The sequence below is a fragment of the Tabrizicola sp. T74 genome (assembly GCF_057219935.1).
Map to the genome: position 1 here is coordinate 54,004 of NZ_JBXVVT010000008.1, position 54,878 is coordinate 108,881.

The 54,878-nt window shown below is 66.4% G+C and carries 58 protein-coding genes (2 of these 58 only partly in view); 35 read left to right on the forward strand and 23 right to left on the reverse strand.

Features of this window, described 5'->3' with window-relative positions; all coding sequences use genetic code 11:
* From AC2EAL_RS20275 to trpS, 5 genes are all read right to left on the reverse strand, one after another.
* Positions 1-746: the 5' portion of a 2-hydroxyacid dehydrogenase gene (locus tag AC2EAL_RS20275; RefSeq protein ID WP_484726144.1), read on the reverse strand. Its footprint begins 208 nt before the window's first position; only the first 746 of its 954 coding nucleotides appear in the window; it begins with the start codon at positions 744-746; its stop codon lies beyond the left edge, outside the window.
* 2 nt (positions 747-748) lie between these two features.
* A complete protein-coding gene (locus tag AC2EAL_RS20280; RefSeq protein ID WP_484726054.1) occupies positions 749-1,084 on the reverse strand; it encodes a tRNA-binding protein in 336 nt (111 codons plus the stop codon).
* Positions 1,081-1,893, reverse strand: a complete 813-nt coding sequence (proC, locus tag AC2EAL_RS20285; protein WP_484726055.1) for a pyrroline-5-carboxylate reductase — start codon at positions 1,891-1,893, stop codon at positions 1,081-1,083. Before proC ends, AC2EAL_RS20280 begins: the two co-directional genes overlap by 4 nt.
* 27 nt (positions 1,894-1,920) lie before the next feature.
* Complete coding sequence (locus AC2EAL_RS20290; protein ID WP_484726056.1) at positions 1,921-2,424, reverse strand: type III secretion system chaperone family protein; 504 nt, start codon at positions 2,422-2,424, stop codon at positions 1,921-1,923.
* A 418-nt stretch (positions 2,425-2,842) separates the two neighbouring features.
* Complete coding sequence (trpS, locus tag AC2EAL_RS20295; protein ID WP_484726057.1) at positions 2,843-3,898, reverse strand: tryptophan--tRNA ligase; 1,056 nt, start codon at positions 3,896-3,898, stop codon at positions 2,843-2,845.
* A gap of 76 nt (positions 3,899-3,974) precedes the next feature.
* Between trpS and AC2EAL_RS20300 the strand changes: the two genes are divergently transcribed.
* Complete coding sequence (locus AC2EAL_RS20300; protein ID WP_484726058.1) at positions 3,975-4,664, forward strand: rhomboid family intramembrane serine protease; 690 nt, start codon at positions 3,975-3,977, stop codon at positions 4,662-4,664.
* On the opposite strand, the gene murJ is transcribed toward AC2EAL_RS20300, so the two are convergent.
* Genes murJ through AC2EAL_RS20315 form a run of 3 tightly spaced genes read right to left on the reverse strand, consistent with a single transcriptional unit; the run spans position 4,655 to position 10,151 of the window.
* On the reverse strand, positions 4,655-6,181 hold the full coding sequence (murJ, locus tag AC2EAL_RS20305; protein ID WP_484726059.1) for a murein biosynthesis integral membrane protein MurJ: 1,527 nt from the start codon (positions 6,179-6,181) through the stop codon (positions 4,655-4,657). The genes AC2EAL_RS20300 and murJ overlap by 10 nt on opposite strands.
* Positions 6,182-6,189: 8 nt before the next feature.
* Positions 6,190-8,958 (reverse strand): [protein-PII] uridylyltransferase, encoded by a 2,769-nt coding sequence (locus tag AC2EAL_RS20310; RefSeq protein WP_484726060.1) that lies wholly within the window; start codon positions 8,956-8,958, stop codon positions 6,190-6,192.
* A 17-nt stretch (positions 8,959-8,975) separates the two neighbouring features.
* Positions 8,976-10,151, reverse strand: a complete 1,176-nt coding sequence (locus AC2EAL_RS20315; protein WP_484726061.1) for a penicillin-binding protein activator — start codon at positions 10,149-10,151, stop codon at positions 8,976-8,978.
* 106 nt (positions 10,152-10,257) lie between these two features.
* Between AC2EAL_RS20315 and rsmI the strand changes: the two genes are divergently transcribed.
* The 3 genes from rsmI to gshB are packed head-to-tail and all read left to right on the forward strand — an operon-like array spanning position 10,258 to position 12,518.
* On the forward strand, positions 10,258-11,115 hold the full coding sequence (rsmI, locus tag AC2EAL_RS20320; RefSeq protein WP_484726062.1) for a 16S rRNA (cytidine(1402)-2'-O)-methyltransferase: 858 nt from the start codon (positions 10,258-10,260) through the stop codon (positions 11,113-11,115).
* Positions 11,116-11,118: 3 nt separating this feature from the next.
* Entirely contained in the window at positions 11,119-11,517 is a 399-nt protein-coding gene (locus AC2EAL_RS20325) for a YraN family protein (RefSeq protein WP_484726063.1), read from the forward strand.
* Between the two features lie 56 nt (positions 11,518-11,573).
* Positions 11,574-12,518 (forward strand): glutathione synthase, encoded by a 945-nt coding sequence (gshB, locus tag AC2EAL_RS20330; RefSeq protein ID WP_484726064.1) that lies wholly within the window; start codon positions 11,574-11,576, stop codon positions 12,516-12,518.
* On the opposite strand, the gene AC2EAL_RS20335 is transcribed toward gshB, so the two are convergent.
* Positions 12,515-13,417 (reverse strand): hypothetical protein, encoded by a 903-nt coding sequence (locus AC2EAL_RS20335; RefSeq protein ID WP_484726065.1) that lies wholly within the window; start codon positions 13,415-13,417, stop codon positions 12,515-12,517. The two genes, gshB and AC2EAL_RS20335, sit on opposite strands and share 4 nt — an antisense overlap.
* 193 nt (positions 13,418-13,610) lie before the next feature.
* Between AC2EAL_RS20335 and AC2EAL_RS20340 the strand changes: the two genes are divergently transcribed.
* From AC2EAL_RS20340 to pqqE, 6 genes are all read left to right on the forward strand, one after another.
* Positions 13,611-14,159 (forward strand): tetratricopeptide repeat protein, encoded by a 549-nt coding sequence (locus tag AC2EAL_RS20340; protein WP_484726066.1) that lies wholly within the window; start codon positions 13,611-13,613, stop codon positions 14,157-14,159.
* Between the two features lie 76 nt (positions 14,160-14,235).
* On the forward strand, positions 14,236-14,328 hold the full coding sequence (gene pqqA / locus AC2EAL_RS20345) for a pyrroloquinoline quinone precursor peptide PqqA (protein WP_484726067.1): 93 nt from the start codon (positions 14,236-14,238) through the stop codon (positions 14,326-14,328).
* Positions 14,329-14,340: 12 nt separating this feature from the next.
* On the forward strand, positions 14,341-15,228 hold the full coding sequence (pqqB, locus tag AC2EAL_RS20350; protein WP_484726068.1) for a pyrroloquinoline quinone biosynthesis protein PqqB: 888 nt from the start codon (positions 14,341-14,343) through the stop codon (positions 15,226-15,228).
* Entirely contained in the window at positions 15,225-15,968 is a 744-nt protein-coding gene (gene pqqC, locus AC2EAL_RS20355; RefSeq protein WP_484726069.1) for a pyrroloquinoline-quinone synthase PqqC, read from the forward strand. Before pqqB ends, pqqC begins: the two co-directional genes overlap by 4 nt.
* Positions 15,965-16,228 (forward strand): pyrroloquinoline quinone biosynthesis peptide chaperone PqqD, encoded by a 264-nt coding sequence (gene pqqD, locus AC2EAL_RS20360; RefSeq protein WP_484726070.1) that lies wholly within the window; start codon positions 15,965-15,967, stop codon positions 16,226-16,228. The genes pqqC and pqqD overlap by 4 nt, the downstream gene beginning before the upstream one ends.
* Positions 16,221-17,324, forward strand: a complete 1,104-nt coding sequence (gene pqqE / locus AC2EAL_RS20365) for a pyrroloquinoline quinone biosynthesis protein PqqE (protein ID WP_484726071.1) — start codon at positions 16,221-16,223, stop codon at positions 17,322-17,324. Before pqqD ends, pqqE begins: the two co-directional genes overlap by 8 nt.
* A gap of 80 nt (positions 17,325-17,404) precedes the next feature.
* Here pqqE and AC2EAL_RS20370 read toward each other — a convergent pair whose 3' ends face one another.
* Complete coding sequence (locus tag AC2EAL_RS20370) at positions 17,405-18,193, reverse strand: CPBP family intramembrane glutamic endopeptidase (protein ID WP_484726072.1); 789 nt, start codon at positions 18,191-18,193, stop codon at positions 17,405-17,407.
* A 217-nt stretch (positions 18,194-18,410) separates the two neighbouring features.
* Here AC2EAL_RS20370 and AC2EAL_RS20375 point away from each other — a divergent pair, with 217 nt between their 5' ends.
* The 5 genes from AC2EAL_RS20375 (at position 18,411) to AC2EAL_RS20395 (ending at position 25,104) form a co-directional block, all read left to right on the forward strand.
* Complete coding sequence (locus tag AC2EAL_RS20375) at positions 18,411-18,809, forward strand: c-type cytochrome (protein WP_484726073.1); 399 nt, start codon at positions 18,411-18,413, stop codon at positions 18,807-18,809.
* Positions 18,810-19,083: 274 nt separating this feature from the next.
* Positions 19,084-20,847, forward strand: a complete 1,764-nt coding sequence (locus AC2EAL_RS20380) for a PQQ-dependent methanol/ethanol family dehydrogenase (RefSeq protein WP_484726074.1) — start codon at positions 19,084-19,086, stop codon at positions 20,845-20,847.
* Positions 20,848-20,986: 139 nt separating this feature from the next.
* On the forward strand, positions 20,987-21,682 hold the full coding sequence (locus tag AC2EAL_RS20385) for a response regulator (protein ID WP_484726075.1): 696 nt from the start codon (positions 20,987-20,989) through the stop codon (positions 21,680-21,682).
* A gap of 66 nt (positions 21,683-21,748) precedes the next feature.
* Positions 21,749-22,912 (forward strand): FIST N-terminal domain-containing protein, encoded by a 1,164-nt coding sequence (locus AC2EAL_RS20390; protein WP_484726076.1) that lies wholly within the window; start codon positions 21,749-21,751, stop codon positions 22,910-22,912.
* Positions 22,909-25,104: a hybrid sensor histidine kinase/response regulator gene (locus tag AC2EAL_RS20395; RefSeq protein ID WP_484726077.1), complete on the forward strand. Its 2,196-nt coding sequence runs from the start codon at positions 22,909-22,911 to the stop codon at positions 25,102-25,104. The genes AC2EAL_RS20390 and AC2EAL_RS20395 overlap by 4 nt, the downstream gene beginning before the upstream one ends.
* Positions 25,105-25,188: 84 nt before the next feature.
* On the opposite strand, the gene AC2EAL_RS20400 is transcribed toward AC2EAL_RS20395, so the two are convergent.
* From AC2EAL_RS20400 to AC2EAL_RS20420, 5 genes are all read right to left on the reverse strand, one after another.
* A complete protein-coding gene (locus AC2EAL_RS20400) occupies positions 25,189-25,965 on the reverse strand; it encodes an ABC transporter permease (RefSeq protein WP_484726078.1) in 777 nt (258 codons plus the stop codon).
* A gap of 80 nt (positions 25,966-26,045) precedes the next feature.
* On the reverse strand, positions 26,046-26,759 hold the full coding sequence (locus tag AC2EAL_RS20405; RefSeq protein WP_484726079.1) for an ABC transporter ATP-binding protein: 714 nt from the start codon (positions 26,757-26,759) through the stop codon (positions 26,046-26,048).
* Between the two features lie 133 nt (positions 26,760-26,892).
* On the reverse strand, positions 26,893-27,312 hold the full coding sequence (locus AC2EAL_RS20410) for a cupredoxin domain-containing protein (RefSeq protein ID WP_484726080.1): 420 nt from the start codon (positions 27,310-27,312) through the stop codon (positions 26,893-26,895).
* Between the two features lie 3 nt (positions 27,313-27,315).
* Positions 27,316-28,266, reverse strand: a complete 951-nt coding sequence (locus tag AC2EAL_RS20415) for a YVTN family beta-propeller repeat protein (RefSeq protein ID WP_484726081.1) — start codon at positions 28,264-28,266, stop codon at positions 27,316-27,318.
* Entirely contained in the window at positions 28,263-29,432 is a 1,170-nt protein-coding gene (locus AC2EAL_RS20420) for an ABC transporter substrate-binding protein (RefSeq protein WP_484726082.1), read from the reverse strand. The genes AC2EAL_RS20415 and AC2EAL_RS20420 overlap by 4 nt, the downstream gene beginning before the upstream one ends.
* A gap of 160 nt (positions 29,433-29,592) precedes the next feature.
* Here AC2EAL_RS20420 and pedF point away from each other — a divergent pair, with 160 nt between their 5' ends.
* From pedF to AC2EAL_RS20450, 6 genes are all read left to right on the forward strand, one after another.
* Positions 29,593-30,264 (forward strand): cytochrome c-550 PedF, encoded by a 672-nt coding sequence (gene pedF / locus AC2EAL_RS20425; protein ID WP_484726083.1) that lies wholly within the window; start codon positions 29,593-29,595, stop codon positions 30,262-30,264.
* 1 nt (position 30,265) lies between these two features.
* Entirely contained in the window at positions 30,266-31,174 is a 909-nt protein-coding gene (locus AC2EAL_RS20430) for a substrate-binding periplasmic protein (protein ID WP_484726084.1), read from the forward strand.
* A 70-nt stretch (positions 31,175-31,244) separates the two neighbouring features.
* Positions 31,245-31,766: an SRPBCC family protein gene (locus AC2EAL_RS20435; protein ID WP_484726085.1), complete on the forward strand. Its 522-nt coding sequence runs from the start codon at positions 31,245-31,247 to the stop codon at positions 31,764-31,766.
* Between the two features lie 44 nt (positions 31,767-31,810).
* On the forward strand, positions 31,811-32,296 hold the full coding sequence (locus AC2EAL_RS20440; protein ID WP_137109955.1) for a (2Fe-2S)-binding protein: 486 nt from the start codon (positions 31,811-31,813) through the stop codon (positions 32,294-32,296).
* An 8-nt stretch (positions 32,297-32,304) separates the two neighbouring features.
* Complete coding sequence (locus AC2EAL_RS20445; RefSeq protein ID WP_484726086.1) at positions 32,305-34,683, forward strand: xanthine dehydrogenase family protein molybdopterin-binding subunit; 2,379 nt, start codon at positions 32,305-32,307, stop codon at positions 34,681-34,683.
* A gap of 13 nt (positions 34,684-34,696) precedes the next feature.
* Entirely contained in the window at positions 34,697-35,485 is a 789-nt protein-coding gene (locus tag AC2EAL_RS20450) for an FAD binding domain-containing protein (RefSeq protein ID WP_484726087.1), read from the forward strand.
* Positions 35,486-35,644: 159 nt separating this feature from the next.
* Here the strand turns inward: AC2EAL_RS20450 and AC2EAL_RS20455 are convergent, their stop codons facing one another.
* The 3 genes from AC2EAL_RS20455 to AC2EAL_RS20465 are packed head-to-tail and all read right to left on the reverse strand — an operon-like array spanning position 35,645 to position 39,270.
* Complete coding sequence (locus AC2EAL_RS20455) at positions 35,645-36,496, reverse strand: FAD:protein FMN transferase (RefSeq protein ID WP_484726088.1); 852 nt, start codon at positions 36,494-36,496, stop codon at positions 35,645-35,647.
* Positions 36,493-38,565, reverse strand: coding sequence for a 4Fe-4S binding protein (locus AC2EAL_RS20460; protein WP_484726089.1), 2,073 nt, complete (start codon positions 38,563-38,565; stop codon positions 36,493-36,495). Before AC2EAL_RS20460 ends, AC2EAL_RS20455 begins: the two co-directional genes overlap by 4 nt.
* Before the next feature lie 54 nt (positions 38,566-38,619).
* Complete coding sequence (locus tag AC2EAL_RS20465; protein WP_484726090.1) at positions 38,620-39,270, reverse strand: carbonic anhydrase; 651 nt, start codon at positions 39,268-39,270, stop codon at positions 38,620-38,622.
* Positions 39,271-39,419: 149 nt separating this feature from the next.
* Here AC2EAL_RS20465 and AC2EAL_RS20470 point away from each other — a divergent pair, with 149 nt between their 5' ends.
* The 3 genes from AC2EAL_RS20470 (at position 39,420) to AC2EAL_RS20480 (ending at position 42,357) form a co-directional block, all read left to right on the forward strand.
* Positions 39,420-39,800 (forward strand): hypothetical protein, encoded by a 381-nt coding sequence (locus AC2EAL_RS20470; protein WP_484726091.1) that lies wholly within the window; start codon positions 39,420-39,422, stop codon positions 39,798-39,800.
* A 281-nt stretch (positions 39,801-40,081) separates the two neighbouring features.
* Complete coding sequence (locus tag AC2EAL_RS20475) at positions 40,082-41,470, forward strand: leucyl aminopeptidase family protein (protein WP_484726145.1); 1,389 nt, start codon at positions 40,082-40,084, stop codon at positions 41,468-41,470.
* Positions 41,471-41,541: 71 nt separating this feature from the next.
* The gene (locus AC2EAL_RS20480; RefSeq protein WP_484726092.1) at positions 41,542-42,357 is read left to right on the forward strand and encodes a C40 family peptidase; all 816 of its coding nucleotides are present in this window, start codon (positions 41,542-41,544) and stop codon (positions 42,355-42,357) included.
* A gap of 22 nt (positions 42,358-42,379) precedes the next feature.
* Here the strand turns inward: AC2EAL_RS20480 and AC2EAL_RS20485 are convergent, their stop codons facing one another.
* Both AC2EAL_RS20485 and AC2EAL_RS20490 read right to left on the reverse strand, forming a co-directional pair.
* A complete protein-coding gene (locus AC2EAL_RS20485; RefSeq protein ID WP_484726093.1) occupies positions 42,380-42,724 on the reverse strand; it encodes a DUF2794 domain-containing protein in 345 nt (114 codons plus the stop codon).
* 30 nt (positions 42,725-42,754) lie between these two features.
* Complete coding sequence (locus AC2EAL_RS20490) at positions 42,755-43,762, reverse strand: asparaginase (protein ID WP_484726094.1); 1,008 nt, start codon at positions 43,760-43,762, stop codon at positions 42,755-42,757.
* Between the two features lie 167 nt (positions 43,763-43,929).
* On the opposite strand from AC2EAL_RS20490, the gene AC2EAL_RS20495 reads away from it, so the two are divergent.
* A complete protein-coding gene (locus tag AC2EAL_RS20495) occupies positions 43,930-44,460 on the forward strand; it encodes an invasion associated locus B family protein (protein ID WP_484726095.1) in 531 nt (176 codons plus the stop codon).
* 120 nt (positions 44,461-44,580) lie between these two features.
* Positions 44,581-45,756 (forward strand): dual-specificity RNA methyltransferase RlmN, encoded by a 1,176-nt coding sequence (rlmN, locus tag AC2EAL_RS20500; RefSeq protein ID WP_484726096.1) that lies wholly within the window; start codon positions 44,581-44,583, stop codon positions 45,754-45,756.
* Positions 45,757-45,803: 47 nt separating this feature from the next.
* Here rlmN and AC2EAL_RS20505 read toward each other — a convergent pair whose 3' ends face one another.
* The 3 genes from AC2EAL_RS20505 to AC2EAL_RS20515 all read right to left on the reverse strand — a co-directional run bounded on the left by AC2EAL_RS20505 (position 45,804) and on the right by AC2EAL_RS20515 (position 48,654).
* Positions 45,804-46,625 carry a CPBP family glutamic-type intramembrane protease gene (locus AC2EAL_RS20505; RefSeq protein ID WP_484726097.1) on the reverse strand — a complete coding sequence of 274 codons (822 nt, stop codon included), beginning with the start codon at positions 46,623-46,625 and terminating at the stop codon, positions 45,804-45,806.
* A complete protein-coding gene (locus AC2EAL_RS20510; RefSeq protein ID WP_484726098.1) occupies positions 46,615-47,379 on the reverse strand; it encodes a MipA/OmpV family protein in 765 nt (254 codons plus the stop codon). Before AC2EAL_RS20510 ends, AC2EAL_RS20505 begins: the two co-directional genes overlap by 11 nt.
* A 135-nt stretch (positions 47,380-47,514) precedes the next feature.
* Positions 47,515-48,654, reverse strand: a complete 1,140-nt coding sequence (locus AC2EAL_RS20515; RefSeq protein WP_484726099.1) for a helix-turn-helix domain-containing protein — start codon at positions 48,652-48,654, stop codon at positions 47,515-47,517.
* A gap of 197 nt (positions 48,655-48,851) precedes the next feature.
* On the opposite strand from AC2EAL_RS20515, the gene AC2EAL_RS20520 reads away from it, so the two are divergent.
* The 9 genes from AC2EAL_RS20520 to AC2EAL_RS20560 all read left to right on the forward strand — a co-directional run.
* Entirely contained in the window at positions 48,852-49,256 is a 405-nt protein-coding gene (locus AC2EAL_RS20520; RefSeq protein ID WP_484726100.1) for a DUF6173 family protein, read from the forward strand.
* Between the two features lie 78 nt (positions 49,257-49,334).
* Positions 49,335-49,484 carry an aa3-type cytochrome c oxidase subunit IV gene (locus AC2EAL_RS20525; protein WP_484726101.1) on the forward strand — a complete coding sequence of 50 codons (150 nt, stop codon included), beginning with the start codon at positions 49,335-49,337 and terminating at the stop codon, positions 49,482-49,484.
* 3 nt (positions 49,485-49,487) lie between these two features.
* Positions 49,488-50,111 carry a hypothetical protein gene (locus tag AC2EAL_RS20530; protein ID WP_484726102.1) on the forward strand — a complete coding sequence of 208 codons (624 nt, stop codon included), beginning with the start codon at positions 49,488-49,490 and terminating at the stop codon, positions 50,109-50,111.
* Between the two features lie 57 nt (positions 50,112-50,168).
* Positions 50,169-50,759, forward strand: a complete 591-nt coding sequence (mobA, locus tag AC2EAL_RS20535) for a molybdenum cofactor guanylyltransferase MobA (RefSeq protein ID WP_484726103.1) — start codon at positions 50,169-50,171, stop codon at positions 50,757-50,759.
* Positions 50,756-51,247, forward strand: coding sequence for a molybdopterin-guanine dinucleotide biosynthesis protein B (gene mobB / locus AC2EAL_RS20540; RefSeq protein ID WP_484726104.1), 492 nt, complete (start codon positions 50,756-50,758; stop codon positions 51,245-51,247). Before mobA ends, mobB begins: the two co-directional genes overlap by 4 nt.
* Entirely contained in the window at positions 51,240-52,106 is an 867-nt protein-coding gene (locus AC2EAL_RS20545; protein WP_484726105.1) for a molybdopterin guanine dinucleotide synthesis, read from the forward strand. The genes mobB and AC2EAL_RS20545 overlap by 8 nt, the downstream gene beginning before the upstream one ends.
* Positions 52,097-52,684 (forward strand): GNAT family N-acetyltransferase, encoded by a 588-nt coding sequence (locus AC2EAL_RS20550; RefSeq protein ID WP_484726106.1) that lies wholly within the window; start codon positions 52,097-52,099, stop codon positions 52,682-52,684. Before AC2EAL_RS20545 ends, AC2EAL_RS20550 begins: the two co-directional genes overlap by 10 nt.
* A gap of 150 nt (positions 52,685-52,834) precedes the next feature.
* Complete coding sequence (locus AC2EAL_RS20555) at positions 52,835-54,280, forward strand: aldehyde dehydrogenase family protein (RefSeq protein WP_484726107.1); 1,446 nt, start codon at positions 52,835-52,837, stop codon at positions 54,278-54,280.
* 141 nt (positions 54,281-54,421) lie between these two features.
* Positions 54,422-54,878, forward strand: the start of a protein-coding gene (locus AC2EAL_RS20560; protein ID WP_484726108.1) for an oxidoreductase. The gene runs 1,520 nt beyond the window's last position; only the first 457 of its 1,977 coding nucleotides appear in the window; the start codon lies at positions 54,422-54,424; its stop codon lies off the right edge, out of view.

Below are 54,878 nucleotides of genomic sequence, written 5' to 3' on the forward strand. Positions count from 1 at the left end.
TGAAGGGCATCGATCAGGGCGTGTTCGTCCACCACATCCCCGCGCGAGATGTTGATGAAGATGCCGGCTTTCTGCATGTGGGACAAAGCCTTGGCGTCGATCAGGTGATGAGTGGCCTTGCCGCCCGGCACCGCCACGACCACGAAATCGGCCGCCATCGCCTCGGCCATCTCTACCTGTCTTGCAGGCAGCCCCGCATCGGCGACGGGCGAGCGGTTGTAGAACACCACCTCCATGTCGAACCCATAGTGGCAGCGCTTGGCGATGGCCTTGCCGATCCGGCCCATGCCGATCACGCCCAGCCTTTTGCCGGTGACATGGGTCCCCAGCATCTGGACCGGATGCCAGCCTTCCCAGCCACCCGAGCGGAGGAGACGCTCGCCCTCGCCCAGACGGCGGGCGGTCATCAGGATCAGGCTCAGGGCGATGTCTGCAGTGGCATCCGTCACCGCGCCGGGGGTGTTGGACACCTGGATGCCAGCGGCCTTTGCGGCCTCGGCGTCGATGTGGTTGAAGCCGACGCCGAAGTTCGCGAGAAGTCGCGCCCGGGGCTGCGGGACATCAGCGAAGACATCGGCCTGGAAGCGGTCGCCAAGGGTCGGGAGCACGGCGTCGTAGTCGCGCAGTGCGGCGCGAAGCTCTTCAGGGGACATAACCTCGGTCCGGTTTCGCAGGGTCACCTCGAAACGGTCCCGCGCGGCTTGCAGCACGGTTTCGGGCAAGGGGCGGGTGATCAGGACCTTCAGCTTCAAAACAGTTTTCCTCCCAAGGGAACCTCATGCCCCGGCCCAATCAGCACCACCGCGCCCTCTTCGTCCGGCAGGCCGAGGACCAGGACCTCGGACATCACCGGCCCGATCTGGCGGGGCGGGAAGTTGACGACGCCCAGGACCTGACGGCCGACCAGCTGGTCGATGGTGTAGTGTTTCGTGATCTGGGCCGACGAGCGTTTTTCGCCAATCCCGGGCCCGAAATCGACCCAGAGCTTGTAGGCGGGCTTCCGCGCCTCGGGGAAAGGTTCGGCGCGGGTGATGCGACCAACGCGGATGTCGACCTTTTCGAATTCGGCGTAGGTGATGGTCATTTGCCCAGCTCCCGTCCCCGGTCGGCGGCTGCCTTGACGGCGCGTTTGAGGAGGGCGGGGAAGCCGGTCTCAGGGTCCATCAGCACGCCCAGCGCGGCGGCGGTGGTGCCACCGGGGGAGGTGACGTTGATCCGCAGTTGCGAAGGCGTGTCGGGGCTTTGGTAGGCCAGCTCCCCCGCCCCGCAGACCGTGGCGCGGGCCAGTTGCATGGCGACGTCGGCGGGCAGCCCCTCCGCCTCTCCGGCCGCGGCCAGCGTCTCGATCAGGTGGAAGACGTAGGCGGGGCCGGACCCGGAGACGGCGGTGACGGCGTCGATCTGGTCCTCGCTGGTCAGGTCCACCACCTGCCCGACGGCGGCCATCAGGTCGCGGGCCAGCGCGAAGTCGGCGTCGGAGACGTGGGCATTGCGGCAGAGCGCGGTAATGCCTCGGCCGACCATGGCCGGGGTGTTCGGCATGGTGCGGACGATGGGGGTGCGGGTGCCCAAGACATCCTCGAACGTGGCGATCTTGGTGCCTGCGGCGATGGAGACGAAAAGGGTCGAGCCGTTGCCCAGGGCCTGCAGCGACGGCAGCGCGGCCCCCATCATCTGCGGCTTCACCGCCAGCAGCGCCACGGCAGGCGCCTTCGGGACACCCTTGTTCAGATGGACACCGCTGCCCTTCAGCCAGTCGGTCGGATTCGGCTCGATCACCCAGACCGAGGCTGGAGGCACCCCAGCCGCCAGCCAGCCGGTCAGCAGCGCCGTCCCCATCTTGCCGCAGCCAAGCAGCACCAGCCCATCCCGGGCAACGCGGTCCAAACTCATGGAAATCCCCTTCTGATCGGGGAGAAGTTAGGCCCGCCCGTAGGCCTCGGCAATGGCGACTTTCATCGCCTGCGCCGGGGTCTGGTCACCCCAGGAGACCAATTGGAACGCGGGGTAGAAGCGTTCCGAGGCGTTGACCGCGGCGGCGATCAGCCGGTCGATCTGTTCGGGGCCTGCCATCTGGCCGCCGGACAGCACAAGGCCATAGCGCCAGACCATCAGCTTTTGCTCGGCCCACCAGGTGAACGCGCCAGACCAGACCATGTCGTTGCAGCGGTTCAGCACATCGAACAGCGCCGACAGCTTTTCGGCGGGCGGGTCCATCTCGAACGTGCAGATCAGGCGGAGCGTTTCGTCCTGTTCCGACCATGCCAGGGTCAGCGAGTAGGTGCGCCACTGCCCTTCGACCGCCATCGCGATCTGGTCGTCGGTTACGCGATCGAATTCCCAGGCGTGATGCTCGGCCAGGGTCTCGACGATGTCGATGGGATGGAGGTCCTCCATCGCAGCGTAGTCTTCGGAAAGCGACATGCCCGGCCTCATTATGAAGCTTCTGGTGGGCCGAAACCCACTAGAAACTGGGTATCTGGCAAGGGTCAGCGTTTGCCCGACACCGCCCTTACTAGATATGGTGTGGGCAAAGCGAAAGCCTGTAAAGCGATTTCTTGCGAAAATAGCTGTGGAAAAGCGGATTTCTTCACCGGGAGAGTCTGTAGAGTCAAAGACTTGGCATTCCGGGACTCGTCGGGCGGGTTCGGCACACGCTGGGGGCGAAAAAAGCCCCCGTGTGGGGGGACACGGGGGCATGTCGGGAAGGTCCTGGCCGTTCAGGGGCAGACTGGCCGGACCGGGCGATGGGGACAGATCGCATCTCCGAACGCCTTGACGCTAGCCAGCGGCTGCAACGGCAATGTGACAGGCCCGCCGGGGGCCTGCCGAAAGCTGTGGATTATTTCCGGCGCGAGCGGATCATGCCGGTGATGTCGAACACCTGTTCAAGAATGGGCTCGGCAATGGCGGCTGCCCGGTCGGCCCCGTCACCAAGGATGCGGTCGAGCTCGCCTGGGTCGGCCATCAGGCGGTTCATCTCGGTCGTGATCGGCGACAGTTTGGCGACGGCCAGGTCCGCGAGCGCGGGCTTGAACGTGCCGAATTGGGCCCCGGCGAAGTCACGGATGACCTGGTCGACAGAGTGCCCGGCCAAAGCCGCATAGATGTTCACAAGGTTCCGCGCTTCGGGCCGGTCCTTCAGTCCCTCGACGGTTTCCGGCAGCGGCTCGGGGTCAGTCTTGGCCTTGCGAATCTTGGCGGCGATCATGTCGGCATCGTCGGTCAGGTTGATCCGCGTCTGGTCCGAAGGGTCGGACTTCGACATCTTCTTGGTGCCGTCGCGCAGGGACATGACTTTGGTCGCGACACCTTCGATCACTGGCTCGACCACCGGGAAGAAATCGACCTTGAAGTCGTTGTTGAACTTGATCGCGATGTCGCGGGTCAGTTCCAGATGCTGGCGCTGATCCTCGCCCACGGGGACCATGGTGGCGTGGTAGACAAGGATGTCAGCCGCCATGAGCGCGGGGTAAGCAAAAAGGCCAAGGCTGGCCGCTTCGGCGTTCTTGCCGGCGGTCTTGTCCTTCCACTGGGTCATGCGGGACATCCAGCCCATGCGCGCGACACAGTTGAAGATCCAGCCCAGTTCGGCATGGGCCGAGACCTGGGACTGGTTGAAGAGAATGGATCGCTTCGGATCAATGCCCGCCGCGATGAAGCCCGCTGCCGCCTCACGCGTCTGTTGGCGAAGAACAGCCGGGTCCTGCCAGACGGTGATCGCATGCAGGTCGACGACGCAGTAGATCGTCTCGATCCCCTCGTCCTGCTTTTCGACAAAGCGCTTCAGCGCGCCGAGGTAGTTGCCAAGCGTCAACCCGCCCGAGGGCTGGATGCCCGAGAAGATGCGCGGCGTGAAGGCTTTCGGCGTTTGGACCGCCGTAGCTGGGGAGGACATCGGAAGGCTCCGTCTGGATAAAGCGTGCGATCCCGCGTAATCGAAGGGGGCACAGGCGTCAATCAGCAGGACCGGTATGGACAGCGACCACAACGCACCGCCCCTCAATCCCTTGCCGCCGATTGTCTGGATATTGGCTCTGCCGCTGATCGCGATGGAGGTGGTGCTGAGCCTGGCCGAAGCCGGTCTGATCGGAGGCGGACAAGGCTATACCTGGCGGGTGCAGGCGGTGGAGCGGTTCGGGCTGTTTCCCGAGCTACTGAAGTATCAGTGGGAGACGGGCGGTCATCCGCTGGCCGAACTCCACCGGCTGGCTAGCTATGTCATCGTGCACGGCAGCTTTACCCATGCGCTGTTTGCGGTGGTAATGCTGCTGGCACTGGGCAAGATGGTGGCCGAGGTCTTCCGGTGGTGGGGCGTAGTGGTCGTGTTCCTCGGCTCGGCCATCATCGGGGGCGCTGTCTACGGGCTGTTCATCCCGGGCCTCAGGACTCAGCTGATCGGCGCGTTCCCGGCGGTCTACGGGCTGATTGGGGCCTTCACCTTCCTGATCTGGACCCGACTTGCCTTACTTGGCGCGAACCGGTTCCGGGCGTTCAGCCTGATCGGGGCGCTGCTATTCTTCCAGTTCGTCTTCGGCGTGCTGTTTGGTGCGGGCTGGGACTGGGTCGCGGATGTCACGGGCTTTGCGGCGGGGTTCCTTCTGTCCTTCGTCGTCAGCCCCGGAGGTTTCCGGCGCGTGATGGATCAGCTGCGTCAGCGCTGACGGCGCAGCGCCTTCAGGTCTGAAAGCTGGACGGCCTTCAGGCCGAAGGCTGCGATGGCGTAGCTGACCATGCCTACAGCGACCAGCAGAACCAGGGCCAGCACCCGGTAGGCCCTTGCTTCAAGCATGGGTTGCAGAAGGCTCCACCCGCCCCACAGCGCCGCGCCCATCAGGGCCGAAGCCGCACAGATGCGCCAGAAGCGGGACAGGAAGCGGGCGTCAAACCGGGTTTCTTCGCCCAGACGCCGGGCCCCCCACCAAAGCTGTGCGACCATGACCCAGGCCGACAGCGTGGTGGCCCAGGCGGCGGCGGAAAAACCGATCCAGGGCATCAGGCCAAAGGCGAGGGCCGCGTTCAGGACCATCGACCAGACCGCGTACTGGAACGGGCGCTTCGTATCCTCACGCGCGTAGTAGAGGGGTTGCAGGGCCTTCTGCAGGACAAAGGCGGGCAGGCCCAGGCCGTAGATCGCCAGCGCAAGGGCCGTGGCGGCGGTGTCCTCGGGGCCGAAGGCGCCGCGCTGGTAAAGGACCTCGGTGATCGGCAGCGCTATGACCACCAGCGCTACGGCGGCAGGCAGGGTGAGGAGAAGGGCGAACTCGGTCCCGCGGTTGAACGCCTCACGCCCCCCGGCGCTGTCCCCGGCCTGCAGGCGGCGGGAAAGCTCGGGCAGAAGGACGGTGCCCACGGCGATGGCGACGACGCCCAAGGGGAGTTGATAAAGCCGGTCGGCGTAGACGAGCCAGGAGATCGCACCCTCTGTCCCGGATGCGACCTGGCGCGAGACGAGGAGGTTGATCTGGACGACGCCCCCGACCAGCAGCGCCGGGCCCATGGTGACCATCAGGCGACGGAAGTCGGGGGTCAGGCGCGGCAGCCGCAGCTTGGGGACGAACCCGATCCGGCGCGCGGCATAGAGTGTCCAGGCCATTTGCGCGATGCCGGTGATGGGCGTGGTCCAGGCCAGCGTCAGGCCCATGTCCCAGCCTTGGTAGTGGGCCAGCATCATCGCCACGATGAAGACGAGGTTCATCAGGACGGGCACCGCCCCGGCCTCGGCAAAGCGGCCGTGCGCGTTCAAGATGCCAGAGAGGAGCGCGAAGAGCGAGATGAAGCCGATGTAGACGAAGGTGATGCGGCCGAAGTCGACCGCCATGTCAAAGCGCCCGTCGCCGACAAAGCCCGAGGCCATCGCCCAGACAAGGGCCGGCATCGCCAGCGTGCCGATCAGCGTGAAGACGATCAGGAAGGCGGTGAGGCCAGAGAAGGCGTTCTGCGCGAAATCGTCGGCATCGGTTCCGGCTTCGAGTTTCTTGGAATAGAGCGGCACGAAGGCCTGGTTGAACGCCCCTTCGGCGAAGAAGCGGCGGAACATGTTGGGAAGGCTGAAGGCCACGTTGAACGCATCCGCCACCGGCCCCGCGCCCAGGTAGGCGGCCATCATCAGCTCGCGCACCAGACCCGCCCCGCGTGACACCAGCGTCCAGCCGCCCAGCGTGATGATGTTGCGGATCATGCCGCGGCTCATGCGAAGGCCCGCTCCGCGCCTTCCGCGATGGCCTGGCGGAGCTTCTTCTCCAGCGCTTCCTGCCGGTGCTTCTGGTGCAGTTTCAGGCCGAACATGTCCTTGACGTAGAAGGTGTCGACAACCTGCGCACCGTAGGTCGCGATGACGGCACTGGCGATGTAGATGTTGTTGACCGCCAGCGTGCGCGTCAGGTCATAGAGAAGGCCCGGTCGGTCCCGCGTGTCGACCTCGATGATCGTGTAGATCTCGGAGCCTTCGTTGTCGAAGGTGACATGGGTCGGGAAGCGGAACTCACGCTCGCGCTTCTTGACCTTGTCGCGGTCCTTCAGCGCCTCGCGGGCGACGACCTCGCCTTTCAGGGTCTTGTCGATCATCCCCCGCAGGCGGGGCAGGCGGCTGACCTCATAGGGTTTGCCTTCGATGTCCTGGACCCAGAAGACAGCGGTGGCATAGCCGTCCTTCGACGTATAGGTCCGCGCGTCCACTACGTTCGCGCCGACCAGCGCCAACGCCCCTGCGAGACGAGAGAAGATGCCCGGATGGTCGGCCAAGGCAAAGCAGGCGCGCGTGGCATCGCGGTCCGGGTCGGGGTGGAGGTCGATGCGGATTTCGTCGTCGGCGAGCCCCTTCAGAAGGCGCGCAAAGACCTCGTGCGTGTCGGTGGACAGGCCCTGCCAGTAGGGCGCGTAATGGCGGGTGGTCTCGTGTTCCACTGCCGCCGGGTCCCAGCCCTTGAGCCGGTCGGCCAAGGCGCGGGTCGCCTCTTCCTGTCGGTTCTCACGGTTCAGGGTTTCAAGGCCGCCTTCCAGCGCCTCGGCGGTCTGCTTGTAGAGCTGCCGCAGCAGCATGGCCTTCCAGTTGTTCCAGGTGCCCGGCCCCACCCCGCGGATGTCGCAGACGGTCAGCACCGTCAACAGGTCCAGCCGTTTCCGCGTTTTCACCGCCTTGGCAAAATCCCGAACGGTGCGGGGATCGCCGATGTCGCGCTTCTGCGCCATGTCGGACATCAGCAGATGATAGCGCACCAGCCATTCCACCGTCTCGCATTCCTCGGCGTCCAGTCCCAGCCGGGGGGCCACCCGCCGGGCGATCTGGGCACCCAGGATCGAATGATCCTCGGGCCGGCCCTTGCCGATGTCGTGCAGGAGAAGCGCGACATACAGCACTCGACGGTTCACGCCCTCTTTCAGGATCGAGGAGGACAAGGGCAGATCCTCGACCAACTCGCCCCGCTCGATCTGGGCCAGGCAAGAGATCGTCTGGATGATGTGCTCGTCCACCGTGTAGTGGTGGTAGACGTTGAACTGCATCATCGCGACGATCGGTTCGAATTCGGGGATGAAGGCCGACAGCACCCCAAGCTCGTTCATCCGGCGCAGCGCGCGTTCGGGGTTGCCGTGCTGCAGCATCAGGTCGAGGAAGATGCGCTGCGCCTCGGGGTCTTCGCGCATGTCGTCGTCGATGCGGTGCAGGTTCTGGGTGACGATCCGCATGACGTTCGGGTGCAGCAGGTAACCCGTGCGCAACGCCTCTTCGAAGACGCGCAGCAGGTTCAGCTTGTTCTTCAGAAAGTCCTGCGGGTCCTTCAGGTCGATCCGGCCCTGCACCAACTTGTAGCCGGACTTCACGCGCTTGGTCATCTTGAAGATGCCGAAGAGGCTCGCTTCACGCTTGGCGTGGCGGGCTTCCAGCTCGGTCAGGAAGACCCGCGTCAACTCGCCCACACGGGTTGCAAAGCGGAAATAGTCCTGCATGAAATGCTCGACCGCCCGGCGACCGGCGGCGTCGCGGTAGCCCATGCGCGCGGCGACCTCGACCTGCAGGTCAAAAGTCAGTGTATCGGTCGCCCGCCCGGTGATGTAGTGCAGATGGCTGCGGACGGCCCAGAGGAAATCCTCGGCCTGGGCAAAGCTGTCGAACTCCTCGCGGTCCAGAAGCCCCGCGCCGACCAGCCCCTCGGCCGAGGGCACGCGGTGCAGGTACTTGCCGATCCAGTAGAGGGTCTGCAGGTCGCGCAGGCCCCCCTTGCCTTCCTTGACGTTCGGCTCCAGCACATAGCGCTGACCGCCCTGCCGCTTGTGCCGTTCAGCCCGCTCGGCGAGCTTCGCCTCGATGAACTCGGGGCCGGAGTTCCGGAAGAGATCGCCCCAGAGCTTGTCACCCAGCTCTGCAGCCAACGGCTGGTGGCCGCTGATGAACCGATGTTCCAGCAGGGCCGTGCGGATCGTGATGTCCGCGCGTCCGAGGCGCAGGCAATCCTTCACCGTGCGGCTGGAATGGCCGACCTTCAGCTTCAGGTCCCACAGCATGTACAGCATCGTCTCGATGACGCTTTCCGCCCAGGGCGTGATCTTCCAGGGCGTCAGGAACAGAAGGTCGACGTCGGACTGCGGCGCCATTTCCGCGCGCCCATAGCCACCGACACCCAGGACAGAGATCCGCTCGGCCTCGGTCGGGTTGGCCAGGGGATGCAGACGCATGGCGGCGGCCAAGGTCACCTCGACCAGGACATCCGTCAGCCGGGACTGCGCGGTGACAAGTGCGCGCGCCTGGCGCGGAGTGGCAAGGAACTCGGCCTCGAAAGCTGCGGTCGCGGCCGATTTTGCGGCCTGCAACTCTCGGACGACAAGGGCGCGCGCCGTCTTGGCATCAGAGGCAGACCTCAGCGCGTCAAGCACACGCGCAGTCAGCGCGGCACGGTCGGGAACGGGAAAGGCGGAACCGGCCTCGAATGGGACTGCCGGAACCGCCGCAGGTGTTGTCACGATGGCTGGACCTGTGCCTAGAACCCGGCGCCGCCAAAGCTGCGCGGCGCGGCATCGACGACGACGACCTGGCCGCCACGGATCTGCGCCACCGCAAGGCCGCGCTGGTTGGTCCCGTTGGGCAAGAGCCGGAAGATCCCCGACACCCCGGCAAAACCGGCCGACTGGGTCAGGTCCGACTTGTCCACGGGCGCGCCGCCCTTGACCCTTCCGGCCAGTGCCCCGATCGCGGCGATGCCGTCATAGGCCAGGCCCGCAACCGGCACCGGCTGACTGCCATAGGCAGCTTCGTAGCGCGAGCGGAATTGCGCGGTCAGGCCCGGATCGGGCATCGCGAACCAGCCGCCCTGCACTCCGGGCAGTTCCAGCGTGGCGGGCGGAATGTCCCAACGGGTCAGACCAATGAACTGAGTGGTGTTCCGGTCGATGCCGTTGTCGACCAGAAGCTGGCTGAGCAGCGGCAGCGCGCCGGCGGTGTCGGCGGTCAGGAACAGCGCCGTCGCACCCGAGGATTTCGCCGTGCTGACGATGCCCGAAGCCGCCTGCACGATGCCATTCTGCGAGAATTCGTACGAGGTGACGCCCACGACCGACCCACCGGCCGAGGCCACGCCACGCTCGATCGCGGCCTTGCCGACCTCGCCCGCGACGTTGCGGTCATGCACGATCAGCACCTTGGACTTGCCGTTCTTCACGGCAAAACGGGCCAGCCGGCTGGCGGTCATGTCGAAGGTCTGCCCCAGCACAAAGACGTTGCCACCGGCAATGGCGGCGTTGTTCGAGAAGGCGAGGACGTTTACGCCAGAATTGGCGACGGCAACCCCGGCGGCGTTGGCCTCTTCCGAATAGAACGGGCCGAGAATGACCTGCGCGCCTTCGGCGACGGCCTGCTTGGCCAGGGCCGAGGCCTGCGCCGGGCTGCCGCCGGTGCGATACACCCGCAGGTCGATCTTCACGCCGGACAGGTCCGCCATCGCCAGCCGCGCGGCGTTTTCAAGGTTCGAGCCGAACAGCTCATCCTGCGATTGCCCGGACCCCGCCGGGATCAGCAGCGCAACCTGCACCGACCCGCCCTGCCCGGAAGGCGCGGTGCCTGGCCCGGTGGCGGGAACGCAGGCGGACAGCACCATGGCACCCAAGGCAAGACAGACCTGACCCAGCGACTTGCGGGCCCGACGAATAACGGACAACATGGTGGTTCCTCACTGTTGCAGTGCGACTGCGATTGCGGGCCAAGGTAATGGGTTCGATGCGGGAAGTAAACTTGTGAGGCAGCGCCCTGAGACCCCTGATTCTGCGGTGAAACCCGGGGTGCGCGCCATTCCGCCGGGCCTGCATTTCGTCTCGACGCCGATTGGGGCCGCGCGCGACATCACGCTGCGGGCGCTTGATGTGCTGGCCGGGGCCGACGTGCTGGTGGCCGAGGACACCCGGACGCTGAAGCACCTGATGGAGATCCATGGCATCCCCTTGGGTGGGCGCCCGCTCATCGCCTACCACGATCATTCCGGCGAAGGGCAGATGCAGCGGCTGACAGCCCTGATCGCCGAGGGGAAGAGCCTGGCCTATGCCTCGGAAGCCGGCACGCCGCTGATCTCGGACCCGGGTTTTGAGCTTGCCCGCGAGGTTGCGGCGAAGGGCCTGCCGATGTCGGCCGCACCCGGCCCCTGCGCGGCCATCTGCGCGCTGACCCTGTCCGGCCTGCCCTCGGACCGCTTTCTCTTCGCAGGCTTTGCCCCGTCGGCAAAGTCGGCGCGGCGGACCTTCCTGTCCGATCTCGTCGCCGTGCAGACGACGCTGATCTTCTACGAAAGCCCGAAGCGGCTGGCCGACCTGTTGCGCGACATGGTCGAAACGCTGGGCCCCGCGCGCCAGGCAGTGGTGTGCCGGGAGCTGACCAAACGCTTTGAGGAAGTGCTGCGCGGAACGCTGGAGGAGCTTGCGGAACAGGTGGCGGCGCGCGAGATCAAAGGCGAGGTGGTGGTGCTGGTGGACCGAGCCACACCGGTCGCGGCGACCGAGGACACTATCGCTGCTGCGCTGGATGCGGCGCTGAAGACGATGTCCGTTAAGGATGCTGCAACTTTTGTCTCGCAAACTCTGGGGGTGTCCCGCAAGGTCATCTACCGGATCGCCCTCGACCGCAGCCAAGGATAGGTCATGCCCTTCGACTACGTCGCCTCGCCAGCCCGGAAATCTCGCCAGGACCGCGGCTTGACGAACTATCTGGCCGGGCACGCTGCCGAAGCCTCGGTTGCACGGCACTACGAAGACCGGGGCATCGCGATCTGCGCCCAGAACTGGCGGGGGATCACCGGCGAGCTCGATCTGATCGGTCGTGACGGCGATGTGGTCGTCTTCGTCGAGGTGAAGCAAAGCCGCAGCCACGACCTGGCGGCCTCGCATATCTCCCGGGCACAGATCGGGCGCATCTTCGCGACGGTCGACGAATTCCTGGCCGGGGAACCGAAGGGCCTTCTGACCGATGTGCGGATCGATCTAGCACTGGTGGACGGCCAAGGCCGGATCGAGGTGATCGAAAACGCCTTCGCGGGCTGAATTGCATCTTCCTTCGGCTTCGGTCATCACTCTCTCTCGCATGACGGAGTGACGCGATGGCCCTCAAGGTAGCCCTGCAGATGGACCCGATCGGGTCGGTCAACATCAACGGCGATTCCACCTTCAGGATCGCGCTTGAGGCGCAGGCGCGAGGGCACCACCTGTTCTTCTACACGCCCGACCGGCTCGCCTTTGTCGAGGGACGGGTCATGGCGCGCGGCTGGCCGATCGAGGTCCGGCGCGAGGTCGGGAACCATGTGTCCTATGGCGAGGAGACCGAGGTCGATCTGGGCGACTATGATGTCGTCTGGCTGCGCCAGGACCCGCCCTTTGACATGGGCTACATCACCACGACCCACCTCTTGGAGATGATCCACCCCAAGACCTTGGTCGTGAACGATCCGTTCTGGGTGCGGAACTCGCCCGAGAAACTGCTGGTCCTGCGGTTTCCCGAGCTGACCCCCCCCACCGCCATCGCCCGCGACCTCGCCACGATCCGCGCGTTCAAGCACCGGCACGGCGACATCATCCTGAAGCCGCTCTACGGCAACGGCGGCGCCGGGGTCTTCCGCTTGGACCCGAACGACCGCAACCTGTCGTCGCTGCATGAGCTGTTCATGGGCATCAACCGCGAGCCGCTGATCGTGCAGAAATTCCTTCCCGCCGTCGAAAAGGGCGACAAGCGCGTCATCCTGGTCGATGGCGAGCCGGTGGGCGCGATCAACCGCGTGCCGCAGGCGGGCGAGACCCGGTCGAACATGCATGCCGGGGGGCGGCCGGAGAAAGTCGGCCTCACCGAACGCGACCTTGAGATCTGCCGCACCATCGGCCCCGTCTTGCGCGAGAAGGGTCAGGTCTTCGTCGGCATCGACGTCATCGGCGACTGGCTGACCGAGATCAACGTGACCTCGCCCACCGGCATCCAGGAACTGGAACGCTTCGACGGCACCAATGCCGCCCAGCGCATCTGGGAAGTGATCGAGGCGAAGCGCCGGGCTTAGGCCAGGCCACTGTCCGGATAAGCCCGCAGCACGTCCCAGACCAGCGCTTTCATCCAGTCGGCCTGTTCCGCCGTGGGCCAGCCCGGCTCGCCGCGCAGGTTCGGGATCGTGCGCGGGTCACGCCCGTAGATCACCGCGAAATGCGCCAGCGCGATCAGGAAGGCGCCTTTGGCGTTGGGGTGGATCGTGTCCTCGAACAGGTCCTGGATCTTCGTCAGCCCCGGCGCCGTCCCGGCCGCTATCGCATCCAGCACCGCCGCCATGATCTTCGGTCCCGGGATCACGCGCATCGGCGGACTGCCCGCAGGCCGGGCGGCGTTGACCTGGTCCGCCACTTCCTGCCAGGAGCCCATCTCCAGATCCAGCCGCTCACGCAGGGGGATCAGCCGTTCGTCCGGCAGGTCGTATTCGTCGGTGTTGCCCGGCCCGCTGCGGATGTCGACCCAGGAGGCGTAGTAGATCGTCGCCGCCCCCTTGCCGCCGTTCCCGGCGCTCCAGGCAAGGTCGAACCATTGCTGGGTGTACTTGACCGCCTCTTCCCAGCCGACGGCTGACCGCACCGGCACCCGTTCGGTCATCACCAGAAGATCATAGTTGGCCATGTCGCGGCGGGCGTCGACCGGCAGGTCCAGCTCATGCTCCCAGCGGAACTTCGCCGTGCTGCCGGGGATCGAGGAGTTGTCGATCACCATCCCGCGCGACTTGGGTCCACCGGCGGCCTGTACCAGGATCGTCAGCGGATGCGGCACCGGGTCAGTCAGGCTGTGCCCGGACATGATGACGCGCAGGTTGAAAGGACGTTCGATGCCGGTTTCGGCGCCCACTGCCGTTGCAGCGCCAACCAGGGGCAGGCAGGAGAGGCCGGCCAGAACCTCGCGCCGGTGGACAAGATCAGTCATCGCTAAACACCCTTCGAACCCTGCTGCTGTACCCATCGTCTACAATCCGCAGATGGGCAGCGAAAGGGATCGCCGCAAGTCCGGTTGCGTGAAACTGGCAGGGTGGGTCGAAAATGGTCGTATACGACCACGCCGGGTCTGGACCGCCGGGTCCGGACCAGTACGCTTTCGAAGTCTGGAAAAGAGGCTGATCATGCGCGCATTTCTGGTCCTGACCCTGACGGCCCTGCCTGCCCTCGCCGAAACGGCCGAGGAGGCCGAGGATTTCGGCACCCTCAACCCCGAGGAAATGACCATCGCCCGCATCCTGGACGATGTCGCCCGGGGCGAGACCAGCATGATGAACTGCGCGGCGGGCTACGGCATCACCAAGAAGGGCGACCATGACCACGCCCGCGACGTGTTCGAGGCCTGCGCCGCCGATGGCTGGACCGGCGCGATGACCTGGATGGCGCAACTGGACGACAACGGGCTTGGCGCAGCGGACGAGGACCCGGGTCGCGCGGCCGATTGGGACCGGATGGCGGCCGAAGCGGGAGATCCAGTGGGGCAGTTCAACTACGGGCTCGACCTGATGCGCGGTCGGGGTGTTCCCCTGGACGAGGCGGCGGGTCGCGCCCTGGTGGACCGGGCGGCGCAGGCGGGCCTTCCTGTGGCCAAGCGGCTCCAGGCGGCGGGCTATGACCTCGATGAGGTGACGCCGGATGCCGACAACTGGAAATACGACAAGCGGCTTTACTGACCCCCCTCCGAAGGTCGCATAGGCCCTTCGGCGGAATCATGGCTTACTGACTGCATCTGATGGAGGAGGAACCCCGATGCGCTGGATGAAACCGAAGGCCGTGGAAGTGCGCTGCGGCATGGAGATCAACATGTACGGCCCGGCCGAGGACGACCGCACCCTGGTCTGATCGGAAGATGTCATGATCCTGACGGTACTCGGCGCCGCTGCGGGCGGCGGGGTGCCGCAATGGAACTGTGCCTGCCGGAATTGCTCCCTGGCGCGCGAAGGCCACTTGCCACGGATGACGCAATCGTCCGTGGCTGTTTCATTGAATGGCACCGACTGGGTGGTGCTGAACGCCTCGCCCGACATCCGCGCCCAGCTTGCGGCGAACGTCCGCTTTGCCCCCGTCGGGGTGCGGGGCAGTCCGGTCAAGGCGGTGGTGGTCACGAACGCCGATGTCGACCACATCGCGGGGCTTCTGTCCCTGCGCGAGGGGACGGGCTTCGACCTTTGGGCAAGTGCGGAGACGCACGGTGTGCTGAGGGCCAGCCCGGTGTTCGGTGTCCTGTCCGAGGTCGTGGTGCGTAGGGAGATGGTTCTTGACGCGGAGTTCTTCCCTCTGCCCTGCCTGACCGTCACGCCCTTTGCCGTGCCGGGGAAGGTAGCGCTGTTCCTGGAAGATACGCTTGGTGCGGGGCATCGGCTGGGCGGGCAGACGGTCGGGCTGGAGATCACAGGCGGCGGCAAGCGGGTCTACTACATCCCTGGCTGTGCCGAGGTACCAGAATGGCTTCTGGACCGCATCGCCGGGGCAGATCTGATCCTCTTCGATGGCACGGTCTTCACGGATGACGAAATGATCCGCGAAGGCGTCGGCACCAAGACAGGTGCGCGCATGGGGCATGTCGCGGTTGGAGGATCAGGGGGAAGTCTGGAACGGTTTTCAGGCGGGCGTATTGCGCGCAAGCTATTGATCCACATCAACAACACCAACCCCATCCTGCGCCCCGACAGCCACGAGCGGGCCGAGGTGAGCGCAGCCGGGTGGGAGGTGGCACAGGACGGAATGGAGGTGATCCCATGACCGAAATGACCAGACCGATGGGCGACTTCGAGGCGCGGCTCCGCAAGATCGGTGATGACCGCTATCACGACAAGCACCCGTTCCATCGGCATCTGCATGGCGGCAGTGCGACGGTGGACCAGGTCCGCGCCTGGGTGGTGAACCGCTGGTACTATCAAAGCCGCATCCCGATGAAGGATGCAGCCTTCATGAGCCGGGTGGAGGACCCCGACCTCCGCCGCGCCTGGCGGAGCCGGATCGAGGATCACGACGGAGCCGAGGGCCGCGACGGCGGCATCCGGCGCTGGCTGAAGCTGGCGGATGCGGTGGGGCTTGACCCGGACTATGTGGCATCCGGCGTGGGGGTGATGCCCGCGACCCGCTTCGCTGTGGACGCCTATGTCCACTATGTGCGGGAGCGGCCCTTGCTGCAGGCGGTGGCGTCGTCGCTGACCGAGCTCTTCGCGCCGAAAATCCATGCCGAGCGGATCGCAGGCCTACTGGAGCACTACGATTTCGCCACGCCCGAGACGATGGCCTATTTCAAGCACCGCCTGTCCGAGGCTCCGAAGGACGTCGCGTTCGGGCTGCAATGGGTGATCGACCATGCCCGGACGCCCGATGACCAGGATGCCGCGGCGGCGGCGCTGGTGTTCAAGACCGAGGTTCTCTGGGCGCAGCTTGACGCGCTTTGGCTTGGCTACGTCCAGCCGGGCAACATCCCGCCGGGCGCCTGGCAACCAGGTGAGGGGCTGAAGTGACGCCGTGCCTCCCGCCCGGCGTGCGGCTGCGCTGGGACGCGGTGCGGGGGACCCATGTCCTCTTGGCCCCCGAGCGGGCGCTGATGCTGGACGAGGTCGGGCATGCGATCCTGTCGCGAGTGGACGGGGTAACGGTTGTAGAGGCGCTGGTCGCGGGCCTGGCTGCCGACTTCGACGCGCCGGTCGAGGAGGTTGGGCCGGATGTGGCCGAGTTTCTGCAAGGCCTCGCGCGTGAAAGGCTGGTGGACCTGAATGCCTGACGGAAGCCACCCTGTCCCCCCGCCTATCGCGATGCTGGCCGAGCTGACGCATCGCTGTCCCTTGTCCTGCCCTTACTGTTCCAATCCGGTGGACCTTGCCCGCCGTGAGGCGGAGTTGACGGCGGTGGACTGGGCCGGGGTCTTCCGGCAGGCGGCTGCCATCGGGGTCTTGCAGGTGCATCTGTCGGGCGGCGAGCCGGCCTCGCGGCGGGACCTGGAGGACATCGTCTCTGCTGCGCGGGGGGCGGGGCTGTATGTCAACCTGATCACCTCGGGCATCGGGCTGACGGCGGACCGGATCGCGGCGCTGGTGGCGGCGGGGGTGGATCATGTCCAGCTTTCCGTCCAGGGGACGCGGGCCGAGACGGCGGATCGGGTGGGGGGCTACAGGGGCGGCTTCGCGCGGAAGATGGAGGTCGCGGAGGCGCTGGCGGCGGTGGGGGTCGCGCTGACCCTGAACGCGGTCATGCACCGGCATAACCTGGGGGAACTGCCAGAGGTCTTCGACCTCGCGGAGCGGCTGGGCGCGCGGCGGGTAGAGGTGGCTTGCGTGCAGTTCCAGGGTTGGGCGCTGGAGAACCGGGCGGTGCTGCAGCCGACGCGGGAGCAGGTCGAGGAGGCGAAGCGGCTGGTCTTGGTCGCTCGCCAGGAACGGACGGGGCGGCTGGTAATCGACTTCGTGCCGCCGGATTACTACGCGGACCTGCCGAAGGCCTGCATGGGCGGGTGGGGGTCGACGGGCCTCAACATCGCGCCGGACGGGGCGGTCCTGCCCTGCCATGCGGCGCAGACGATCCCGGGGATGAAGTTCGCCAACGTGAGGGAGACCCCGCTGGAGGAGATCTGGTATCGGGGCCCGGCCTTTGCGGCGTTTCGGGGGACGGAGTGGATGCCGGAACCCTGCCGGTCCTGTGACCGGAGGGAGGTGGATTTCGGGGGGTGCCGGTGTCAGGCCCTCGCCGTGCTGGGGGATGCCTCCGCGCCCGACCCGGTCTGCCGGCGGACGCCGGGGCGGGCGAAGCTGGACGCCCTGCTGGCCGCAGAAGGGAACGGACCAGGGCTGGAAATGGCCCGATGGAGACGGATCGGGGGCTGAGTGTCCACGGTGGACATTTTCAGCAGATTATTGATTCCATTAGGCTTTCCAGTTTTCTTTTACGTGGTCTTAACCACCTTTCAGCCACCCTTTTCCACCCACCGGACCTTGCGCAGCAACAACAGCGCATAGAACAGGTTCGGCATCACCAGCACCATCGCCACCAGCAGCGACTGGAAGGTCGGCGGCTGCAGCGGTTGCGGGTGATTGGCGGCCTCGACCGTCACCAGAAGCAGGGCGAAGTTCCAGACCATGTGCAGGACGACCGAGGGCCAGAGCGACCCGGTCCGGACCAGAAGCGCGCCAAGAAGGAGGCCCGTCATCATCGCGGCGACCGCCTGCACGCTGGACTGGGTCAGCGTGCTGTAGGTGAAGCCGTTCAAGACATGGATCGAGCCGAAGATGACCGAGGTCAGAATAAGCGCGGGCCAGACCCGCAACTTCCCGGCCAGGGCGCGGTACAGGACGCCCCGGAACATCCATTCCTCGGACAGCACCACCAGCAGCGTGTTCAGGGCGAGGAACCAGATCGCCCGAGACGGGGGCAGGCCAATGGCAAAGGCCAGGCCGAAGACCGGCAGCAAAAGCAGGATCGGAAACCAGATCAGACGCAGGGCAAGCCCGATGGGCGGCAGGCGAAAGCCAAGGTCGGACCAGCCGAAATACCGGGTGGCCAAGGCAAGCACGGCAAGGCTGAGCACCAGGTTCCAGGCCACGCCCTGGGTCAGGAGGGCGATCAGCTCGTCGATGGAAGACAGCTGGTCCTGGCGGAGAAGCCTGCCGATCACCAGGGTCGCGAACAGCCAGAGCACGAGGACCAAGACCGCCTGCCGCAGCCGGATGTCACCCTTGGTCTTCGGATCATCCATCCCGCGCAGTTCCGACGTCTGTCATCCCGATCGTCCCGGCGCGCCGGGTCAGACCCCTTCCCGCGAAACCGCCGGTCCTGCGCGCGAACGGCACGCTCTACGACCATAAACCCCCGGTCTCTACGACCATAGGGCGGTCCCGGATTGACGCAAGTCAAACCTGCGACAGGACCGTCGGGCGCAGTCTGGCGGCGTTCCATCAGCCAAGGAGACTGCGATGAAACCCTCTCTTCGCCTTTTGCCCGCACTGGCGCTGGCACTGTCCCTGTCACCGGCCCAGGCCGACGAGGCCAGTTCCTTCGACCATATCAAGGTGGAGGCCGGAAAGGCCCTGTTCGAGGCCGAGTGTCGCCGCTGCCATGCGACCGAGTCGGCGGATGCAAGCTATGGCCCGCTGCTGGAGGGCGTTGTCGGGCGCAAGGCCGGGAGCTTCGAGGGCTATCCCTATTCCGAGGCGCTGAAGGGCGCGGGCTTTGTCTGGACCGACGGCGCGTTGAAGGCCTGGATGGCTGACAATGACGGCTTTGTCCCCGGTACGAAGATGCGTCATGTCGGCATCGAGGACGCGACGGTGCAGGACTTCATCCTGGAATACTTAAAGTCGGTGTCCGGCTGAACCGGCGGCCCCCCCTCCCCGGCCCTCCCCCCCTTTTGGGGAGAGGGGGCGCGGGAGACCTGGCGTTGCTTGCGGAGCGCGGGCGGCGGCACCCGTGGCCGATGTCGAGCCTCCGGCGGGAGTATTTGGGACATGGGCAAGCCATGGGGTGCGACACTTACGACCATTGGCCAATACCCCGCCCCACGGTTCGGACGCAAAGTAGCAAAGGACGGGTGCCCGGGGGAGGGACCGGTGTGCCGTCCTGTCGCGAAAACCCGAGGGAGGGATCCTGATGAACCGCTTTGTCGCTGCCGTTTCGGCGGCCCTGTTGCTTGCTGCCCCGGCCTATGCGGGGATCACCGAAGAAGACCTGGCGGGGGATGCTGCCTCGACCGGTGACGTCCTGACCAATGGGATGGGGCGCGATCTGCAGCGGCATAGCCCGCTGGCGACGATCAACAAGGAAAACGTGGGCAAGATGGTCCCGGTCTGGGCCTTCAGCCTGGGTGGCGAGAAGCAGCGCGGGCAGGAGACGCAGCCGCTGATCCATGACGGGATCATGTACATCACCGGGTCCTACAGCCGGTTGTACGCCATCGACGTGAAGACCGGGAAAGAGCTGTGGCAGTTCGACGCCCGCCTGCCCGAGGGCATTCTGCCCTGCTGCGACGTGATCAACCGGGGCGCGGCGCTGTATGGCGACAACATCTATTTCGGCACGCTGGACGCGCGGATCGTGGCGTTGAACGCCAAGACCGGCGACGTGGTCTGGAACAAGAAAATCGCGGAGTACAAGGAAGGCTACAGCTATACCGCCGCTCCGCTGATCGTGAACGGGTTGGTCATCACCGGCAACTCGGGCGGCGAGTTCGGGATCGTCGGCGAAGTGCAGGCGCGGGATGCCGAAACGGGTGAACTGGTCTGGACGCGCCCGACCATCGAAGGCCACATGGGCACGCTGAACGGCCAGGAGTCCACAATGACCGGGACGCTGAACGCCTCTTGGCCCGGGGACCTGTGGAAGACCGGCGGCGGAGCGACCTGGCTGGGCGGCTCTTACGACATCGAGACCAACACCCTGGTCTTCGGCGCGGGCAACCCCGCACCCTGGAACAGCTGGCTGCGCAATGCGGGCGACAAGAACGACGGGACGGGCGACAACCTGTACGCGGCCTCGCGACTGGGCCTTGACCCGGCGACGGGCGAGATCAAGTGGCACTACCAGACCACGCCCCGTGAGGGCTGGGACTATGACGGCGTGAACGAGGTCGTGGCCTTCACCGACAAGGACGGGGCCAAGAAGTTCGCCACCGCCGACCGGAACGGGTTCTTCTACGTGCTGAACCGCGAGGACGGGAAGTTCCTGAACGCCTGGCCCTTCGTGAAGGACATCACCTGGGCAAAGGAGATCGGCGCAGATGGCCGTCCGGTCTACAACGAGGAGAACCGGCCCGGGAACCCCGCGGGGGCGGCTGATGGGGCGAAGGGCGAGGTGGTCTTTGCCTCTCCGTCCTTCCTGGGCGGCAAGAACTGGATGCCGATGGCCTTCAGCCAGAAGACCGGCCTGTTCTACGTGCCGTCGAACGAATGGGGCATGGACATCTGGAACGAGCCCATCACCTACAAGAAGGGCGCGGCCTATCTGGGTGCGGGCTTTACCATCAAGCCGAACTACGAGGACCATATCGGCAGCCTGAAGGCCATCGACCCGATGACCGGCGAGTGGAAGTGGGAATACAAGAACCCGGCTCCGCTGTGGGGTGGGGTGATGACCACGGCAGGCGGGCTGGTGTTCTTCGGCACCCCGGAAGGCGAGTTCAAGGCGCTGGATGACGAGACGGGGGCGGAGCTGTTCAGCTTCCAGACGGGCTCGGGGATCGTGGGCCAGCCGGTGACCTGGGAGATGGACGGCGAGCAGTATGTGGCGGTCGTCTCGGGCTGGGGCGGCGCGGTGCCGCTCTGGGGGGGCGAGGTGGCCAACAAGGTCAACTACCTGAATCAGGGCGGCATGGTCTGGGTGTTCAAACTGCCGAAGGAACTGGCGATGGCGAACTGACCCCCTCTGGTCGGTTACCTGTCCAGGCCGCGCGTCCGGGGAAACCCGGGCGCGCGTGTGCATTCGGGGGCATAGGACTTTTGGCCTGTATCCGTGGCGGGTGCGGCGGGGTAGAGTTGGGCATGGGATTTGAAGGCAGATGACCATGGTTCCCCAGGCTGACACCCGCCCGATGCACTCGGCCCTCATCGTGGACGACCATCCGCTGTTCTGCGACGCCTTGTCGATGACGCTGAAGTCGGTGGCGGGGATCGACGAGATCGAGACGGCGGACCGGCTGGAGACGGCGATCCACCGGGTCGACCTGACGCCGGCGCCAGATGCGATCGTGCTGGACCTGAACCTGCCGGACGTGAACGGGATCGACGGGCTGATCCGGCTGCGGCAGGCGGCGGGGGAAGTGCCGGTGCTGGTGGTATCTTCGCTGGCGGACAACCGGGTGATCGGGGCATGCCTGGCGGCCGGGGCGGCGGGGTTCGTGCCGAAGCATTCCCGGCGCGAGGTGTTCCGGGCGGCGTTCGATGCGCTGCGCGAGGGCAAGCGGTTCCTGCCGGAGGGCTATGAGCCGGTGCCGGAGGGCAAGGCCAAGGGCACGGCGAAGGAGGAAGCCATCGGGCGACTGGCGCTTTTGACGCGGCAGCAGGCGAAGATATTGCAGCTGATCTGCGAGGGGCTTCTGAACAAGCAGATCGCCTATGAGCTGTCGATTGCCGAGACCACGGTGAAGGCCCATGTCACGGCGATCATGCGGAAACTCGGGGTGCAAAGCCGGACCCAGGCGGTGCTGATCGCGCGGGAGACGAACTTCTCCAGCCTGATGCCCGAGGACGGCTGAGACGGCCCGAATCCCTTGCCCTGACCGGACCGTGCGCCGTAGCATCGCAGGCAGGAGAAGGACCAGATGATCGCGCCCGAGACTTTGGGTCCAGCCGATGCGCTGACGGTGATGCCGCGCGCCCATGCCGGGGCGCGGGACCCTGAGGCGTTGCAGAAACTCGCGCATGATCTGGGGTCGGGGCCCTTCGCGGCGGTGATCCTGTTCATCTCGCCCGAGGCCGACCGGGCCGCCCTTTCGGCGGGGCTGGAAACCGCCTTTCCGGGCGTCACGGTGATCGGCTGCACGACGGCGGGGGAAATCTCGCCCGAGGGCTATTCGGAGGGCGAGATCGTCGCGGTCGCCCTGCCCCAGTCGTCCTTTGCGGTGGATTGCCTGGGGATCGACCTCAACGCACTGGACGGGCAAGAGCTGATCGGGCGGCTGATCCGGGCGCGGGCGGGGCTGGCGCGGCTCCATCCCGGCTGGGACGACGAGTTTGCCTTCGTGCTGGTCGACGGCTTGTCGATCCGCGAGGATGAGCTGACGGCAGCGCTGGGACCGGGCCTTGGACCAGTACCGCTATTCGGCGGCTCGGCCGGGGACGGAACGCGGTTTGCCCAGACCTTCGTCCTGCAGGACGGGCAGTTCCGCCAGGGCTGGGCAGTCCTGATGCTGGTCCGCACCGCCTGCAAGGTGAAGGTGTTCAGCCTGAACCACCTGACGCCCACCAACCGCAGGATGGTGGTGACCGGCGCAGACCCGGCCCGCCGCATCGTCCACCAGATCAACGCCGAACCGGCGGCACAGGAATACGCCCGCCTTCTGGGCAAGGACCCAGGCCAGTTGACCACCTTCACCTTCGCCGCCCATCCCGTCGTCGTGCGGATCGGCGGCAGTCACCATGTCCGTGCGATCCAACGGCTGGCTGAAAATGGCGATCTGGTCTTCTTCTCGGCCATCGACGAGGGGCTGGTGCTGACCCTGGCCGAGCCGCAGGACATGGCGGTGCATCTGGACAAGGCGCTGTCCGACCTGTCCGAGGGCGGCAAACCGGCGGCAATACTGGCCTGCGACTGCATCCTGCGGCGGATCGAGGCGATGGAAAACCAGCGCTTTGGGGCAGTGTCGAACCTGCTAAAGCGGCATGGTGTGGTGGGCTTTTCGACCTATGGCGAGCAGCTGAATTCCATGCACGTCAACCAGACCATGACCGGGGTGGCGATCTACCCGCCGAAGGGTGCGGAATGATCGAAACGCTCATCAACCCGGCCGACAGCGCCGAGCGGCGGGCCGAGAAGCTTCTGACCATCGCCGAGGCACTGATGCGGCGGGTCGAGCAGGCGACGGATGACTCTGGCGCGGCCTATGCGCAGTTCCAGCGCGCGGCGCTTCTGGAGGACCAGGTCCGCGAACGCACCCACGACCTGGGCCGGGCGCTGGACCTTCTGAACGAGTCGAACGCCCGGCTGGCCGACGCGATGCGCGAGGCGGAGACGGCGCGGCAGAACCTGTCGAGCGCGATCGAGACGGTGCAGGAGGGATTTGCACTTTTCGATCGCGAAGAGCGGCTGGTGATGTGCAACAGCCGCTTTGCCATGCACATGCCGGACGTTCACGCGCAACTGACGCCGGGGCTCGCGTTCCAGGACTACGTCGCACTGGTCAGCCGCTCGCCCCACCTGGCGCTGCCCGAAGGCGAGGGAGCGCCGGACTGGGCGCAGGGCCGGATGCGGCGGCACAAGGACCGCCATGTCATCTTCAACGTGCGGATGACGGGCGATCATTGGGTGCAGGTCAGCGAGCATCGCACGGCCGATGGCGGCACGGTGATCCTGCAAACCGACGTGACCGACATCATCCGGGCGGAACGGCATGAGCGCGGCAAGCTTCTGGATGACCAGGCGCGGGTGATCCGGGCGACGCTGGACCACATCAACCAGGGGGTCGGCATCTTCGACGCCGAGGCCCGGCTGATCGGCTGGAACCAGCGGCTGGGGGCGCTGTTGTCGCTGCCGATGGGACGGCTGCGGATCGGGGCGTCCTTCGAGAACCTGTTCAGCCGGTTCCGCGCCGAGACGCAGTCCGACGACATCAGCGCCGAGGCCTTGATGGATTGGGTGGCGGCGGGGGGCGTTCGCCGCCCGCTGGAGTTCGAAGTGCGGCGGGGCGAAGACCTGATCCTCGACGTCTTTGCGCAAGGCATGCCGGACGGCGGCTTCGTGTTCAGCTTCACCGACGTGACGGCGGAGCGCGCGGCATTGGTGGCGCTTAGCCGGGCGAACGAGACTCTGGAAGCGCGCGTGATGGAGCGGACGCTGGAGCTGGAGGATGCGCTGGCCGATGCCGAGCGCGCCAATGCCAGCCGATCACGCTTTGTGGCGGCGGCTTCGCACGACCTGTTGCAGCCCCTGTCGGCGGCGAAGCTGTTCATCAGCTCCATCGGCGGCGAGGGGCTGGAGCCGGGGGCGCAGGTGGCGCTGGACAAGGCGCAGAACGCGCTGATGTCAGTGGAGGGGATCCTGGATGCTCTTCTCGACATCTCCAAGCTGGAGTCCGGAAAGGCGGCGGTCAGCGTTGGGGCAGTGCAACTGGACCGGCTTTTGCGCACCCTGGCCGATGAATTCGCGCCCATCGCGGCGGCCAAGGGGCTGGAGCTGGTGGTGATCCCCTGCGGCGTGGTGGTGGAAAGCGACCCGGCCTACCTGCGGCGCATCCTGCAGAACCTGATCGGCAATGCGATCCGCTACACGGCGAAGGGCCGGGTGCTGGTGGGGGCTCGCCGTCGGGGCGGCGTGGTGCGGCTGGAGGTCTGGGACACCGGCCCCGGCATCCCCGAGGAGGCGCAGAACGACATCTTCAAGGAGTTCCACCGGCTGAACGCCCGCGCCTCGGCCAGCGAGGGGATGGGCCTCGGGCTGGCCATCGTGGAGCGGGCCTGTGCTTTGCTGGGGCATCCCTTGGGGCTGCGGTCGGAGGTCGGGCGGGGAACCTGTTTCATGGTCCAGCTTCCGTTGTCGGATGCGGGCGAAGGCTTGCCCCTGCCGGTGGAAGTGCCGGACCGGCGGACGGGCCCGGTCGCGGCAGAGAAGATCGCATTTCTGGTGGAAAACGACGCCGATCTTCGCAGGGCGCTGGGGCTGTTGTTGGAAAAGTGGGGGATGACGGTCTTGGAGGCGGTCTCGGGCGAGGAGGCGCTGGCGCTGATCGAGGAGATCGGGATTTTGCCGGACATCTTCCTGGTGGACCACCAGCTGGGCGACGGGATGACGGGGATCGAGTTCTTGGCCCGCATCCGGTCGCTGCACGGGCCGGTCCCTGCCCGACTGATCACCGCGAACCGGGGTTGGGATGTGCGGGCGGCGGCGACCTCGGCCGGGATCGAGGTGCTCTACAAGCCCATCGATCCGCGGGCGCTGGAGGCGGTGGTGGGGCGGCTTTAGGGCGGCTCGCCGGGGCGGCTCCTCGTGCGCTTCGCTTCTCGTCGCGGGGCGGAGCGGGGAGAACCGAAGGGCACGACGAGCGGGTCAGCTTTTGGATCGCGTGAAACCGCGGGCGGGGTCGTAGCCGTAGAGGGCGGCTGCGGCGAAGAGTGCGGTGGCGAGACAGGTCCAGCCGAGGGCGGGGCCGTTGGGCGTCAGGTACAGCGAGAAGCGGATCAGCTCGACGGCTTGGGTAAAGGGATTGAATGCGCAGGCTTTGGCAAGCGCGGGGCTCGCCTCGGCCATCTTCCAGAGTGGGTACAGGGCGGAGGAGAGGAAGAACATCGGGAAGATCACGAAGTTCATCACCCCGGCGAAGTTTTCGAGCTGGCGGATGAGCGAGGAGAGGAGGAGCCCGAGGGCGCCGAGCATGAGCCCGGTGAGGAGGAGTGCGGGGAGGACGGCGAGGAGGCCCAGGAGCGGCGGGCGGATGCCCCAGGCGTAGCTGATGGCCAGGAAGACGGCGCATTGCAGGAGGCTGATCAGGGTGCCGGCGAGGAGTTTCGCGAAGAGGAGCCAGCCGCGTGGCAGGGGGGCGGTGAGGAGGAGGCGCATGGACCCCATCTCGCGGTCGTAGACGAGGGAGAGCGAGGACTGCATGCCGTTGAAGAGGCAGATCATCCCGAGAAGGCCGGGGACGATGTAGGTCTCGTAGGTGATGTAGGTCTGGTAGGGCGGCGTGATCGACAGGCCCAGCGCGGCGCGGAAGCCGGCGGCGAAGACAAGGAGCCAGACGAGGGGGCGGACGAGGGCGGCGACGAGGCGGCTTTTCTGGCCGAGGAAGCGGGCGAGTTCGCGGTGGAGGATGGCTTTGAGAGCCATCAGGTAGCGCCCGGTGGCCGGCCCCGGGGGGCGTGCGCCGCCCCCCGGACCCCCCTGCGGGATATTTGCGGAAGAGAAAGTCATGCGGTTTCCGCCGTGAGCGCCAGGAAGCGGTCGGTGAGGGTGGTGCCCTGCGCCAAGGTTGCCGCCGGAGCGTCGGCGAGGAGGCGGCCCTTGTGCAGGATCAGGCAGCGGTCGGAGGGGGCGACCTCGTCGGTCAGGTGGGTGGCCCAGAGGACGGTGGTGCCTTGGGTGGCCAGCGCGTGGGCGTGGTCGGTGATCGCCCGGCGCGAGGCGGCGTCGAGGCCGACGGTGGGTTCGTCGAGGAGGAGAACCTGCGGACGGTGGATCAGCGCGCGGGCCAGTTCCACGCGGCGGCGCTGGCCTCCGGACAGGCTGCGGGCGGGGGTGTCGGCGCGGTCGGTGAGGGCGAGGGTCTCCAGCGCCTCGTCGGCGCGGGCGCGGGCGGCGGGGCCGCTGAGGCCGTGGAGGGCCGCGTAGTAGAGGAGGTTGCGGCGGGTGGTGAGGTCAAGGTCGAGCGTGGGTTGCTGGAAGACGACGCCCAGCGCGGCGAGGGCCTTGAGCGGGTGGCGGGACAGGTCTTGGTTGGCGATGGTGATCTTGCCCTGGGGCGCGGTGAAGAGGCGGGTGAGGAGGGCGAAGAGGGTGGACTTGCCCGCCCCGTTCGGGCCGAGGAGCGCGGTGAAGCTGCCGGGTTCAAGGGTGAAGGACAGGTCGTCCAGCGCCTTGCGGGGGCCGTAGGAGAAGCTCAGGTTCTCGACCGATAGGGTCATTCGGTCTGCCGCCAGGCTCGCGGGGAGACGGTGGATGCCCCCCTCCCCCATCCCCTCCCCACGTGGGGGAGGGGAGACGCTTCGGACGGGTGGCCGAGGCGCGTCATGGGCGAGGGCAGTGAAGGTGTGGGCGTCATTCGATGGTGATCTGAAGGGTCTGCGTTTCGCCGCCTTGCGGGGTGCGCAGGGTGTAGGTCCCGGGCTTGATGGCGATGAAACCCACCTCCATCGTCCCGGCCTCGTCGAATTCGACGCTGTCGAGGCCCAGGGGTCGGATTTCCAGGCCCTCGATGACGATCTCGTCGATCCAGATCGCGCGAAGGAAGTCGGGGCCGGAGAGGGCGAGTTCCTGCGAGCCGTCGGAGGTGATTTCGACCTCGTAGTAGGTGCCGGATTTCAGGGTCCAGGGGTCGCCAAGGGGTTGGCCGGCGGAAAGGACGATTTCGGGCAGGTCCTGCTTGTTCGTCGCGGCGAAAAGCCCCGCGGGTGCGTCGTCATCCTGCGCAAACGCGGGGGCGGCAAGGGTGGCGAGAAGGGCAAGGATCAGGCGCATGGGCTACTCCGTCGGGCGGAAGGCGGCGCCCCAGGGGAAGCGGCCGACCTTGATGGATTTGAGCGCAGTCCGGGAGGCGACGTCGATCACGGTGACATCGCCTGAGACGCCGTTTGTCGTGAAAAGCTGGCTGTGGTCGCGGTTGAAGGCCATGTGCCAGACGCGTCGGCCGACAAGGATGTAGGTCTCGACCTGGTAGGTTTTCATGTCGATGACGGCGACGTGGTTCGAGGGGCCGAGGGCCACGAAGGCGGTGGCGCCGTCGGGGGTGAATTCGAAGCCGACGGGCTGGATCAGGTCGGCGTTCACTCCGGGCAGTTCGAAGCGGATCTTGGCTTTTTCCGTCTTGCTGGCGATGTCGAAGACGGTGACGGTGCCGCCGATTTCCGAGGAGACCCAGAGCTCGGTGTCGGTGAATTCGGCGTGGCGGGGGCGGCTGTCGACCAGGGTGTTGGCGATGATCTCGTGGGTTGTGGTGTCGATCCAGTGCGCCATGTTGGTGGTCTCGGACGTGGTGACCACGATGGAGCCGTCGCGGGAAACGCCCATGCCTTCGGGCTCGATCCCGACGTTGATCTGGGCCACGACAGTGCGGCTGTCGACGTCGACCACGGTGGTCACCGCGTCATCCTCGTTGGCGATCCAGAGGTGTTTGTCGTCTGGATGGAGGACGAACTGTTCGGGGTCCTCGCCGGACGGGAGTTCGTTCAGGATCTCGCCGGTGGCGGGGTCCATGACCTGCACGGTGTCACTGTCCGAAGCGCAGATGTAGACGCGGGAGAAGTCATGGCTGAAGGTGATGCCGCGCGGGCGTTCGCCGGTGGGGATGGTGCGGGTGACTTCCAGCGTCGCGGTGTCGATGACGCTGATCGTGTCGTCCTTTTCGTTGGTCACCCAGATTTCGTCGGCCATGACCGGGGTGGCGAGGAGGCACAGGGCAAGGGTGCGGATCATGGGGCGTCCTTGAAGGCGGTGCAGGCGGATTCGGGTTCGTCGAGGCCGAGGGTGTCCATCTCGTTCCGCTGGTGGAGGAAGCCTTCCACCGGGGCGAGGGTGACGAGGGCGCGGGAGTTGACCACGGCGATGGGCTGGCGGAGCTGGCCGTTCCAGGCGCGGAACGAGAGGCCGCGGCCCTTGAAGCCGTCCATCTGGAAATCGGGGTTCAGTAGGTAGGCCCGCAAGGTGGCGGGGTCGTTGGAGTTGGTGCGGGTCACTGCCTCGCCGATGGCGCGGATGGCGGCCCAGGCGGCGTAGTCCTGCCCGCGCATGTTCCGGCCGGCGGCCGCTTCGAAGCGGTTCTGCAGTTGGACCGCGCCCCAGCTTTCGATGACGTGGCTCCAGGCGGTGGGGATCAGGCCGTCGGAACCGGCGACAGGGCGGGGGAGCCAGCTGTTGTGCTCGATGTAGCGGCCGAAGTCGTCGGTTTCGTCCGCGACAAGGATCACATCGTGGTCGGGGAAGTCCTGGGTGAAGCGGGGGATCTCGTCCATCGTGGAGTCGCGGAGGTCGGTGTCGAAGGTCCACTCCTTTTCTGTCGCGATGGTGATGGCGAACTTGGCGGCGGAGCGGCGGAGAGCTTCGGCGAAGGCCTGGTCGAAGGGTTTGGGGCCGGTGATGAGGACGGTAGTCTGCCACTGCTTGCGTTGCAGGACCTGCATCAGCGCGTCGGTGCGGGCGGCGTCTTCGGGGAGGGTGTGGAGGAGGTTCGCCCGGCAGTCGGCAGAGCGAAGGTTTTCGGCGCCGGAGGCGACGTTGAAGAGGAGTGCGTTTGCCGCCTCGGGCAGGTCGGCGACCGACAGGATCGCGGCGGGGTCGGCGTCGATCAGGATCAGCTGTGAGGTCTTCAGCGCCTCGGCTGCGGCGGCGGTCAGGTCGCCCCCGGGCGGAACCGAGACCAGCGTCAGGGCATAGGCGTGGCCCATGAAGGACCCGGTGGTCTGGGTGTCGGCCAACGCGACTTCGGCCCCCGCGATCCCGAGGTCTTCCGGCACCGGGTCGAGGTTCGACAGGACCGGCGGGCGGTCGACTTCGAGCCGCAGGTAGGTGATGGCCACGGGCAGTTCAGCGCGCGCGGGGGCGGCGACCGCCAGGGTGGCGATGGTGATGAGCAGGCGGAACATGGAGCCCTCCCTCCAGTCCCGCAAGCCTGCGGCAGGGGGGCGTCCGGGCCAATACGACCATCGTCGCACGGGGTGGGCCCCGGTGTTGCACCTTGGTCGAATGGCGGGAGGGGGCGGGGTGGGGTTACCCCTTGGCCGAGACCTGGAGGAGGACCCACCTATGAAGCGCATGACCCTGGCGGGCCTAACCCTTGCCGTGACCGCGAGCCTTGCCTACGGCCATGGCGATGTCGCGCCGCAGCCGGTGAACACCGATGCGCTGCCGGATGTGGGCGAGGAATGGCTGATCGAGAACCCCTACCGCGCCGACAAGGTGGGGGATGAGGTCTGGTGGCAGGCGGTTCTGATCGGGGATTCGGGCTACAACCAGAACTGCGCGAGGTGTCACGGGCTGGGCGCGGTATCGGGCGGGATGGCGCCTGACCTGCGGTTCCTGGAGGCGGCGGAATATGGCGACGAATGGTATGCCGAGCGGTTCCAGCATGGCTTCACCCAGAACGGGACGACGAAGATGCCGGCCTTCGGTGAGATCCTGGGGCAGAAGGCGGCTTGGGCGATCCGGACCTATATCGAGACCCGGCCCGAGGACGGGGCGCTGGACGCGCACAAGGACCGGCTGGGGGCGATCCGGGACCAGCTGATGGCGGGCGAAGGTGACGACGCGGCGCTGAAGGCGGAGCTTCTGGAGATCGCGGCGGGGGTCGTCACGGCCTCGGGCGCGCCGAAGTCGGACTCGGCGGCCTTGCGGGCGGCGCTGGCGCTGGACGGGAGCCCGGAAGCCAAGAAGCACGCGGCCGAGATGCTGACGATCGGGCTGTCGGCGGCGCACTGACATGTGGCGGGTGGTCCTGGCCCTGGTGATGGCGGCGGGTGTGGCCCATGCCCGCTGCGAGGACCATGTGCCGGGGGCAAAGCCGCAGAATACTCCGCGCGAGTTTGTGGGCCAGACCCTGGACGATATCGTGGAGCGCGGCTGGATCGAGATCGCGGTCTACGAAGACTTTCCGCCCTATTCCTGGGAAGACGGGACGACCGCTAAGGGCGTAGACGTCGAGGTGGGCCGGATCATCGCCGAAAGCCTGGGGGTGGAACCCCGGTTCCGCTTTGTCCAGTCCGGCGAGACGCTGGAGGCGGACCTGCTGAACTATGTCTGGAAGGGCGCGGCAGTGGGGGGGCATGTGTCCAACCTGATGATGCGGGTGCCCTACAACAGCGACTTTACCTGCCGGGTGGAGCAGGCGGTCTTCACCGGACAATATGCGGGCGAGAAGGTGGGGATCGCCTACCGCATCGACGATTACCCCGATGCGGTGCAGGAGCCGAACGCGGATGGGCGGCACCCGGGCGGGCCGGTGCCGTCGTTCTTCGTCTATGACCCGGTTGGGGTCGAGAACGATTCCATTTCCGATTTCTACCTGACCTCGACCTTCGGGGCCTCGGCCAAGATCACCCGCTACAAGACGGTGGCGGCGGCGATGCAGGGGATGGCCAAGGGCGAGGTCTGGGCGGTGATGGGACCGCTGTCGCAGCTGGAAGCCGGAGCAGACGAAGGCATCGCCGTGCATGCGCCCCTGCTGCCCGGGTTCCAGCTGTCGCGTTGGACCCTGGGGGTGGCGGTGCACCATAGCCACCGGGACCTCGGCTATGCGGTGGATGATGCGGTGGCAGCGGCTTTGGCAGACGGGCGGATTGCGGCGATCTTTGCGAATTACGGACTCGACTTCACCCCACCCGAACGATGAACCTACGACTTAGGCAGCATAGCCGCGACCCATTCGGGTCCTTAGGCTGTGCCCAACAGAGGGACCAATCATGAAACTGACCGATACCCGCGAGATCAAGGCGGACCCCAAGGTCGTATGGGACGCGATCCTGAACCCGGATGTGCTGAAGGAATGCATCCCCGGCTGCGAAAGCCTGACGGGATCGGTGGCCGAGGGCTATGAGGCGGTGGTCAAGCAGAAGGTCGGCCCCGTCAGCGCCACCTTCACGGGCCTGGTGCAGCTGTCCGATATCGTCGAAGGACGGTCCTTGAAGATTTCCGGCGAGGGCAAGGGTGGCGTCGCAGGCTTTGCCAAGGGCGGAGCCAACGTCAGCTTTGAACCGATCGAGGGCGGCACACGCCTGACCTACGAGGCCGAGGCCAACGTGGGCGGCAAGATCGCGCAATTGGGCAGCCGGATCATCGACAGTTTCGCCAAGAAGCTGGCCGACGAGTTCTTCACCCGTTTTCAGGCGGCGGTCGAAGAGCCGGAGGAGACGGTTGACGCTGAAGAAGCTGTTGCCGATTCGGCAGAAAAGAAGAAGGGTTGGTTCAAACGACTGCTCGGCTGAACCGACGGCGCTGTAATACCTAGGACGACCCAGGGAGGATAAGGATGACGAAGGTCTCGATGACCGTGAACGGCAAGGCCGTTTCCGGTGAGGTGGAGGGGCGGACGCTGCTGTCCTCCTTCCTGCGCGAGGGGCTGGGGCTGACCGGCACCCATGTCGGCTGCGACACCAGCCAGTGCGGCGCCTGCGTGGTGCATGTCGACGGGAAGCCCGTGAAAAGCTGCACCGTCTTTGCGGCAGACGTGGCGGGGGCTTCGGTCAAGACCATCGAGGGGATGGCGAATGCCGACGGGTCGCTGAGCGTGATCCAGCAGGCCTTCCAAGACCATCACGGGCTGCAGTGCGGCTTCTGCACGCCGGGCATGGTGATGTCCTCGGCGGCCCTTTTGGCCGAGAACCCCAAGCCCACCGAGGCCGAGGTGCGGCACTACCTGGACGGCAACATCTGCCGCTGCACGGGCTATCACAACATCGTCAAGGCCGTGATGGCTGCCTCGGGGCAGGACGTCTCGGCTCTTGCAGCCGAATAGGGGGGAACATGCCGAAGGATTCCGGGATTGGCGCGTCCACCAAGCGCCGCGAAGACATCCGCTTTCTGACCGGTCGCGGGGTCTATACCGATGACATGGCGCTGCACGGGCAGACCTACGCGGTCTTCGTCCGCTCGACCGTGGCGCATGGGCGGATCAAGTCCATCAACACCGCAAAGGCGGCCGGGATGCCGGGCGTGCTCGCGGTCTTCACCGGCGAGGATTTCAAGGATGTCGGGGGCAACCCGGCGGGCTGGCTGATCAACAGCCGCGACGGCACGCCGATGCGCGAGCCGAAGCGTCCGGTCCTGGCACATGGCAAGGTGCGCCACGTGGGCGACGCCTATGCGGCGGTTGTCGCCGAGACCTATGCCCAGGCGCGCGATGCGGCGGAACAGCTGGCCGAGGATTCGGTGATCGAGGAGCTTCCGGCGATCATCGACATGAAGGCAGCGGTGGCCGATGCGTCGAACCGCGTGCATGATGAGATCCCGGACAACCTGTGCTTTGACTGGGGCTGGATCGAGGACAACCGCGCGGCGGTGGATGCGGCGATGAAAGCCGCGCCCCACAAGGTGACGCTGGAGCTGGTGAACAACCGTCTGGTGCCGAACGCGATGGAGCCGCGGGCGTCGATCGGCGAGTACAACCCGGGCACGGGCGACTACAAGCTGACGACGACCAGCCAGAACCCGCACCTGACGCGGCTGCTGGTGGCGGCCTTCGTGCTGGGGATCCCCGAGAACAAGCTGACCGTGGTCGCGCCCGATGTGGGTGGTGGGTTCGGGTCCAAGATCTATCACTACGGCGAAGAGGCGCTGGTGCTGGCGGCGGCGAAGAAGCTTGCTCGCCCGGTGCGCTGGACGGCAGAGCGCAGCGAATCCTTCCTGACCGATGCGCATGGCCGGGACCATGTGACGAAGATCGAGCTTGGCTGCACCAAGGACGGGCAGATCCTGGCGATCCGCACCGAGACCCTGGCGAATGTCGGGGCGTATCTGTCGAACTTCTCGACCGCGACGCCGACCTTCCTGCATGGCACGCTGATGGCCGGCCCCTACAAGGTGCCGCATGTCTATGTGAACGTGAAAACCGTTTTCACCAACACAGCGCCAGTCGACGCCTACCGCGGCGCGGGCCGTCCCGAGGCGACCTTCAGCCTGGAGCGGGTGATCGACAAGATGTGCCGCGAGCTGAACCTTGACCCGTTCGAGGTGCGGCGGAAGAACCTGCTGACGCCGGACCAGTTCCCGTACACGACTCCGGTTGGCCTCGTCTATGACACTGGCAACTACCAGGCGACGCTGGACAAGGCGATGCAGCTCGCCGATGTCGCCGGGTTCGAAAAGCGGGCGGCAGCCTCGAAGGCGCGGGGCAAGCTGCGCGGGATGGGCCTGTCGACCTGGATTGAGGCTTGCGGGATTGCGCCCAGCCATCTGGTGGGCATCCTGGGGTCGCGCGTCGGGCTTTATGACGCGGCTACAGTGCGGGTGAACGCGACCGGGAATATCTCGGTCATGGTCGGCGCGCACAGCCATGGCCAGGGACATGAGACGGTGTTCCCGCAGATCGTGGCCGAGAAGCTGGGGATCCCGGAAAGCAGCATCGAGATCGTCCATGGCGACACCTCGAAGATCCCGTTCGGGATGGGGTCTTATGGGTCGCGGTCGCTGGCGGTCTGCGGCACGGCGATGGCCAAGGCGGTGGACAAGATCATCGCCAAGGGCAAGAAGATCGCCGCGCATATGCTGGAGGCGTCCGAAGGCGACATCACCTTTGCCGATGGCAGGTTCCAGGTGGCGGGGACCGACAAGGCCAAGACCTTCGGCGAGATCGCGTTCTCGGCTTACGTCCCGCACAACTACCCGCTTGAGACGCTGGAGCCGGGGCTGGAGGAGACCGCCTTCTACGATCCGGGCAACTTCACCTACCCCGCAGGCGCCTATATCTGCGAGGTCGAGGTGGATGAGGGCACCGGCAAGGTCGATGTGGTGGCCTTCCACTGCGCCGACGACTTCGGCAACGTGATGAACCCGCTGATCGTCGAGGGGCAGGTGCATGGCGGCGTGGGCCAGGGGATCGGCCAGGCCCTGTGCGAGTTCACGGCTTATGACGAGAACGGCCAGCTGCTGACGGGCTCCTACATGGACTACCCGATGCCGCGTGCCGAGGACGTGCCGTTCTACAACGTCGACTACTCGTGCCAGACGCCCTGCACGCACAACCCGCTGGGGGTGAAGGGCTGCGGCGAGGCGGGGGCCATCGGGTCACCTCCCGCAGTGGTCAACGCGGTGATCGACGCGCTGCATCGCGGGGGGCATACCCACGTGAAGCACATCGACATGCCGGTCTCGCCGTCGCGGGTCTGGTCGGCGATCAACGGGTAAGGGGGAAAGCAAAATGCACAACTTCGATTTCGCAAAACCCTCGACCATCGCGGATGCTGCCAAGGCCTTGGCGGCGGACGGGGCGCAGGCCCTGTCCGGCGGGCAGACGCTGATCCCGACGATGAAGCAGCGGCTTGCCCAGCCGGGCGTGCTGGTCAGCCTGACCGGCATCAAGGAGATGCAGGGCGTCTGCATGGGCGATGGCGGGCTTCATGTCGGCGCGGCGACGCCCCATGCGGTCGTGGCCAAGGAGGCCAAGGCCCACTACCCGGCGCTGGCGGCGCTGGCCGGTGGCATCGGCGACCCGGCGGTGCGGTCGCGTGGCACCATCGGCGGGTCGATTGCCAACAACGACCCGGCGGCCTGCTATCCCTCCGCCGTGCTGGCATCCGGCGCGACGGTGGTGACCAACAAGCGCAAGATCGCGGCGGATGACTACTTCCAGGGGCTGTTCTCCACAGCGCTGGAGGAGGGCGAGTTCGTCACCGAGGTCGTTTTCCCGATCCCGCAGAAGGCGGCCTATGTGAAGTTCAACCAGCCCGCCAGCCGCTTTGCCCTGACCGGGGTCTTCGTCGCGAAGTTCGCGAACGGGGTCCGGGTCGGCGTGACCGGCGCAGGCAACGACGGCGTCTTCCGCTGGGCCGAAGCCGAGCGTGCGCTGTCGGCGGACTTCTCTGCCTCGGCGCTGTCCGGGCTGAAGGTCGACGCCTCCGGCATGAACAGCGACCTGCATGGGTCGGCCGAATACCGGGCGAACCTGGTCAAGGTGCTGACCGGCCGGGCGGTGACGGCTGCGGGCTGATCCTAGGCGAGTAAATGGAGGGCCCGGGGGAGCGATCCGCCGGGCCCTTTTCTTTTGACGGCGTGTGCTTGAATTGGCCAGGTGCCCCCCTCCCCTACCCCTCCCCCCAGCGTGGGGGAGGGAGGCTTCATTCCGAGCGGCAGCGCGGGATGGGAGATGTCAGACGGTGGTCAAGTTGCCGTCCGGGTCGATGAGCGTGACACGGAGCAGGTCGGGGTGGCGGAGGCGCGCGATCTGGTCCGTGTTCAGGAACACCAGCGCGGTGGAGAGGGCGTCGGCGAGGGCGGCGGTGGTCGCCTCAACCGAGACGGTGGACCACAGCGGCGGCAGGCCCCTGGGGTGCAGGATATGCGGTTGGCCGTTGACCAGCGTCGCCTTTGGCGAGGAGGTGGCGATGGCGGTGCCTTGCAGCGTCCGGGTCGCAAGCTGGCCATGGTCCGGGTCCTGCAGGCCAAGGCGGAAGGGGCCGCCGAGGGCTGTGGCTTCTCCCATGTCGACCAGCGCGTGGGTGAAGCCGTAAGCCGCGAGGTGCGCCTTGACGGCGTCGGCGCCGAAGCCCTGGGCGATGGCGTTGAAGGTCAACGCCATGCCGGGGTGCAAGGTGATGCCGGGGCCGCGCTGGACGTGGTGCCAGCCGATGGGGGCGGTGTTCGGGCGGCCCTCAGCCCGCGCCTGCCAGAGGGGCTGGACGGTGGGGTCGAAGGCCCCGTCCGTCAGGCGGTGGATGGCGTCGGCGAGGTCCATCACGGCGCGGAAGGCGGGGGATGGGTCGGGAAGGTGGCCGGTCTTGTTGAGGGTCGTCAGGCCGGAGGGGCGGTGGAGGGAGAAGTCGTCCTCGATCGCCTCGATGAGGGTCGGGAGGGTGGACAGCGCGGCCTCGGCCTGACGGGTGGGTCCGGAGAGGGTGAGGGTGCAGTCGGCTCCGAACGCCCTGCCCTGCCAGCGGGTCTGTCCTTGCGCCGGGGTGGCGAGGGCCGCGGCGGAGAGCGCGAGGAAGCGGCGGCGGTTCATGCTTTTGCCTCGCGCAAGCTGGGCGTCAGCGGGCGGCCCTTGGCGGCCAGCACCAGCGGCACGCAGGCGGCAGGGGAGTTGTGGATCGTCACGCAGTCAAGGCACTGGAAGCATTCGGAATACTGGATCTGCCCCGTGGCCTTGATCGCCCCGTACTTGCAGCGGACCCGGCACAGCTGGCAAGGCGAGCCGCATTCCTTGCGCCGGGCAATCCAGTCGCGACCTCGGATCAGGCCGCCGATGGCCATGAGCGCGCCCAGCGGGCAGACCCAGCGGCAGAAGCCCTTGAAGGTGACCAGCCCCAGGACCAGCCACAGCGCGGCATAGGCGACGTATGGCCATTCGCGCAGGAAGAAGGTGGTGATGGCGGTCTTGAAGGGCTCGACCTCTGCGGCCTTGTCGAGGTGGTTGGGGGCGAAGAGGGTTACGGCGATCAGGGCGGCGAGGAGGAGGTATTTCAGGGATTTCAGGCGTTGGTCCCAGCGGGCCGAGGGCTCCCATTCCGGGACGCGGAGAAGGCGGCCCAGGTGATGGGCGAATTCCTGCAGCGCTCCGAACGGGCAGAGCCAGCCGCAGAAGAGGCCCCGGCCCCAGAGGACGAAGCCGAGGATCGCGGCGGCCCAGATCAGGAGGGAGAAGGGGTCGTAGAGGAGGAAGGCGAGCGAGCCTTGGTCCAGCGCGGTGCGAAGGGTGGCGAGGGGGGTGACGATGGAGAGCTGGCCCTGGCCCCAGAAACCGATGAAGCCGGTGACCACGGCGAGGGTCGTCAGGCGGATGGGGGTGACGTGCGGGTGGTCGGCGAGGCGGTTCATGCCGGGGCCGAGGGCTGTCAGAGTCACGGCGAGGAGCGCGGTCAGCGCCCAGAGGTCGGCCTGGCGGTTCAGGATCGCCTCGCGCCAGGGTGCGAGTTTCTCGGGCGGGGTTTCGCGAAGGAAAAAGCGCTCCGGGGCGGCGAGGGTCAGGGTGAAATGGGCGCTGCCGACCTCGGGCTGGAACTGGCCATGGGCGCGAAGGGCGGTGGCGGACAGCTCCCAGTCGGCGGCGGGGTCGAAGCCGAGGCGGCGGTCGATGCGCAGGATCATCGCGGTGCCTTGGGGGACCTCGGGCAGGGTCTCGAAGAGGAGGTCGGCATCGCGCAGCGCAAGGGGGAGACCGCCTTGCGTGGCGGAGAGGAGGTCGGGTTCGGTGTTGCGGACGAAGTCCTGCGAGACCAGGCCGTGGCGGGCGGTGTCGATGACGAGGATCGGTTCGTCCTGCGGTGAGACGGTGAGAAAGCGGTTGAGGTCTGACAGGCTTTCGGGCGTCAGGACGGCGCGGGCGACGGAGGGGGGGCCGAGGTCGATGGCCCAGAGGTCAAGGTACAGGCCCTGGGGATCGGCCGTCGCCTCGGGGTCGTCCTGCGCCCAGAGGGTCCCGGCAAAGGCGGCGTCGGCCTCGGCGTTGGTCACGCGCAGGTTGCGGGCGATGCCCTGGGCGACGAGGTCGTTCCAGGTGAGGGGTTCGTCGAGGTCAGGGTTCGGACGGGCGGGGGGGGCGGACTGGATGCCCTGCATCCTCTCCCGGGCCACGGCCAGCGTCGCGGCCAGGATCGATTCATGCGCGATGCGGACCGAGGCGGTGGCCTTGGTCACCCCGTCAAGGTAGACGAGATCGGTGCCAGAGCCCTCGCCATACGGGTTGCCGACGACCAGGGGTTCGTTGATCGAATGGCCGCGATATTGTTCCAGGAATTTCAGGAACGGCGCCTCACCGAGGCCCGAGACGAAGATCGGCTCGTTGTGGTCGAGGAGGCGGACGTCGATGAAGGTGCCCTGCAGGTCGAGCAGGACCAGAATGTTGATCGCCCCGCCGGAGAACCCGGGCAGCGGCGCCAGCGGGCCGGTCTCAAACACATAGCCCGCCTCGGCCCCGCCGGAGTTCAGGAGGCTGTAGACCCCCTTGTCGTCCAGCGCCTCGCCCAGCGCGTAGGGCGGCACGATCAGCGGCGCGATGCGGTCGCGCGGGGATGGGTCGGCGGCCGCAACGACGGTCGTCAGGCAAAGCCAGAGAATGCAGAGGAGCGCGCGCATGGGCCGAGGATAGGCGCGTCGGGCGCGGGCGCGTATCCGACCAAAGTAGACGGGTCAGACGGTGAAGAAGCCACCGCGGACGGGATCGTACGTCTCCAAGAGGCCCTCGCCGGTGTTGTTCCAGAGGCCGTGCAGCGTCAGCCGCTCATCCTCGACCGCGGCTTTCACGAAGGGGAAGGTGAGGAGGTTTTCCAGGCTGGTCAGCACCGCCTGCTTCTCCAGCGCCTCGAGGATCACCTCGTCGGACAGATGCGCGACCTTGTCGAAGCCGGGGCGGAGGATATCCATCCAGCGGCCGACGAAGCTGGTCTTCTCCTCAAGCTCGGGCGCATGGCCGCGACACATGTCGTGGCACCCCTTGACGCCGCCGCAGTTGGAATGACCGAGCACCACGATATGCGCGACGCCCAGCGAGCTGACCGCGTATTCCACCGCCGCCGAGGTGCCGTGGCGTTCGCCGTCGGGCGTGTAGGGGGGCACGAGGTTGGCGATGTTGCGGTGGATGAAGAACTCACCCTCATCCGCGCCGAAGATCGAGGTGACGTGGACCCGGCTGTCGCAGCACGAGATGACCATGGCGCGCGGATGCTGCCCGCTTTCCGCCAGTCGCCGATACCAGGCGCGGTTGTCCTGGTAGGTCGTCGCCCGCCAGCCATGAAAGCGCTGGACCAGATAGGCGGGAAGCGGACGGATATGCGTAGTCATGGCCGTGAGTCCTTCTTGGCCCCCCTGCCTATGCCGCATTTGCAGAAAATTCGAGAGGCAAATTCCCGGGCACATCCGCAATGGGCAACCAATTGTTCAGCAAGACGTTCCAATCTGGCTGCGGGTGTGAAGAAACTTGGGTGTAGGCGATGGGCGAGATTTCGACTCTCAGGCCGCGCGACGTGGTGCGTCAGGATGTCGAGGCAATTGCGGTGATCTACCGCAACCTGGGCGCCCCTGTGGCAGAACAGATGGTGACGCGGGCGCTGGGGGAACTGGCCCTGGCAATGGCCGGGGTTGCCGAAAAGGTCCGCTCGCAGGAATTGCGCGACCTGTCGCGCCAGCTGGGGCGCCTTGGCCGGATGGCCAATGATCTGGGCCTGTCGACGCTGGCCACCGTGGCGGGCGATGCCAAGACCTGCCTGGAACGCGCCGACAGCACCGCGTTCTCGGCGGTCTGGGCAAGACTGATGCGGGTGGCGGAACGGTCGCTGGTGATCGAGGCTGCGCCGGCAGATCAGTTCCGGTAGGTGCCTGCCTTGGCGGTTTGGCGCGCCGCCGGCACCAAGGCCGCGCGGCGTTACAGGATTTGCGCCCGAGTCGCGCAATTCCCGGTTGCGGGACTGCTGCCGTTCGCAATTTCTCCTTGAAGCTCGGATTTCTGCGACTGCGACAGTGTGCGCTGCTTGCGCCAGATTTTCTGAGTTTTGCTGGAAAAGTGCTGCAAACCTCGGCAAATGCTTGATTTCCGAACGGAAAGCACACCATCTGAGTGCCAGCCCAAGTTGACCGTCCAGGGATGCCAAGCAGCTTGACCATTGCCTTTGCCGAACCGTCGCCTGACGCAAAACCCCTGCATGTCCTGCGCCCGGAGGAGCTGCCGCTGTTCCTGAGCGGGCCTGGTGCGAATTGGGCGAACTGGTTGCAGGCAACAGGATTTGAGGCCGCACTGGGCGAGGTGCGCCTGCTGCCCGGACCCGACGGCGGCATTGCCGGGGCGGTCGCGGGCTATGGCACCACCCAAGCCCGGCGGCGGCTGCGCTTTGGCCTGGCCAAGGCGGTGGCCAGCTTGCCCGCGCTGGACTGGCGGCTGGAGGGCACGCTCTCGGTCCCGGAAGCAACCGAGGCCGCGCTGGCCTGGCTGTTATCGGGCTATCGCTTTGACCGCTATCGCCCGGGTCGCAAGGCGTCACACCGCCCGCAGCTGGTCTGCCCCGCGGGCCTGGACCCGGCGCGGCTGATCGCGATGGCCGAGGGCGAGGCCCTGACGCGTGACCTGATCAACACCCCCGCCGAAGACATGGGACCGGCCGAGCTTGAGGCTGCGGCCAAAGCGCTGGCGGCCGAATTCGGAGCCTCGTTCGCGGCGATCCGGGGTGAGGAGCTGCTGGAGCAGAACTTCCCGATGATCCATGCCGTCGGGCGGGCCAGCCCGCGGGCGCCGCGGCTTCTGGACCTGCGCTGGGGCGAGAGGGGCCCGAAGCTGACGCTTGTTGGCAAGGGGGTCTGCTTTGACACGGGCGGGCTGAACCTGAAGCCGTCCACCGGCATGAATCTGATGAAGAAGGACATGGGCGGGGCGGCGACGGTGCTGGGCCTGGCGCGGATGGTCATGTCGCTGGGCCTGCCGGTGCAGCTGCGTGTGCTGGTCCCGGCGGTGGAAAACCTGGTCGCGGGCAATGCGATCAAGCCCAAGGACATCCTGACCAGCCGCAAGGGCCTGACGGTCGAGGTGAACGATACCGACGCCGAGGGGCGGCTGGTGCTGGCCGATGCGCTGGCCTATGCCTGCGAGGCCGGGCCTGACGTGCTGGTCAGCATGGCGACCTTGACGGGGGCCGCGCGGGTGGCGGTGGGGCCGGACCTAGCGCCCTATTACACCGATGACGCGGGCATCGCCTCGGCACTGGAGACGGGGGCGAAGGCGGGGTTCGATCCGGTCTGGCGGATGCCGTTCCACGATGCTTATGAAAGCGTGATCGAACCCGGGATCGCCGATTTGGACAATGCCCCGGGCTTCGGTTTTGCCGGGTCGATCACGGCGGCGCTGTTCCTGCGCCGCTTTGTCGAGGGGCCGCGCTACGTGCATTTCGACATCTACGGGCACACGCCGACCGACCAGCCGGCGCGGCCGAAAGGGGCCGTCGGGCAAGGCGCGCGGGCGCTGCTTGAAGGCCTGGCCGAAATGATGAAGCTTTAGGGGCCTGCGATTGTGGCAGGGGGTGACGAGTTGAAGGGGTCGACGTGGCAGTACGAGGTGAGGATTGGGCAATGGACCGAAGGCTGACACCCTTTTCCGGACGTGTGGCGCATATCTCGCTGTCGGGCGTGGTGAATGCGCCGTTGACCGAAGGCCTGCAGGCGCAGGTGATCGTGCCGGTCGCCAACCTGTGCGAAAGCCCGGGCGGGGCGCGCGACCGCCAGCTTCTGCTGGGTGAGGCGGTGACCGTGATCGACCGCGACCAGGGCCATGTCTTCCTGATGTCGGCCAAGGACGGCTATTGCGGCTGGATGCAGGAAAGCGACCTGGGTCAGGGTCCGGCGCCGACGCATTGGGTCGCCTCGCCGGGGACGCATCTCTATTCCGAGCCGCAAGTCCAGGCGCCCGAACGCATGGCGTTAAGCCTGGGGTCACGGCTGGCGGTCGTTGGCTCCTGGGGGGCTTGGGCCAACACACCACACGGCTTTGTGCCGCTGCGCCACCTGCGCGCGCTGGGGGATTGGGCCAGCGACCCAGTGGCGGTGGCCGAAAGCCTGTTGGGCACGCCTTACCTCTGGGGCGGCAACTCGCGCTTTGGGCTGGATTGCTCGGGCCTGGTGCAACTGTCGCTGCATTCCTGCGGCCTGCCCTGCCCGGGCGACAGCGACATGCAGATCTCGCTGGGCCGGCAGCTGTCGCCGAACGAGACGCTGAAGCGGGGCGACCTTATCTTCTGGAAGGGCCACGCCGCGATGGTTGTCGACCGGGACCGGATCATCCACGCCAACGGCCATACGATGTCGGTGTCCTACGAGGGCATGAAGGACGCGATATCGCGGATTTCCGCGGGCGGCGGCGGGCTGGTGCAGACGCGGCAGCGGCTTTGAGGCGCTGTCAGACCGGGCCGAGTCAGACTGGGCCGATCAGGCGGCGTTCCAGGACCTTCAGCACCTGGTCAAGGTCATGGCCCCGGCGCAGCACGCGGCCGTCCATGCCCACGACGGCATAAAGCCCCTGCCGGTGGCGCAGTCTGGGGCGCTTTTCGATCCGGTAAAGCGGCGTTTCGGCGGTGCGCCGGAAGATCGCGAAGACCGCCAGGTCGCGCATCGCGGCGATGGCATAGTCGCGCCATTCCCCGGCGGCCACCATGCGACCGTAGACGCGGAGGATCTGGCCCAGTTCCTTGCGGTCGAAACTGACCTCATCCGGGATGTGGGCAGAAGACGGAAACGGGATCGGCGCTTCGGCGTTCATGGGGAAAGCTTACGCGCTTCCCCCTTATAATCAACCCGGAAAGCCGGGGGCCATGCGGTAGAACCCGGTCTCAAGCCCGCGCCAATTGCGCTGGACCCCCGCCATCCGCTTGACTGCCGCCGGATGCGCCGGGTCAAGAACGCCGACTTTGGCCAGAAGCGCCGTAATGGCCGCCTCGGCCCCCCGATAGCCGCCGTCGATGATCTTCAGCGCGATGCCCAGGCCCTTTTCCGGGACGATGGCGACATAGAACGCCTCGGCCCCGCCCTTGATCGCGACCTTGCCGCCCATGGCGCGCATGAGTTCGGTGCAGGTCTCGCCCTCGCCTGCGACGAGATGCGGGTGCGCGGCCATCGCCTGCGTCAGGCGCACCATGGCATCCTGCCGCGCGCCATGACCTTCGCGGGCGGTGGCAAATTTCGCCATCCCCCGGGCCATTGCACCGACGGTCATCGCGAAGTTCGGGGCCGAGCAGCCGTCGACCCCCCAACCGGCGACGGTCTCGCCCGTGACCTCTTCGGTCGCGGCACGAATGGCTTTCTGCAGCGGGTGGTCGATTTCCACATACTCCGGCCCGGCCTTCAGGTGCTGGGTCACGGTCAGGAAACCCGAATGCTTGCCAGAGCAGTTGTTGTGCAGCTGGCAGGGCTTTTCGTGCGCCTCGATGAGGCGGTCGCGTTCCGCCTTGTCGCCCGGTTCATGCGCGCCGCAGCGCAGGTCGGATTCCTTCAGGCCCAGATCGGCCAGCCAGCGCCCGGCGAGGTCGACGTGGACATGCGCGCCGCGATGGCTGGCGCAAGCGAGCGCGAGGTGCTGGGTCGAAAGCCCGCGCGCATTCGCCGCGCCGGTCTCAAGCAGCGGCAGGGCCTGGATCATCTTGGCCGACGAGCGCGGGAAGATCACCGCCTGCGGGTTGCCCCAGGCCGCGACGATCCCCTTGGCATCACAGATCACCGCATGGCCCTGATGCACGCATTCCAGAAGCCCGCCGCGCCAGACTTCCAGCATCGGGACCGCCCCGTCGCTGACCATTGCCATTGATCCTCCGTCACATATGCGCGAATTGTCGCCTTGAGGGCTTTCGTCGCCGGGTGCTTTTGATTATGGCTGCAATATCGGGTAGAACGACGCCGCGCCAGTCAAAACGGCCGCTTTGGCAGGTCAGGACGGCGAGGCAGGAAGACAGCTTGGAGGCTGCGTCAACCATGACATCCCTTTTCGGTCGCACGCTTGCGGTTGCCGCGATCACGCTTGCCGGGGCCGCTGCCCAGGCGCCCGTCTTCGCGCAGGATTCCACCAACCGCGTCGCGACGATGACGGACTGGAACGTCTTCACCGAGGAAAGCCCCAAGGAATGCTGGGGTGTCTCGAAGCCCAAGGAAACCGTCAACACCCGCGACGGCCAGCCGGTGTCGGTGCGGCGCGGCGACATCCTTCTGTTCGTGACCTTCCGCCCGGGCAAGCCCGGTGAGATCAGCTTTACCGGCGGATATCCCTTCGCGGGCGGCTCGACGGTCGAGGTGAACGTCGACGGCACCCCCTACCAGCTGTTCACCGACGGCGAATGGGCCTGGCCGGGCAGCGCGGATGAGGATGCCAAACTTCTGGCCGCGCTGAAGGCGGGGACCACGGCCACGCTGACCGCGCGGTCGGGCAAGGGCACGCAGACGGTCGACACCTTCTCGCTTCGCGGGTTCACCGCCGCGATGGAAGACGCCGAAAAGCGCTGCCAGTAAGCCGCGCGGCAGGACCACAGGCGCCCCCGTCGCGGGGCGCTTTTCTTTTGGCGCGGGCTCGCCTATATCCGCCCGACAACCAGATCGCCTGTAACAAGGCCCAACTCAAGGATCTGCCAAATGACCGCCCCCATCACGCAAGACGTGCTGACGATCCCGCGCAAGCTGCCGGTGTCGGCCAAGACCAATATCGTCGGCCTGACCCGCCCGGCCCTGCGCGATGCGCTGATCGCTGCGGGCACTCCCGAGAAACAGGCCAAGATGCGCGTGGGCCAAGTCTGGCAGTGGGTCTACCACTGGGGCGTCCGCGATTTCGCGCTGATGACGAACCTGGCCAAGGACTACCGCGCGCTTCTGGATCAGCATTTCACCATCGAAATCCCCGAGGTGGTGACCCGCCAGATCTCCGAGGACGGCACCCGCAAGTACCTCGTCCGCATCGCCGGCGGGCATGAGGTCGAGGTGGTCTACATCCCCGAAACCGACCGGGGGACGCTGTGCATCTCCTCCCAGGTCGGCTGCACGCTGACCTGTTCCTTCTGCCACACCGGCACGCAGAAGCTCGTGCGCAACCTGACGGCGGCGGAAATCGTCGGCCAGGTGATGATGGCCCGCGACGACCTGGACGAATGGCCGGTCCCCGGCGCGCCAAAGGAAGAGATTCGGCTCATCTCCAACATCGTGCTGATGGGGATGGGCGAGCCCTTGTACAACTTCGAGAACGTCCGCGACGCGATGCAGATCGTTATGGACGGCGAAGGCATCGCCTTGGGCCGGCGGCGGATCACGCTGTCGACAAGCGGGGTCGTCCCGGAAATCGCCCGCACCGCGACGGAAATCGGCTGCCAGCTGGCGATCAGCTTTCATGCGACCACCGACGAGGTCCGCGATGTGCTGGTCCCGATCAACAAGCGCTGGAACATCGCGACCCTTCTGGAGGCGCTGAAGGCCTACCCGAACCTGTCGAATTCCGAGCGGATCACCTTCGAATACGTGATGCTTGAGGGTGTGAACGATACCAAGGAAGACGCGCACCGGCTGGTGAAGCTTCTGGAAGGCATCCCGGCCAAGGTGAACCTGATTCCGTTCAACGAATGGCCCGGTGCGCCCTACAAGCGGTCGTCGGGCAACCGCATCCACGCCTTCGCCGACATCATCTACCACGCTGGCTATGCCACACCGATCCGCACCCCGCGCGGCGAGGATATCATGGCGGCCTGCGGGCAGCTGAAGTCGGCGACGGAACGGGCACGGAAGTCGAAGGCCGAGATCGCCGCAGAGGCAGGTCTGGGCTGACCCTGGCGCCCGAATCCCCAGACGGGCGCCAGGGTCACCGGGCGGGGCTAATGCATCCCTCCCAACACGACGAAGAGTACGGCTGCGATCAGGATCACGCCCTCGACGCCGTGGATCAGCAAGGCTGGCCAGATCGACCGCAGGTATTGTGACGGCAGACTGTAGGCGACACAGGAAATCACCATCGCTGGCCAGACGGCTGCTTTGTGGACATGGTAGCCACCAAAGGCGACTGCGTTCGCAAGCCAGGCCCAGCGGCCGAAGACGCCCTCCATGCGCGGCAGCAGGATGCCGTGGAAGAAGAGCGCCTCGCCCAAGACATAGTTGAACAGGCTGGACACCAGCGCGATCCAGAGAATCGACCAGTTGCCGGTGTTCTCGGGCATGGCGAGATCGGTGATTTCGCCATAGCTGGGCGTCATCCAGCCGGGAAGCCGGTCGGCGACAAGGGTGTTCAGCCAGTCGAACGCCGCTTCGCTGAAAAGGACGAAGGCGGCCCCCAAGGGCACCACCAGCCAGAGTGCCCGCCAGATGATCCGGCCCGAAACCGGATTTTGTGGCGGAACCAGCCACAGGCTCTGCCTAAGGTCGGGCCAGGTCCAGCGCTGGCCTTCAAGGATCAGGACCCCGCCCGAGACGATGAACTGCCAGGCCATGCCGGCGATGATCGTGCCCCAGAAGACCAGGCCCGGGTTCAGCACCGGGTAGCGCGCGATCAGGATCGGGGCCAGCCAAAGCGACAGCCCCGCCATTGGCAGGACGACCAGCAGCCATAGCCCGACCAGGCCGCCCGCCGACCATTTCGGCACCTGCGGTTTCGGGACGGCTGCAAGCTGTGAGAAAGCGAGACGGGCCTTGTCAGAAGGCATAGCGCAGCCCGATCATGGCAGAGACCACCGTGTCGCGCTTGACGATCGGGCTCGCGGTCACCGAATCTGGCAGAAACTCGGCCGAGATGCCCCCGACCAGCGAGGTCTTTTCGGTCATCGCATAGTTGGCTTCGATCCCGATCGACGGAATGACCGAGGCCTTCACCGAATAGGCAGACAACCCTCCGCCCGCTTCGGACGAAAGCACGCCATAAGAGTAGGTCGCAAGCTTGCGGTCCATCCAGGTCGCCCCGGCCCGTGCGCCGATGGTGAAGCGATCCGACAGAGTGACCATCGTCCCAACCGAAGCTGTCACGGCCATCCCGTCATGGGTGTCCGACACGTCCTTAAGCGCCTCGATCCCGAATTCGAACTGCCCAGCGTTCAGACTCGCGGCCAGCCCCGCTTCGACAGCCGTATCGCGCTTCAGCCTCTCTTGCCCCGCAACTTTCGACGGATCAGCCACGACGAAGCGGGGGGCAAGCCGGGCAGAAAGCGTCAGGGCGTCGGAGGAGTAAAGATCATAGGTCAAACCCGACAAGCCAAAACTGAAGCGCTCACCCTCGATCCGGAAATCGGGAATGGCCACCGCCTCGGTCTTGTCGTCGTCAAACGGCGAGGTCGTGGCACCGGCGGAAAGGCCGATAGAGACCTTCAGACCCTCGGCCTGGGCAGCAAAGGGACTAGCCTGTGCTGCCGCGAGAAGAATGACGAGAACCGGCCCGAAACTGGGCCGCAATGTATGGCGAAGCATGTAACTGTCCTTTTTGGTGCAGGCGCCCGGATTGGACGCGGGGCCACCCTTGCCAGATCGCTGCAGCTGGCGCGTCCGAACGGACAGGGTAAGACGCCGGGTCGTCCTGACGGGACGGCGCGGACAAGGCGGCCCCTAGCGTTGGCGCATCTCGGTTGGCGACAGGCCCCGGTGCTTGCGGACGGCGGCGTTGAATGTCGAGCGCGAGTTGAAGCCGACTTCCAGCGCGATGTCGGTCACACTGCGGTCGGTCGTGCGCAACAGATGTTCGGCCTCATCGACACGGAAGCCATTGACGAAGTCAAAGAAGCTGACGCCCAAATGGTCGTTCAGAGTCTGCGAGATGTAGTTCGGGCTGGCCCCGATCTGGTCGGAAAGTCCGCGCAGCGACAGGCCGGGATCCCGATGCAGGGACTGCGTGCGCATGAGGTGCACCATCCGGTCGCCCAGTTTCTGCATGCGGTCCTTGTCCAGCGCGGAACGGGCGTATTTCTCGGTCGGCTCGGTGTCAGCTGCCGGAGCCTGCACCGACAGGTTCAGAGTAGCAGTCCATTGCAGGGCCGGGCGTTGGCGGATGCCGAAAAAGGCAAGCAAGCCGACCCAGGTCAACGTGATCGCCGTATCCACCATCTCAAGCCAGTCGCCGCCAACAGAGGCCCCGTCCAGCGCCCCCTGCAGGGCGGCCCAGCCCCAGGCGACCAGGATCAGGATCATCACCCAGCGCAGCCAGGCAAGCGTCCGATCCTCGATCGACGAAAAAAGACCGCTCAGACGTCTCAGGTTTTCGTCCAGCGCCAACCAGCAGGCAACAAGGAAGCCAAAGGTCAGGACCAAAAAGGTCAGCTGGGTCATGCCCATGATGTTCATCGCCCATTGAGCGTAGCTTGCGTCCGAGATCGGGCCCCCGGCCAGCATGTCGATCTGCACCCGATGCGGCACGGTCTGGAAGCTCAGCAAGGTGATCAGAGCCAGACCCACGGGAACACCAAAATAGGTCGCGATCTGTCGGGATGAAACCGTCTTGCCCGTTACGTTCAGGACGTAAAGATATATGGCCGGTCCATAAAGATAAGTAAGAAGTGGTTCGGCCCCGGCGATCCAGAACAGGTCGGGCAGATAACCCCAAAGCTTGATCAATTCGGCCAGGCTGTCGAATGCTGCGATCACAAGAAAAAGCGCCAGGCCCCGGCCCACGGACCGCTGCACCCGGTCACCCAGCAACGCCGCCGACCCGAAAAGGGCGATTGCGCAGATGGTCGTGCGAAGAGATATCACGAGAACTTCGGTGTTTGTCACGGAGCCGTGGTCCCATCTGCTGGCTGCGTTGTTCGCGAACCCGTCGAAGCCCCTAAGGCCAACGGCATGGCCGTTCAAGTCAGGCATCCAATCGGTCGTGCACGGCGACACCCCTTGCAGAGACCGCAGGATCTGCGTTCCATAGGGTGGACCTGATCTGACCAAGGATGCGCCTGATGGCGAAAGTAGCCGAGAAGGCCACCACCCGAAGGAAACCCGGCGCGAAAGCACCAGCCAAGCCGAAAAGCCCCGCTGAATGGGCGCATGACCGGCTGGTCCTATACATCCGCGACTTCGAAAAGCAGCTGGACGCCGAACAGGAAGTTGCGATGGGCTTTGCCGGGGATGAGACCGGGGTCCTGCGGATCGAGGGGATCGGCTACTTCGATCCCGACATCATCACCTTCTATGGCCGCGACGATGATGGCATGAAGACCCAGCTGATCCAGCATGTCAGCCAGCTGTCTGTGACGCTCCGCGCGGTGCTGAAGCGGTCGGAAACCGATGCTCCGCGCCGGATCGGCTTCAACCTCAACCCCGGCTGGGTCGGAGGGGATTCCGGGGATGGTTCGGTCGGATAAGCTGCGGTCTACCCCGTGACAGGGCCGGGTGAATCGGCTATGGGCTGTGCGCAAAGATCAGAACAAGGGAACCCGAACATGGCCGATCAGAACCACGGTGAACACGTTCACGGCTCGATGGACATCCGCACGCAGGAAAAGACCTTCGAGGGCTTCATCCGGATGACGGTCTGGGTGGTCGTCATCGTGATCGCGGTCCTGATCTTCATGGGCCTGGTCAACGCCTGACCCATGGCCATCCCGGCGATGCGTCTGATCCTCTGCCTGATCGCGCTGATCGGCCTTGCCGCTTGCGGGGCCGAGCCGAAATGGGCGCCGCAAGAGCAGGTGGATGCGGTCCGCTTTGTCTCGGAAGAGCCACCGTCGATCACGCTTTACACCGTGGTGAACAAGCGCACCGGGTCTGGCGCGCATTCGGCGATTCTGGTCAATGCCTCTGAACGGGTGATCTTCGATCCGGCGGGCACATGGTATCACCCGAAGCTGCCGGAACGGAACGACGTCCATTTCGGGATGAACGACAAGGCCCTGGCCTTCTACATCGACTACCACACCCGCAAGACCTACGACACGATCGAACAGAAGATCTATGTCTCGCCCGAGGTGGCCGAGCTGGTGATGGCGCGGGTCAAGGCCTATGGCGCGGTGCCGAAGGCGATGTGCACCAAGGCGACCTCGGGGGTCCTGCGCGGGGTGCCCGGGTTCGAAAGCCTGCCGCAGACGTTCTATCCCAGGCAGTTGTCCCGGGCCTTTGGCAAGCTGCCGGGCGTGACCACGCGCGTCATCACCGATGACGATGACGACAACAACCACGGCATCCTTCTGGTCCAGCACGACGGCACTCCGCTGGAGTAGGGTTGAACCCGACCCGCGATGCGGTAGGGTTCGCGTGCTGCGGGAAAGGCATCTGATTTGCGCATCATCGGGGTGATCCTGGCGGGCGGTGAGGGCCGGCGGATGGGGGGCGTCGACAAGGCTTTTGTCGCCTTGGCCGGTCGCCCGCTGATCGCCCATGTCCTTGATCGGCTGGAGCCGCAGGTAGAACGTGTGCTGATCTCGGCCAATGGCGATGCGTCCCGGTTCGCGGGGCTTGGCTGCCAAGTGGTGGCGGATGCCGCACCGCAGGGGCCATTGTCCGGGGTTCTTGCCGCGCTGACTGCGGCTGCCGGAATGGGGGCGACGCATCTGGTTTCAACCCCGGTCGATACGCCGTTCCTGCCGGGCGATCTGGTGCCGCAGTTGCTGCTGGCCGCCGAGGGATCGTCCGAAGGGCTGGCCTTCGCCGCAGATGCCACTGGCGACCACCCGGCCACCGCGCTGTGGCCCGTTGCTCTGGCCCCTGCCCTGTCAGAGTTCCTTGCGGCTGGAGAGGCCAAGGTCACCCGCTTCACCGAAGCGCATGGGGCGGCCCGTGCCATCTTCCCCGACCCCCGCGCTTTCGTGAACCTGAACACTCCTGAGGACCTCGCCGCCGCCGAGGCGCTGCTGAAGGGTGCGGCATGAGGGTCTATGGGGTCATCGGCTGGAAGAACTCCGGCAAGACCAGCCTGATGGAACGGCTGGTGGCCGAAATCACCGGGCGGGGATTTTCGGTGTCGACCGTCAAGCACGTCCACCACGACGTGGACCTCGACCAGCCGGGCAAGGATACGTACCGCCACCGGCAAGCGGGGGCGCGAGAGGTGGTGCTCGCATCGGCCGACCGGCTGGCGATCATGGTGGAGCATCGGGGTCCGGAGCCGGAGCTTCCGGCGGTGCTTGCGCGGATGGCCCCGGTCGACCTGATCCTGGTCGAGGGCTACAAGCGCGACGCCCACCCGAAGGTAGAGGTCTGGCGCGAGGAGACGGGCCAGTCGCTGATCCAGCCGGGCGATCCCCTGGTGCGGGCGGTGGCGACGGATGCGTCGCTGAACCTGCCGGTCCCGGTCCTGGACCTGAACGACACGAAGGCCGTGGCCGACTTCATCCTGCGCGAGGTGGGGCTTGTTTGACCGGGTGATCGTGGTCGACTGGTCGGCGGCCAACCTGCCCACCAGCCCCACCAACCGGGCGAACGCCGTCTGGATCGGCTGCCACGACGCCGAGGGCGGGGCGGAATGGCATCACCGCACCCGCGCCGCCGCCGAGGCGCAGCTGGTCAACTTGATCGACACTGCCCGCTCGTCAGGTCAGCGTTGCCTCATCGGCTTCGACTTCGCGATGGGCTACCCTGCGGGCTTCGCCGCTCGGCTGACCGGAGAGGCCCGAGCCGATGCCGTCTGGCGCTGGTTGGCCGAGGCGATCACCGACATCGACAACCGCAACAACCGATTTGAGGTGGCAACCCGGATCAACGCCGCTTTCCCCGAAGGCTCCGGCCCGTTCTGGAGCCACCCGACGGGGCAGTCCTGGCCCGGCCTTCCCTCCCGCCGCGCCGGGATCGACTACGTCGCGCTTGGGCTGTCGGAAACCCGCGCGGCCGAGGCCGCCGTCCCACGCGCAAAGTCGCCCTGGATGCTGTTCAACCCGGGTTCCGTCGGCTCGCAGAGCCTGCTCGGCCTGCCGATGATCCACCGACTGTCGCAGCTGCCCGAGGTCGCCGTCTGGCCCTTCGCGGCCCCCGATGCGCCAGTTGTGCTGGCTGAGGTCTACCCCTCGCTCCTCGCCGGGCCGGTGGCGATCCTGGCGAACGGGGCAGGCCTGACCGCCGACCAGGCGCAAGTGCGGCTGCTGTCGCGGGCCCTCTACCGGCTGGCCAAGGCCGACCGGCTGGCCCCCCTCTTCGACGCCCCGCCCGAGGCCGCCGAGGAAGGCTGGATCCTCGGCGCCCACCACGCCGCCTTCCTCGCCGAGGCGCTGGCATGGGCGTGACCATCTTCCGCGGTCTGCACGACCAGCTCCGCCCCCAGGCGGCGCGGCTGTATTGGGAGGCGTTCGGGGGGAAGCTGGGGCGGGTTCTGGGTCCGGACGAGCGGGCGTTGCGGTTCTTCGAACGGGTGATCCGGGGGGACCTCTGTTTCTCGGCCGTGGGGGACGGGGGGGAGCTGATCGGGCTCGCCGGCTACAAGACCCCGGGCGGCAGTTTCGCGGGCGGGTCCTGGGGAGACCTGACCGAGGTCTACGGGCGGCTTGGCGGGCGGTGGCGGGGAGGTATCCTCTGGGCGCTGGGGCGGGAGGTCGACAACGACCGGTTCCTGATCGACGGGATCTGCGTTTCGAAGGCCTACCGGGGCCAGGGGGTGGGGTCGCGGCTCCTCGCCGCGCTCTATCAGGAGGCGGCGGAGCGGGGGTATGGGGCGGTCCGGCTGGACGTCATCCAGGACAACTTCCGGGCGCGCGCCCTGTATGAGAGGCAGGGGTTCCGGGCGGTGCGGACCGAGGAATTGGGGGTGCTGCGGTTCCTCTTCGGATTCGCGTCCTCGACCACCATGGTGCGGTCCCTGGAGTGACCTGTCCACGGTGGACAGATTTGCGGTTGGTTGAAAATCAATCGGTTAGTCGCGGGCGTTAGGGATTTGGCAAGCTTTGCCCCCTGCCCTTGTGGCCCCGGCCCGCACCTGTCAGAATATGATCAAATTTCATCCCTCCGGAGGCGAGCCATGATCACCAAGCGCGAGTTCTACATCGACGGGAAATGGGTCGCCCCAATGGAGGCGAAGGACTGCAACGTGATCGACCCGTCGACCGAAGACGTCTGCGCGGTGATCTCTCTGGGGTCCGAGGCCGATACCGACCGGGCCGTCGCAGCGGCGAAGGCGGCCTTCCCGGCCTGGGCGGCCACGCCCCCGGCGGAGCGGCGGCGGTTGGTCGAAGGGATCCTGGAGCAGTACAACAAGCGCAAGGAAGAGATGGCGCAGGCGATCAGCATCGAGATGGGCGCGCCCATCGACATGAGCCGCAATGACCAGGCGGAATGCCTGCCCTGGCATCTGAAGAACTTCCTCAAGGCCTTCGATCACATGGAATGGGTGCGCCCACTGGGTCCGCATGCGCCGGACACGATGATCGCGCTGGAACCCATCGGGGTCGTGGGCCTGATCACGCCCTGGAACTGGCCGATGAACCAGGTGACGCTGAAGGTGATCCCGGCGCTCTTGGCCGGTTGCACTTGTGTGCTGAAGCCGTCGGAAGAGTCGCCGCTGTCCAGCATGCTTTTCGCAGAATTCTGCCATGACGCAGGCGTGCCGCCGGGCGTGTTCAACCTGGTGAACGGGGATGGCGCGGGGGTTGGCACGCGGCTCTCCAGCCACCCGGATGTCGAGATGATCAGCTTTACCGGCAGCACTCGGGCCGGGCGGGCGATTTCCAAGGCGGCGGCGGAGACCCTGAAGCGGGTCACGCTGGAACTGGGCGGCAAGGGTGCGAACCTGGTCTTCGCCGATGCCGATGCCCGCGCGGTGGAACGAGGCGTGCGGCACATGATGAACAACTCGGGTCAAAGCTGCAACGCGCCGAGCCGGATGCTGGTGGAGCGTGGGTTCTATGACCGGGCGGTGGAGATTGCCGCCGAGGTGGCGAACGGGATCAAGGTCGGCCCCGCCAGCCAGCCGGGCAAGCATATCGGGCCGGTGGTGAACAAGCGGCAGTGGGACCAGATCCAGGGCTACATCCAGAAAGGCATCGACGAGGGCGCGCGGCTGGTGGCCGGGGGGCTGGGCCTGCCGGAGGGGATGAACAAGGGCTACTACGTGCGGCCCACGATCTTTGCCGATGTGAAGCCCGGCATGACGATCGAGCGGGAAGAGATCTTCGGGCCGGTGATGTGCATGATCCCCTTCGACAGCGAAGAGGAAGCCGTGCGGATCGCCAACGACACGCCCTACGGGCTGACGAACTACGTCCAGTCGCAGGACGGCGCGCGGCGGAACCGGCTGGCGCGGCAGCTGCGGGCGGGGATGGTGGAGATGAACGGGAAGTCTCGCGGGGCTGGAGCGCCGTTTGGGGGCGTCAAGGCGTCCGGTCGGGCGCGCGAGGGTGGCGTCTGGGGGATCGAGGAGTTCCTGGAGGTCAAGGCGATCTCGGGCTGGGATGTCGCGGCGGAATAGAGCGGAACGGTCGGGCTGGGACCAAATTCCTTCGAAGGAATTTGCAATTTTCTTCGAAGAAAATTGGTCCCGGCCGCACCGGCGCGTGAAACTTGACACAAGTGTCGAGATTGGCTGACATTGCGGCGAATGGAGGCCGCCATGACCCAGCATCCCCGCCTGATGTCCCCCCTGAAACTGCGCAACCATACCTTGCGCAACCGCATCGTTTTCGGTGCCCACACGGCGAACATGTCGGATCAGGGGATGCCCGGGCCGCGCTTCGGCAAGTACCTGCTGGAGCGGGCCCTGGGCGGGGCGGCGATGGTCGTGGCAGAACCCGTGCCGGTGCACCGGACCGGGGTGCTGACCCGGGGCAACTTCCTGCATTCCGATGACGCGGTGATCCCCGCCTTCCGCAAGATCACCGACGAGGTGAAGGAGGCAGGCGCGGTCATCATCCAGCAACTGTACCACATCGGCGCGCATGGCGATTCCGACCTGAGCTTCGCGCCGCATTGGTCGCCCTCCGGGGGGCCGTCGTACCATGACTCGGATGGGTCCCATGCGATGACGGGGGCAGAGGTCGAGGAGCTGATGGCGGCCCATGTCGCGGCGG

Coding starts and splice junctions, on each gene's coding strand:
- AC2EAL_RS20280 (WP_484726054.1), bottom strand. CDS start 1,084: ATGACCATCACCTACGCCGAATTCGAAAAGGTCGACATCCGCGTTGGT.
- proC (WP_484726055.1), bottom strand. CDS start 1,893: ATGAGTTTGGACCGCGTTGCCCGGGATGGGCTGGTGCTGCTTGGCTGC.
- AC2EAL_RS20290 (WP_484726056.1), bottom strand. CDS start 2,424: ATGTCGCTTTCCGAAGACTACGCTGCGATGGAGGACCTCCATCCCATC.
- trpS (WP_484726057.1), bottom strand. CDS start 3,898: ATGTCCTCCCCAGCTACGGCGGTCCAAACGCCGAAAGCCTTCACGCCG.
- AC2EAL_RS20300 (WP_484726058.1), top strand. CDS start 3,975: ATGGACAGCGACCACAACGCACCGCCCCTCAATCCCTTGCCGCCGATT.
- murJ (WP_484726059.1), bottom strand. CDS start 6,181: ATGATCCGCAACATCATCACGCTGGGCGGCTGGACGCTGGTGTCACGC.
- AC2EAL_RS20315 (WP_484726061.1), bottom strand. CDS start 10,151: ATGTTGTCCGTTATTCGTCGGGCCCGCAAGTCGCTGGGTCAGGTCTGT.
- AC2EAL_RS20325 (WP_484726063.1), top strand. CDS start 11,119: ATGCCCTTCGACTACGTCGCCTCGCCAGCCCGGAAATCTCGCCAGGAC.
- gshB (WP_484726064.1), top strand. CDS start 11,574: ATGGCCCTCAAGGTAGCCCTGCAGATGGACCCGATCGGGTCGGTCAAC.
- AC2EAL_RS20335 (WP_484726065.1), bottom strand. CDS start 13,417: ATGACTGATCTTGTCCACCGGCGCGAGGTTCTGGCCGGCCTCTCCTGC.
- AC2EAL_RS20340 (WP_484726066.1), top strand. CDS start 13,611: ATGCGCGCATTTCTGGTCCTGACCCTGACGGCCCTGCCTGCCCTCGCC.
- pqqA (WP_484726067.1), top strand. CDS start 14,236: ATGCGCTGGATGAAACCGAAGGCCGTGGAAGTGCGCTGCGGCATGGAG.
- pqqB (WP_484726068.1), top strand. CDS start 14,341: ATGATCCTGACGGTACTCGGCGCCGCTGCGGGCGGCGGGGTGCCGCAA.
- pqqC (WP_484726069.1), top strand. CDS start 15,225: ATGACCGAAATGACCAGACCGATGGGCGACTTCGAGGCGCGGCTCCGC.
- pqqE (WP_484726071.1), top strand. CDS start 16,221: ATGCCTGACGGAAGCCACCCTGTCCCCCCGCCTATCGCGATGCTGGCC.
- AC2EAL_RS20370 (WP_484726072.1), bottom strand. CDS start 18,193: ATGGATGATCCGAAGACCAAGGGTGACATCCGGCTGCGGCAGGCGGTC.
- AC2EAL_RS20375 (WP_484726073.1), top strand. CDS start 18,411: ATGAAACCCTCTCTTCGCCTTTTGCCCGCACTGGCGCTGGCACTGTCC.
- AC2EAL_RS20380 (WP_484726074.1), top strand. CDS start 19,084: ATGAACCGCTTTGTCGCTGCCGTTTCGGCGGCCCTGTTGCTTGCTGCC.
- AC2EAL_RS20385 (WP_484726075.1), top strand. CDS start 20,987: ATGACCATGGTTCCCCAGGCTGACACCCGCCCGATGCACTCGGCCCTC.
- AC2EAL_RS20390 (WP_484726076.1), top strand. CDS start 21,749: ATGATCGCGCCCGAGACTTTGGGTCCAGCCGATGCGCTGACGGTGATG.
- AC2EAL_RS20395 (WP_484726077.1), top strand. CDS start 22,909: ATGATCGAAACGCTCATCAACCCGGCCGACAGCGCCGAGCGGCGGGCC.
- AC2EAL_RS20400 (WP_484726078.1), bottom strand. CDS start 25,965: ATGGCTCTCAAAGCCATCCTCCACCGCGAACTCGCCCGCTTCCTCGGC.
- AC2EAL_RS20405 (WP_484726079.1), bottom strand. CDS start 26,759: ATGACCCTATCGGTCGAGAACCTGAGCTTCTCCTACGGCCCCCGCAAG.
- AC2EAL_RS20410 (WP_484726080.1), bottom strand. CDS start 27,312: ATGCGCCTGATCCTTGCCCTTCTCGCCACCCTTGCCGCCCCCGCGTTT.
- AC2EAL_RS20415 (WP_484726081.1), bottom strand. CDS start 28,266: ATGATCCGCACCCTTGCCCTGTGCCTCCTCGCCACCCCGGTCATGGCC.
- AC2EAL_RS20420 (WP_484726082.1), bottom strand. CDS start 29,432: ATGTTCCGCCTGCTCATCACCATCGCCACCCTGGCGGTCGCCGCCCCC.
- pedF (WP_484726083.1), top strand. CDS start 29,593: ATGAAGCGCATGACCCTGGCGGGCCTAACCCTTGCCGTGACCGCGAGC.
- AC2EAL_RS20430 (WP_484726084.1), top strand. CDS start 30,266: ATGTGGCGGGTGGTCCTGGCCCTGGTGATGGCGGCGGGTGTGGCCCAT.
- AC2EAL_RS20435 (WP_484726085.1), top strand. CDS start 31,245: ATGAAACTGACCGATACCCGCGAGATCAAGGCGGACCCCAAGGTCGTA.
- AC2EAL_RS20440 (WP_137109955.1), top strand. CDS start 31,811: ATGACGAAGGTCTCGATGACCGTGAACGGCAAGGCCGTTTCCGGTGAG.
- AC2EAL_RS20445 (WP_484726086.1), top strand. CDS start 32,305: ATGCCGAAGGATTCCGGGATTGGCGCGTCCACCAAGCGCCGCGAAGAC.
- AC2EAL_RS20450 (WP_484726087.1), top strand. CDS start 34,697: ATGCACAACTTCGATTTCGCAAAACCCTCGACCATCGCGGATGCTGCC.
- AC2EAL_RS20455 (WP_484726088.1), bottom strand. CDS start 36,496: ATGAACCGCCGCCGCTTCCTCGCGCTCTCCGCCGCGGCCCTCGCCACC.
- AC2EAL_RS20460 (WP_484726089.1), bottom strand. CDS start 38,565: ATGCGCGCGCTCCTCTGCATTCTCTGGCTTTGCCTGACGACCGTCGTT.
- AC2EAL_RS20465 (WP_484726090.1), bottom strand. CDS start 39,270: ATGACTACGCATATCCGTCCGCTTCCCGCCTATCTGGTCCAGCGCTTT.
- AC2EAL_RS20470 (WP_484726091.1), top strand. CDS start 39,420: ATGGGCGAGATTTCGACTCTCAGGCCGCGCGACGTGGTGCGTCAGGAT.
- AC2EAL_RS20480 (WP_484726092.1), top strand. CDS start 41,542: ATGGACCGAAGGCTGACACCCTTTTCCGGACGTGTGGCGCATATCTCG.
- AC2EAL_RS20485 (WP_484726093.1), bottom strand. CDS start 42,724: ATGAACGCCGAAGCGCCGATCCCGTTTCCGTCTTCTGCCCACATCCCG.
- AC2EAL_RS20490 (WP_484726094.1), bottom strand. CDS start 43,762: ATGGCAATGGTCAGCGACGGGGCGGTCCCGATGCTGGAAGTCTGGCGC.
- AC2EAL_RS20495 (WP_484726095.1), top strand. CDS start 43,930: ATGACATCCCTTTTCGGTCGCACGCTTGCGGTTGCCGCGATCACGCTT.
- rlmN (WP_484726096.1), top strand. CDS start 44,581: ATGACCGCCCCCATCACGCAAGACGTGCTGACGATCCCGCGCAAGCTG.
- AC2EAL_RS20505 (WP_484726097.1), bottom strand. CDS start 46,625: ATGCCTTCTGACAAGGCCCGTCTCGCTTTCTCACAGCTTGCAGCCGTC.
- AC2EAL_RS20510 (WP_484726098.1), bottom strand. CDS start 47,379: ATGCTTCGCCATACATTGCGGCCCAGTTTCGGGCCGGTTCTCGTCATT.
- AC2EAL_RS20520 (WP_484726100.1), top strand. CDS start 48,852: ATGGCGAAAGTAGCCGAGAAGGCCACCACCCGAAGGAAACCCGGCGCG.
- AC2EAL_RS20525 (WP_484726101.1), top strand. CDS start 49,335: ATGGCCGATCAGAACCACGGTGAACACGTTCACGGCTCGATGGACATC.
- AC2EAL_RS20530 (WP_484726102.1), top strand. CDS start 49,488: ATGGCCATCCCGGCGATGCGTCTGATCCTCTGCCTGATCGCGCTGATC.
- mobB (WP_484726104.1), top strand. CDS start 50,756: ATGAGGGTCTATGGGGTCATCGGCTGGAAGAACTCCGGCAAGACCAGC.
- AC2EAL_RS20550 (WP_484726106.1), top strand. CDS start 52,097: ATGGGCGTGACCATCTTCCGCGGTCTGCACGACCAGCTCCGCCCCCAG.
- AC2EAL_RS20555 (WP_484726107.1), top strand. CDS start 52,835: ATGATCACCAAGCGCGAGTTCTACATCGACGGGAAATGGGTCGCCCCA.